The sequence below is a fragment of the Parabacteroides sp. merdae-related_45_40 genome (assembly GCF_001915675.1).
On record NZ_MNQY01000041.1, the window covers coordinates 1 to 57,671 of the forward strand.

Here is a 57,671-nt window from a genome sequence, read left to right on the forward strand (position 1 = left end):
AATAACAGTAAAATCTGTGAAGTAAATTTAGGCATAGTCAAAGTTATACTTACTTGGCACTTGTAGTATATCTTTTTGGGTAAAGTAAGTATATCTTCTATGGCCAAGTAAGTATATATTAAAAAAGATTTAGATATCTAAAACACTATTCTGGTTAAGAAGGGGATTTTTTCCTCTCCTTCTCTCCTTATATAGCATAAGATTTTTATCTTTGCATACAAATAGATGACATGTATGCCTGCAACAGACAGCGACCTAATTTGAAAGACTGTTTGAGACAGCTGAGATTCTTCTAGTGAATCCGATAGAATTAATAGATAGCAATAAGTAAACTATGTTTTATAGACTAATAAAGAAGAAGTGTGATGAATGGATTCATTCTTCGGAGTACCCCATCCATGAACTAATACAATATATATATACGCAGAATAAAATGCGTGACGCACAAATTGAGGCTATCAAAATATATTTGTTTCTCAAAATAGCTTGTAGGAACAAACCACTTTGGCAATTGTTCAGTGAAGGCTTCTTCAATAGTTTGGATTTAAACGCCCTGCCTTTAACGATTGACGAGCGTAGCTATCTTAATTCCAACAAGGCTGCCGCTGCATTATTGGAATACTCGCTATTGAAAGACAAGAACGGGAATCAGATTACACCCGAATTGGAGAAAATTGTTAAGAAGCATGATGCCGGCATTGATTGCGAAGCTGTTTTCAAAAAGATATTTTATGGCGTAAACTATACAGATTATCTTTTCAGCCTGCCAATGGGTGCTGGGAAAACCTATCTGATGGCTGCTTTCATTTATTTGGATTTGTATTTTGCCCAAAACGAACCGGGCAACCCTGCGTTTGCACATAACTTTATGGTATTAGCTCCCTCCGGTTTGAAGTCATCCATCATTCCAAGTTTGAAACATATTCAGGAGTTCGACCCTACCTGGATTATCCCCGAACCGACTGCTTCCAACCTGAAAAGGATGATTAAATTTGAGATTCTCGATGAACAAAAGTCGGCAAAGAAAAGTAATCTGGTCAGGAATCCAAATGCCCAAAAGATAAACAATCACCAACCTTTAGAAGATTTGATGGGGCTGGTAGCCATCACCAATGCGGAAAAAGTGATTTTAGACCGTATGGGAGAGAATGCAACAGGGAATCTGTTCGATAAAGAGGAACTGGCCAAAATAAGAATCGCTAACGAACTGCGGGATATGATCGGGAAGATTCCTCACCTATCTGTATTTATAGATGAAGTACACCATGCTGCCGATGGAGAAATAAAATTGAGGCAAGTGGTAGAAGAATGGACCAAGCGGCATTCATTTTGTGGAGTATTGGGGTTCTCTGGTACCCCTTATCTGGACAAAGCGGAAAAGATAACATTGACAGATTCTTTCATGATAAAGAATACCGACTTATCAAACGTGGTTTATTATTATCCATTAATTCAAGGTGTAGGCAATTTTCTGAAAGTACCCGAAGTGAAATATGCCGACAACGATACGGAGACGATTATAAATAACGGCGTAAAGGAATTTTTAGACAAATACAAAGACACGGTTTATACCAATGGCACATGCGCAAAATTGGCTATCTATTGCGGACAAATAGAAACATTGGAAGAGATGGTCTATCCACTTGTCACCCGCTTGTTGTCCGAGTACGGTTTAAATCCTACCAGAACAATTCTAAAGTATCATGGTGGAAACAAAACTTATCCCCAACCGGAAGGAGCTGAAACAGAATTCGCATCGCTCGATATGCCTTTCTCAAACATTCGCATTGTCCTCTTGGTACAAATCGGCAAAGAGGGTTGGGATTGCAAAAGCCTGACCGGGGTTATTTTGCCACAAAAGGGAGTGTGTCCCACAAATATGGTCCTGCAAACCAGTTGCCGATGCCTACGCCAAGTTGTAAAGAATGCCAATGAATCTGCGTTGATATGGTTGAACAAGTTCAATGCCGACACACTGAACAAGCAATTGAAACAGCAACAGAATATTTCTTTGCAAGAATTAAATCAGGGTAAATACAAAGGCTCCATACTGATAGAACGTTTCTCCAGAATGGAAAAACAGAAGGTTCCGCCTATTGATTTCTATCAGTTAAAGGTATCCTACCAAACTTTAATCACAGAGAAACATCCCCACACGGCTGAAAAGCTAAACGATAAAAACATCTTCACCAAGTCTGAGGCCACGTTAATCCATAGGCAAAACCTGTCGGGAGAGACATTGGGGCATTATTTAGCCGAAAAAGAAGAGGGTGAATATATCACTTTCCACCAATGGCTATATACTATCTCTAAAGAGAGTTTCCGGACGTTGGAATTTGAAAATTTAAAAGCCTACGAGGCTATGCTGGAAAACATCTTCCAGCATATAACATTGAAGGACAAAACAGGTAACATCCGGTATGACAACCGTTACGACCAAGGAAATATCCGTTCGCTCATCCGTAAAGCCTTTATATCCAAACGTGATTTCTCGGTCAAAGAAGAAATAGTGCCTTACGAAGCAAGCCTGCTCCAAATAGAAAGGCTTGTTTCACCACTCCTTGTGGCAAACGACAAACCTTTCTTCCCTTCTCAAGAAGATGTTAAAACGATTGTCGATTGGGATACGAACGCACAAAAGAAGATCCTGTCACCGGAAGAACTGGCTCTCATAGAAAAGATGAAAAAGATGGGATACACCGTTCCCGAACCCACCGACCCACATCCCGAACGCAAGCAAACTTACCATTATCTGCCTTACCGTTTCGACAGTGGTTTAGAGAAAGAGTATTTCAAAGATTCCATTATCCCCATTCTAATGGAACAAAAATCGCCGTTGGAAATCTATTTCAATGGTGACGATACGCTGACCGAGTTCAAAATAGACTGTTATAAACAAATCGGCAAAGAATGGAGATACATCGGCAAGTATGTACCCGACTTTTTATTACTAAGCCGAAAAGACGATGGTAGCATCCACCGCATCATCATTATCGAGACTAAAGGCGAAGGCTTTGCCGCCAAATTTATAGACCGCAAGCTGTTTATGGAGACCGAGTTCATTCGCAAAAACAACGAGCGGTTTGGCTACGAACGTTTCCGCTTCTTGTATCTTGAAGATACAAGAAGCAAAACCGAAAGAGAAAAACAAACGATGGAAGCAATCAAAGAATTTTTCAATATTTAAATAAGAATATATATGGCTATCAAATACATCCCCTATTTCCCAAATACTTTGGAAGGTCAAGCAATACTTGACAATTTCATACGCACCAAACGAGTTCTACGTTATCGTGATAATGACCGTACAACAGAACGCATCGAACGAGGTATGCCATTGTATGAAACCGAATTGCAAGAACGTGTAGGAAACAATGAAAGCGGTAACCTTATCCTCCGCGGCGAATGCTTGTCGGCATGCGCATACCTAAAAGACAAAGGTCTCACGGTGGACTTAGTATATATCGATCCACCATTTGCCAGCGGCGCGGATTATGCAAAGAAGGTATACCTCCGGCGTAACCCCAAGGTTGCAGAAGCGATTAGTCAAGCTGAAAGCGAATTGGATATAGAAGAGTTACGTTCTTTTGAGGAAAAGATGTATGGTGACATTTGGAACAAGGAAAGTTATCTGAACTGGATGTATGAGAACTTGATGGCTATCAAATCGGTAATGAGCGATACGGCGAGCATTTATGTGCATTTAGATTGGCATATCGTACACTATGTAAAAATATTAATGGATGAGATATTTGGTGAAGATAATTTCATTAACGATATTACGTGGAAGCGCCAGACATCGAGTGGGTTTAAGGGTAAAAACGCAATGGGAAAGAACCACGACAACATTTTAGTATATGGATATAGTTCTGATTTTCTATATAACACCATCTATCTTCCATATACTGAAGAATATATTACTCAACGCTTTTCACACGTAGAAATTGTTGATGGGAAAGAACGTCGTTTTAAGGATGCCTTCTTAGGAACAGCAACAACAATTGATACAATCAACAGGTTAAAGGCAGAAAACAAAATCTATTATACAGAAAGCGGCGGTATGCGCTTAAAGATTTACTTGGATGAAGCACCAGGCATAGCTCTTGATGATATTTGGACAGACCTAAGTGCAGTAAACTCCCAAGCTGACGAACGTGTTAATTACGCCACCCAAAAGCCCGAAGCCCTTCTTGAACGCATCATCAAAGCCAGCAGCAATGAAGGAATGGTTGTTGCCGATTTCTTTGGCGGTAGCGGTGTAACCGCAGCCGTTGCTAACAGATTGGGGCGTAAATTTATCCATACCGACATCAACATCAATAGCATTCAAACCACCCGCGACCGATTGTTGGCAGCCAAAGCTGAATTTGATGTAATAGAAATAAAAGACGGCGTTTCACTTTATCGTAATCCGGTACAGACCATGGAACGACTGAAAACCCTTATACCCGGTTTGAGAAACGAAGATGCGTTGGACAAGTTTTGGGAAGGCAGCATCATCGACACCAAATACGGAATGACTCCTGTCTATCTTCCCAACCTGATGGACAGCAGTACCCGTATACTAGATAAGCCTCTTATGAATCGTATTATCCGTGAAGCCATGCCGGACTTGCCCGACAACACAAAGCGCATCATCGTTTATTATATTGACATTGACAACTGCGAAGAGATAGAACAATTTATCAAAGAACAAGGAAATCCTTTAATAGAAATAGAACTTCGCGACTTGAAGCAAGTGCTTGACAACGTAATAGCCGAAGACCATGCCGAGTGGGAGTTGTCTGAAGAAAGCAGTGATTTGTTTGGTGGCTGGAAAGTAGAAATCAAACAATTCCAAAGCGACCGTGTACATCGAAAGATTGATGAAATAAACCAGAAGAACCAATTGCAAGTATTGCAACAAAAGACAAAAGGGAAAGATAAAGCATACGTACCTATCCTTATCAGCGACGAAGGATTAGAAACCGTAGAATGGGTCAGCTTGGATTGCACAACCGTAGAAAAAGCCGCTCCTTGGCATAGCGAAAGTGAAATCAAAATAGACAAACAAGGATATGTCATTAAAAACGGAGTGAAAACCACTGAATACTGGGATGCTTGTATTCAGTGCAAAAGCAAACCCTTACGCATGAAAATACGCAATATTTGTGGTGATGAAACAGTTTTTATACTATGATGACTCCCCCCCTTAACGCAAAAAGGCCATCCCGTTTCCAAGATGGCCTTCTTTTATATAGAAAGAAACTTTATGTTCCGATTATAACTTGTCGTTAGAACCAAGAACGTTGATGATCTTGTGTTTGTAAAGTTTCTCCATGTTATCACGAGCCGGGCCCAGATATTTACGAGGATCGAATTCAGCCGGTTTCTCAGCGAAAGTCTTGCGGATAGCGGCAGTCATCGCCAAACGAGAGTCTGAGTCGATATTGATCTTACATACAGAAGATTTAGCAGCCTTACGCAACCACTCTTCAGGAATACCGATAGCAGCCTTCAAAGCGCCACCGAATTTGTTGATAGTCTCAACCTCTTCCTGAGGAACAGAAGAAGAACCGTGAAGAACGATAGGGAATCCCGGAAGTTTCTCCATAACAGCGTCCAAAACATCGAATGCCAATGGAGGAGGAACCATCTTACCTGTAACAGGGTCGATCGTACATTGCTCCGGAGTGAACTTATAAGCACCGTGAGAAGTACCGATTGAGATAGCCAAAGAATCGCAGCCCGTACGAGTAGCGAAGTCGATAACTTCCTCAGGATTGGTATAAGTGTGGTGGTCTGAAGAAACCTCATCCTCAACACCTGCCAATACACCAAGCTCGCCTTCTACAGTTACATCGAATTGATGAGCGTACTCAACAACTTTCTTAGTCAAAGCGATGTTCTCTTCATAAGGAAGGTGAGAACCGTCGATCATTACAGATGAGAAGCCAGAGTCGATACAGCTCTTGCAAGTCTCAAACGTATCACCATGGTCTAAGTGAAGAACGATCTGAGGATTCGGGCAACCTAATTCCTTAGCATATTCAACAGCACCCTGTGCCATGTAACGAAGCAAAGTAGCGTTTGCGTACTGGCGAGCGCCCTTTGAAACTTGCAAAATAACCGGAGATTTTGTCTCTACAGCAGCCTTGATGATAGCCTGCATCTGTTCCATGTTATTGAAGTTGAAAGCAGGAATAGCATATCCGCCCTTGATAGCCTTAGCGAACATTTCTTTTGTGTTCACCAAGCCCAAATCTTTGTAATTTACCATAGTTGTTATTATGTTATTACGTTAATGATTAAAAACTTGCACAAAGATAATCAAGATTCACGACAAATGATGCTTCAAAGCATATAAAATAACACAAAATCAACGCTCTTGAAAAAAATAATACGATTTTCTTTGTTTGTTTGTGGCAAACCCTTACCTTTGCAAGCCAAAATACCGGTTACCAAATATATACAGAGTATAAATTAAAATAGATAATAAAGCAATGAAAAAAGGTATTCATCCTGAAAATTATCGTCCTGTAGTATTTAAGGACATGTCAAACGATGATGTATTCATCACTCGTTCTACTATTAACGCTAAAGAGACGATCGAGATCGACGGCGTAACTTATCCGTTGGTAAAGGTCGAGATCTCTAACACTTCTCACCCGTTCTACACTGGTAAGTCTAAGTTGGTCGATACAGCCGGACGTGTTGATAAGTTCATGAGCCGTTATGGTAACCGTAACAAGAAATAAGATTTCTTTCTTTAAGAAATAAAAAAAGGTCACGATTTGTATCGTGGCCTTTTTTTGTATCTTCGCGGGAGTTAACATAATGAAATATCATGGCAAAAACGAAAGAACAATTACTAAACATCTTGGATCAGTTCCAGTTGGACGAGAAAGTAGTTTCCGCTGAACCATTCGGAAACGGACACATTAATGATACATTGAAAGTGACCAACGAGAAAGGGGAGATCAAATACGTGCTACAGCGTATCAACCATTTAATCTTCACCAATGTGGATATGCTGCAAAATAACATCCATGTGGTTACCACTCATATCCGCAAGAAGCTGGAGGAAAAAGGTGAAACGGATATCGACCGTAAGGTATTAACCTTCTTGCCGACTAAAGACGGGAAAAAATATTATTTCGATGGAGATAGTTATTGGCGGGTATGCCTATTCATCCCTCGCAGCAAAAGCTATGAGGAAGTAACTCCTGAGCTTTCTTATGAGGCTGGCAAAGCGTTCGGTGATTTCCAGACCATGTTGTCCGATATACCCGAGGGTACGCTGGGCGAGACCATCCCGGATTTCCATAATATGGAGTTCCGCTTGCGACAATTCCATGAGGCTGTAGCCGCTAATCCGGCAGGCCGGTTGGAAGAGGTGAAAGATTTGGTAGAGGAGATCGAGAAACGTGCCGAAGCGATGTGCATCCAAGAACGCCTGTACCGTGAGGGCCAATTGAAGAAACGCACGAACCATTGCGATACAAAAGTTAACAATATGATGTTTGACGCTGATAACGACAAGGTGCTTTGCGTGATCGACTTGGACACCGTGATGCCGGGTTTCGTCCTTTCCGATATCGGCGACTTTATCCGTACCGGAGCCAATACGGGTGCCGAGGACGATGAGAATCTGGATAACGTAAACGTTAACATGGAGATATTCAAAGCCTATACCCGTGGATACATGGAAAAGGCCAAGGCGTTCTTAACTCCTACCGAGATCAAATTGCTACCTTACGGTGGACGCTTATTGACTTATATGCAGACCGTTCGTTTCTTAACCGATTATATCAACGGCGATACCTATTACAAGATCCATAGCCCGAAACATAACTTAATCCGCACAAAAGCTCAATTCAAGCTACTTCAAAGTCTGGAAGCCCATGCGGAAGAGATGGATCAGTTCATGAATCAATGGTTATAATATAAAGTAACTAAGGAATATAAAAACGGGCGGGGTGACTCATTGATTCATCCCGCCCATTCTTTTTATTTCGTCCAATAATCCAACACCGTAACCGCCGATGCCTTCCCTCCTAACACCTTGCCAAATGCTTTATGCGCCGGATGTACCAAATAGGCGTCCCGATCCGCATCCGAATGAAAAGTCAAGAAAAAGCAATGAGTCAAGCCCTGTTGCAATCCCTCCGGACTACAATCCGTTCCCCACTCATATCCTTTGATCAAGTCGATTTGAGAAGGCAACTTACAAAAGGCATCCTCAACCTCTTTCACCTGCGCCTCAGACACATCCGGCTTAAAACCGAACATAACAACATGGCGAAGAACTTTCTCCGGCTTTTGATCACTCGAATAGCTTACCATTAATACAGAAAATACGATAATCGCAAGGATAAATAATACAGATACTACTTTCTTCATGATATTCAAGATTAGATTTCTATTGCTTTGTTATACGGCCCAAAGATAGTATAAAATCCAGTACAGCTTGCCCAAAACCTCCGTATCCTTTAGTCCTTTCCATCCCTATCTTTAGACTTTTCCTCTAGAGACATCCATCATCTATCAACTGTTGGACGATCATGCAACGGCTGGTAGAAGATCGTGCAACAGTTGGTAGATGATCATGCAACGGCTGTTGCATGATGAATACAAGCAGACAAAAAGGCTAACACCTGTAAGGATACAGCCTTAGCCTACAAGGGAAAAACCTCAAACCATAAAGGGATTATTTCAACTAAACCAAATCTTAAACCTTGTCAATCCATCCGCGTAAGAGCGGAGAGAGAATCGGCAATCATGTTTTAACAGTACCTCACGGATAAAGATCAAGCCGATACCTTGTCCGTTCGGTTTCGTAGAGAAGAACGGACTGAATAGTTTAGTTTCCGTTTCCTTGTCGATGCCCTTGCCCGTATCGGCTATCTCCAAGCAGGTGGGACGCACAGTCGTCCGGATATAAATCTTTCCATCCCGCTCGATGGATTCGGCGGCATTCTTGATAATATTGACCAAGACTTGCTCGAATAATGAATTATCCAAATTCACGACTGGAGATTCCTCGCTCAGATCCATAACAATCTCGATATTCCGGTTCTGGCAAACCGTCTCCATAAAGCGTTTACAAGCGGACACCACTTGGTTCAATTCTTGCGGACGACTTTGGGGTTCGGGTATACGCACCACATCTGCGAAATTGGTGATGAAATGGCTCATGCTATAGCAGCGTTCTATGGAGACCCGCAAAACCTCGCAGACATCCTCCATATCTTCCATCCCGCTGAAAGTAGACTCCAACGTATCCAAGGTAGAGGTGATACCCGCGGTCGTATTATTCACCTCATGAGAGATCATACGTATCACTTTCTCATACGCTTTCTTCTCGGCCTTGAACACCTCTTGGGTCAACGTCTCTATCAAATAAAACTGGTGGTGAAAGCCCCGGTCCACGAATGAAGAATGCGTACATTTATAAATATTAGCGTCGTTCAACCGGACGGTTTGCGCTTGATACATCGGAACCCGTACCAATTCTTCCGCCAAGGGAGAATCTAGTTGAAGAAAACGTTTTCCCACCATATCCTCCGAGCTTTGCGCGCCAAACAATTTACATGCGGCCGGGTTCATGGATAGAATCTCCTCATCCAAGTTCAAGATGATCACTCCCATCGGAGAGGCGTTGACCAGCAAGTCCAAGAAATGGTTTTGCTCCCGGAGGTGCAAACGCTCATTCTTCAACTGCTCCATCATCTTATTAAACACATCGACCACCCGGTCTGCCTCCGTTTGCCCGACCTTTCCCAAGCGGGAACTAAAGTCTTGCTCTTTCAACAACTCCATACCGTTACCGATGATATGCAAGGGCTTTATGATACGGCGATAAAAGACAAATAAATAGATGATCGTAAGCAAGACCAAGGCTTCTACCGCAAAAAACATCCGGATAGAAGACGTATAAAAGACATAATAAGTCACCACCGCCAATATAGTCAACAGCAGCGTCGTCAATATCCAGAATAGTCCTTTCAGCCTCATCCTTGCCTCTTCTTATTTATCGACCGGGATTCCGTATTTCTCTAATCTCCGGTACAAGGCGGCACGACTGATTCCCAGCGCCGTAGCGACATGCGATAAATTACCTCCATGCGCTTCCAAGGAGCGTAAGATGGTTTGCTTCTCCAACTCATCCAAGGTCAAGCCCTCCAAAGAAGACGGAATCGTTGATTTAGAGCCGGATGTATTCATGCAATGAACCTCGAAATCAGCGGCATCCAAAAGCGTCTTACCCGACACAAGGATCGTCCGCTCCACCAAGTTCTTCAACTCACGGATATTACCGAGAAAAGGAAGACGGCTTAAATAGGTCTGGGCATCCGATGAGAACTCCACCCTCGGTAACCCATTGACCTCCGATTGCTTATCTGCGAAATATCGGGCCAGCAATGGGATATCCTCCCTTCGCTCACGCAAGGCGGGTAAATGCACCGTGATCAAATTGATCCGGTAAAAAAGATCCTCACGGAACGTACGGTCCGCCACCATCGATCGTAAATCCCGGTTCGTAGCGCTTACGACCCGTATATCCACCTTCCGGGGGCGGCTATCCCCCAAGACCTCAAAGGTCTGGTCTTGCAATACCCGAAGTAGCTTTACTTGGCAAGACAGTTCCAAATCGCCGATCTCATCCAAGAAGATCGTACCTTTGTTCGCCATCTCGAAACGTCCTACCCGATCCATGTACGCATCCGTAAAAGCCCCCTTCTTATGTCCGAACATCTCGCTTTCAAAAAGACTTTGGGATAGTCCGCCTAAGTTTACCTTCACGAAAGCCTCTTTCGACCGGGGACTATTCGCATGGATCGCTTCCGCTATCAGCTCTTTACCCGTACCGCTCTCGCCGGTAATCAAAACAGAGGCATTTGTCGGGGCGATACGCGAGACCGTCCCCAATATATCCATCAAAGCGGCACTTTGCCCCACGATCTTATCAAAATGAAATTTATGGTCGGCATCCGAACGGTTCAAGGGAGCGTTTGTCTCTTTCTTCTGCTCGCTCAATTCCAAGGCAGTCCGGATCGATTTTAATAATACCAAGTTATTCCAAGGCTTCGTGATAAAATCGAAGGCTCCGGCTTGCATTCCCTGCACGGCCAAAGAGATCGATCCCCAAGCGGTCATCAAGATCACAGGTACATCGGGACGAAAGATCTTCACCTGTCTCAATAATTGAATCCCCTCCTCGCCCGTGGTAGTCAGCGTGAAGTTCATATCCATCAAGATCAGCTCCGGCGCCGTGGCACGGACCACCTCCAAGGCCTCCTTCGGCCCCGGAACCGCCTCCGGCCGGAAACCCGCACGTTTTAGCAGGAATGTAAGCGAGGAACGAACAGCCGCGTCATCATCTATTATCAGTATCATATAATCAATTTATCGTTTCACGATTTCCTCGAAATCGGCATCTAATGTACGATTATTCAAGAAATCATACAATGTTATACTACGGATGTTATAAAAATAGCGCCAATAATAATACAGTTCTTGGATATGCTTTTGCTTCGCGTCATCCTTCGAGCTCTGGGCGTCATTCAGGTCTAGGATATCGATCTTTCCGATCATGAAAGTCTCGATCGAGGTCTTGTAGCGCTTTTCCGCCAACGTGTCCACCTCGGCGGCTATCTCCAATTGAGCGGCCTGATTGTTGAAATTCTCCACCAAGAGGAAGATATCTTGATTAAAATCCATTTGCTCCTGACGAATCTTGGAAAGTACGACATCCCGATTCGATTCGGCTACTTTTACCTTTCCCTTCCGTTTTCCCCAGTCCAAGATAGGAATCGAAAGCCCGACCTCTACGATCTGGTTATCTTTCAATGGATTGTAAGCTCCTCGCATGGACATATCCTTACCGGTATAACCCACGGAGGCAAACAGGTTAATACTTCGACGGTTTCCCTTGGCGGTCGCCACATCATAATCCGCTTCCAACTGGCGGCGCATGATATTCTTTGAGAACGAGTTATTTTCTTGAGCCTTCTCCAATACCGCCTGATAATCCATACGGACCCCTTCTATCGCCTCGGGAAGAACAGGCTCGATCACGTCTTGCTCGCTCATCCCTAAAAAGGAACGGAGCTTGAACATCATCGCGTTATAATTGGATTGAGCCTCGGTTAGCTTACCTTTCGCTTGCAAGGCCGACTGTTTCAAACGCATCAACTCGCTCTCCGAGATATGCCCGATCTTACGCTTCGCTACCGCTATGTCATAGAGTTTATTGGCGTTCAGCAAGTTCTGATTACAGATATCCAGATTATCTTCCGCCAACAGTAAGTTGAAGTAATTCGTGATGGTAGCGATCGTTACATTCTCCACGTTCTCCATATAAGCGGCCTTAGCCTCTTGGTAACGAACAGGCTCGATACGACGTTTCCATTTTTGGTCATTCACGCCGAAGATCGGTTGCGTCAATGTCAAACTAACAGGTACGCTCATAAACTCGTTGTAAGCGCCACTACCTAGCTGACGGGTAAAATCCAAAGAGGTATTCAAGGCGATCTTACCTCCGGTCAAGGCTATGTTCTGGGCGATAGAGATCTCTCCATTTAAGCCTAAGGCATTGTTTTGCACATAGGTATAAGAACCATCCGATTGCTGGTACTTCGAGTATTGCTTGCTATATGAAGGCAGAGTCCCCGTAAATATCACTTCCGGCAACTGATCCGCCCGATGCGTACGGAATTCCCAATAGGCCGTTCGCAACTCATTGAGCGCCACGGCAGCGTCTACGGATTGAAGCTGTGCGATCTGGATCGCTTGCCGCAGGGTTATTCGAACTTTATTCGTATTGTCTTGGGCACATACTCCCGAAATCCCCGCCCACAGACAACACATCGCTATATAGATCCTTCTCATCTTAGTATAAGTTTTTTTATCCTGCCTAAGGCAAAAGGCATGCCAAAAACATATACTATTGATAATCCGACAAATAGGAATATTTAAAGTGTTCGATAATGAACAGTGTGTTCGTTTTTGGATACTTATCTTTGAATGAGTTGATTATTGACGATCGATTTATATACCTCTTCCCGTAAAGGACGCGACACCGGAATTTTATGCTCCCCAATGATTAATAGATTTCCTTCTATCGCTTGTACATAAGAAAGATTCACGATGAAAGAGCGGTGCACTTGCATAAAAATTTGTGCCGGCAACGTTTCCAATATACTCTTCAACCGGAGATGAACGATCTCTTTGGAAGTGAGGGTATGGATAACAATATAGTTCTCCATGCCCTCTATAAATTGAATCTCCTTTAAATAAAGCCTTTTAAGTTGCTTCTCCGTCTTGACAAAGATATAAACAGGCTCCTCGCTTTTCGATGTAGATTCCATCAACGCATGTGCTTTATTGACCGATTTCAGGAAACGGGAAAAAGAGATTGGTTTCAATAAATAGTCCACCACGTCAAACTCATATCCTCTCAACGCATACCGCTCGTATGCCGAGGTGATAATTACCTTAGGAGCGTTCTGAGCACTCTCCAAAAAGTCCAGTCCAGACATATCCGGCATCTCTATATCCAGAAAAAGCAAATCCGCTTGAACCGAATTCAGCATATTATTGAGTTGTATAGCGTCCTCACATTCTCCGACGATGGTCAGAAAATCAATTTTACCGATGTGTCGCCGAAGTCCTTTTCTGGCGATTGGCTCATCATCCGTTATGATACACTTTATTTCCATATTATTCTGATAAATCAATACATAACTCAACCCTAAAACGGGTATTGTCTTTTTTTATACGTAGCTCATGTTTATCCGGGTACAATAGCTCCAATCGTTTTCTCAGATTGTCGATCCCAATGCCTTTCCCCTTTCTTTGTTCCAAGGAGTCCGGATTGAAAGTATTGCTTACTCCAAAGCAGACCTTTGACCTCTCTTTCCGCATAGATACTTGTATCCAATACGCTTCGCCCACATATTTAAACGCATTCTCCAATAATGGAAGGAAAAGCAACGGATGTATTTTTTGTCCGGTCAATTCCGGGTCAAAGGACTCCTCGAACTGTAAGCGTTTCGTCATACGAAGTCGCTGGAATTGAATATATGTTCGCAAATAATCAATCTCCTCTTCGATCGTCACTTTCGTATTTATATCATATAATTGATAACGGAGTAAGTCCGAAAGTAACTCTACAGCCTCAATCGCTTCCTCATTTTCCTCATCAATCAAGAAATAGATCGTATTCAAGGCATTAAACAGGAAATGGGGATGGTATTGCATCTTCAGCAGCTTCAATTGCGTTTCCAATTGATCTACTTTCATTTTCTCCAATTGGACGATTTTCTCCGAATAGCGTTTGGCTAATATATTATTACGGATCAAGAAATAGTATAGGAGAAAGATCGGCACAGCTACCGCATTGATCATTAACGCCTCTCCCCACCGATAGGTCGTTCCATTTATAGAATAGATCACGATATATAAGCCGATATTGAGCACGACTAAATTAAACAAGACCACCCATAGATATTCCCGGAACACCGGGCGGGACCTCCGCTCTTTATTCCTATCTAAAAAAGTATTAGCCAAGTAATTAAAAAACAAATAAGATAAGCTAACGCCGATCAATATAATAGTAAGGGCCTTGATACGCCCGATCCACGCATCCACTCCCAGTTCCCACATGCGAACACCATAAGCGACATCCGTAACAATCCACAGGCAACAGATCGCCAATATCGCCATTAGCAACGGACTTAGAAAGTTATATTTTATCTTCATATCTGATTTCAAGCCATAAATTTATTCTTTTACTTTGATCTATGCTCGTATCACGGGCACTTTTTTAATCAACGAAGTTATCGTTCCAGATAAAAACCAACAAGTAATCTTGACGAATTGCGGAATATGAAAGGTGAATATCCTGTTTGTTCGTCAGGATATGCGATAAAGGCAAAAAATACCTATATTTGCCCTCCTCAATAAGAGATGCTATAAAAATGAAGAATGACGGTTTCACATTTCGAAAGAGAGCCAGAAGCTTTAAATTCGCTTTCAACGGAATCAAGCTATTGATCACGAAGGAGCATAACGCTTGGATCCATTGTTTCGCGGCAGTTTGTGTACTTATAGCCGGGGTGGTATTCGGACTTTCCCGCATGGAATGGATCGCAGTAACGATCGTGATCGGAGCGGTATTAGCTGCCGAGGCGGTCAATTCATCCATCGAGGCCCTAGCAGATTTGGTCTCCCCTGAGTATAATGAGGCTATCAAGCGAACGAAAGACTTGGCGGCGGGAGCTGTATTATTGATGGCGATAGCGGCAGCGATCGTCGGGTTTATCATTTTTATACCTAAAATAGCAACTATATTTTAAATCTATGAGACATATCCTTTTCGCAATTACAATGCTCATGCTGTGCCTGTCCGTTAACGGACAAGAATTGAAGGTGACCGGTAGCCGGAAAGCCATACGGACCTCGGGAGACGTATTGGTGTTTATCACTCCGGTGGCGAGTTTGGCGACAGTATTGGCAACCCAAGATTGGCAAGGGCTGAAACAAGGCGTATTCACCGGGGTTACGACATTGGGCGTAACCTATGCGCTGAAATACCTAGTGAAGAAAGAGCGGCCCGACTTCAGCGATAATCATTCGTTCCCATCCATGCATACCTCCGTATCCTTCGCGGGAGCCGCTTTTATCCAAAGGCGTTATGGATGGAAATGGGGTATTCCGGCTTATGCGGTATCTACCTACGTGGGTTGGAGCCGGGTCTATGGGAAGAAGCATGATTGGTGGGACGTGGCGGCGGGAGCCGTTATCGGCGCCGGTAGCGCCTATATCTTTACCCGCCCGTTCGCAAAGAAACATAACCTGTCTATCAGCCCGGTAGCGGGAGACGGGCATTATGGGGTATATGCGTCAATGACGTTTTAACTCGCGAATTTTTGCCAAGCACGAAAACAGCCCGGCCATGTATCACTACAAGACCGGGCTTTCAATTGTGTGTATGTGTGAAATATGTAAGTTAACTCTTATTCATAATGCAACGCCTCCGCTGGCTCCAAGCGAGCTGTCGAGCGGGCGGGATACCATACGCCACAGATGATCATGAGGACGATCAAGACAAACGTAATCCCTCCACAAATCGCGAAGCGCAGCCACGTGAACGGAAGCTGATAGGTATCTATCAAATCCATATGGGCGATGTTGAAGCTGATGACTAAGGACGGGATAAACGCCAAGACCAGCAATAGGACACCCTCTCCCACCATGATCGAGTTCAACTGACGGCGGGTAGAGCCTAAGGCCATCCTAAGCCCCATCTCGCCTTTGCGATATTCCGTACGGAACCAGAAGGTACCGATGATGCCGAGGAATATATTCGCCAATAGGAAGCAGGCTACCGCCACACGGGTTTTCACCTCGTTCTCTACGCCGATCGAACGGATATAACCGTCGCGAATATATGACAAGGGCTGTACGTCTAGCAGATAGAGGTTGCCTAGCCGAAGCTGTTCGGCCATATCCTTGCGGAAGCGTGCGGGGAAATCAGCATTATCGACATCCGGACGGACACGTACGCAGAGTCGCACGGCATCTATCATCCCCTCATAGTATCCTTCCTCCATCCGGCTTAGCCGCAGGGCCCTATAGACGTTGGGTTCCGCCTTGGTGTACTCATGACGGCGGATGGGGACGCTGATACCACGGATCGTCTCCTCGATCTCGTCGGTCACATTCCCCCGGTACGCCTTTTGCCCGAGTAGGGAAAGGCCGGGATTCATCGTCTCCACGTCGGCGGAGATTACGATGGAGTTGTTATCCTCGATGGCCCGTTTCAAGGAAGCCGTCTTGCCGTCCTTATCATAGATACGGAACACGTCGAAGAACTCCGGGGTGACGAAAGCATAGCGGCAGGGCACCTGCAACGTATCAATCCGCCAAACGAGGTTACGGCTTCCCATATAATAAGGCATCCCCCCATCCGTAAGGCAGGCCGATTCCACGCCGGGATAGGTGCGGATGCGATCCAACGCCGTCAGCAGATGAACACCATCCGGCCGCTCCCGCTTCTCCTTCGGGATATAATCCGGGCTTCTTTCCGAGAGGCTGCTGATCACGATGCTGTACGTATGCCGGATATCGAAGCCCAGAGGAGCCGTATACGTGCGCCCCATCACATACAGGTAGTCCACAAGGAACCAAAGGAAGACCGAGACCAGCAATAACTCAGCCCACAACCAAGCGTTTTGCTTGCGCTGGTTCCAGATCAATTGTAATAAATGTCGTATCATATCTTTCTATTATTTTAGTATAGCTATCATCCAACGCGGGAGATTAATGAACATTCTCGTTGAGAGCCGAGATGATACGCATCCTTGAGGCTCGCCAAGCCGGGATGCCGGCGCTCAGCAGGTTCAACGCAAGACAAGCAAGGAACGCATAAAGGAAGATCAATGGATTGAACATCATCTCCGCATTGACGAAGGTGCGACCGATACCCATCGATGCCGTGCCCGTATCCAGCAACCAATCGGACAAGAGCAGTACGGAGGCGTATGAGAAAAACAGACCTAACACACCTCCCAGCAAGGTCTGCAACAGATTCTCGTAGAGTACCTGCGTCAGTAATTCCGAGCGTGTCGCCCCGAACGCCTTCCTCACCCCGATCTCCGCCATACGTTTACGCATCTGGCTTTGCGTGATACCGCTCATGTTGATGGCAGGGATCAGCAAAAGGACAAGAACGATGATAACATATTTCATGACCAGTTCCCGTACATTCGGCTCAGAGAAAGCGTCCTCGCGAGCCAAATCGCCCAAATGGGTATCGGGTCCTCCTCCAATTTTCAGCAGGTGCGTGCTTTGTGATTCGTTAAGGCGAGCGATATTCGCCTCGGCCTCGGAGTGGATCGCATCAAAGTCGGCGGACGAACTTGCGAGGATATAACAACAGAAGCCCCCGACGAGACGGTCGGAACCATTATCATACAGGGAATTGTCGGTGGTATAAGGCAACCAGACATCGCCATAGGCAGACTCGGCTAGCAGGGAGACATCCCGCACGACGGCACGGATGGTATAGGGCACGTAGCTGATCTCGACGGTACGGCCTACAACCTCGGTCGTGCCATACAACCGGCGTGCCACGGACTCGCTTACCACAGCATCCATGATGCCACTTTGTACTTCTTCCTCGCCATAAGGCTTACCGGAGAGGAAGCGAAAGTTGAAGATATTCCAAAACGCCGCGTCCGTAAAGGTCACGTCGCACTTGAACTCCACCGTATGATCCGCCACTGCCGCCAAGCGTTGCACGCCATGATAGGCCATGCCGACCTTCTCGGCAGAGCGCAAGGGATAGAAACAATCTTTCACTACCCGGGAAGCGAGAAGGTAGCAATCGTTATAAGATTCGTTCTCTTTGTAGGAGGCACGGGTATCACTGACGTACATCATCTGGTCCCGATAGTCTTCCGGAGCGTAATTGGCGGTACGCATCTGCCATACGATCACGATCACCATGATCATGCAAATCGCCAAGGCCGTACCGAAGATAGAGACTCCGGAAAGGAGCTTGTTCTCTTTCAATAAGGCCCAGGCTTGTTTTAGATAGATCTTGTACATATTCATTTGATTTAATTATACGATTCAGTCGGTGGGAGACGGGGCATTATATGTTATCCGTCATACCGCAGCGCCTCGGCCGGCTCCATCTCGGCGGCCTTGCTGGCGGGGAGCCAGACGGCGAGCAGGATGACGACAGCCAGCAGTATCCATGTCAGGATATTCACCAGCAAGAAACGGAGCGGCAGGATCGCCGGCCAGTAATGCTCCGGCAAGGTCCCTTTGGGGATGTCCAAGAAGCCGACCATCACGAATTGAGCCTCTATCAACAAGGCGAGCGGGGTAGCCATGAGTAACAGGCATATGCCCTCACGAGCCATCTGGCTACGTATCTCTTCGCGGGGCGAACCGATCGCCATGCGCAACCCGATCTCTCCTCGGCGCATCCGCACCCGGTACCAGAACGTACCCATCACGCAAAGCAGGATATTCAGTCCCAAGAAGGCCATCAACGCCATACGGACCCGGTAATCGTAGGTAACGCCAAAGGAATAATCGGTATCGGCCTTGATCCGGTCATAGGAAGTCAGGCGTTTCAGGTAGAAGTTCCCCACCCGAAGCTCACGGTTCATCTTCTCCCGGAACGTATCGGCGAAACGAGGACCAGCCACGGCAGGATCGATCCGTATGAAATAATTCATCTCGGGGATCTCCTCCACCGAGGGACGGATCGCGAAGAATGCGGCACCTTGGGGTAGGCTATTGTCAAAACGCTTGATATCCTCTAATACGCCCTTTACGATATAAGTCGGGCCCTCCTCGTCGAAAGGGTCTTTCACCTCACGCCCAACGGCGGATGCCTCTCCAAATACCTTTCGCTCCACCATCCGGGTGGTTACTATAGCGCGGGGGTCTCCCCAATCAAAATCGGATGTAGATACCGGACGGCCGTCTTTGGCGTACGAATGGTTGAAGACCGACAGGAAATCCGTGGTAGGATCCATCTCATACCTCATGACCGCTTCCCGCTTGCTCGTATCGGCCGCGTTCGCCAAACCGATACCGTAATAACAGCCCGTATAAGGCATGGAGTAACAGCCCGAGGCCGCGCCCATCGCCTTCACCCCCGGATAATCGCGCAGGCGGTCTTTTATCCGCTCATAATTTTCCAGCATGGCGATCGAGTCACTCTCGGCGGCTCGATAGTCGGGGGAGGTTTCCGGCAAGAGGCCCATTTCTACCTGCCAGACATTCGCATAGTCACGTCCGGAGGGGAGACTACGGTTATAGATCTCCACGAAGAAGTAATCCACCATGTACCACGCCAGACAAAAGGCGAGCAGCAACTCCACGCACACCCACACGTTGCTACGCCAGCGGTTCATCAATTGTATCCAAGTCATTTTCCACATATCTTTCTTCCCTCCATTTAAGCGTTCAACGAATCAACGATAGGTCGCCTTGACGCACGCCAAGCGGGCCACAACGCCGACATCAGGTTTAACAGGAAACATACGCACAAAGCGATCAAGAAGACCCACGGGTTTAACAGCATCCCCATGGAAAGCGATACGTCCACGCCATCCGGGGCGGCCTCCGAAAACCCCTTGCCGATCTTGAAGACCCACGAACTGGCGAACGTCACCAGCAGGAAGGAGAACAGCAGTCCCACCAAGCCGCCCAGCAGCGTATACAGGAAGTTCTCTATCAAGACCTGTCCGATCAACGATCCCTTGGGCGCCCCGAAAGCACGCCGCACGCCCAGCTCGCCCAGACGCCGTTCCATGCGGGAATCGGCCATGCCCGAGAGGCTGACGGCGGGGACGAGCAGCAGGAGCAGGAAAATCACCCCATAACGGCTCAAGTCTCCCACGATATCCGGCTCCACGTTCGACCAATACCGGAAGATACTCTCCCAATGGCGATCCGGCTGCCCAAGAAGGGAGAACTCACGTTTGCCATCCACGTTCAACGATTGGTTGAAGCGGCGCACGTTATCCGCCACCGCCTCCCGCACCCGGCCGATGTCCGCCTTGTCCTTCACGAGCATATAGACCCTCAAGAGCCCCAGCCCGGGCATATGCGCCTCCGAGTATCGGACCCGCTCCTCGAAGTCGGGCGCTTGGGTGTACGGGTACCAGACCTGCGAGAAAACCCGATCCATCAGGAAAGATACGTCGTCCACCACGCCCACCACACGAAATGAGGTAAAGTCGAGGCTCAAGGTCTGCCCCACGGCGCTACCGTCTCCATAAAGCCGCTTGGCCAGCGAGCGGGCGATTACCGCCACGGGCATCCCCGACCGGAAATCGGCCTCGGTGAAAGGCTTGCCCTCCAAGAAACGGAAGGAGAAGACCTTCCAGAACCCATCGTTCACCCCCATCTTCACGACCGGCACCTGCACGGGACTGCCCACCGGCTGCACGAAAGCGGAAGTGGCATCATCATAACGTAACGCCAACGCCTCCAAACCGGGTACACCCACGAGGCACTCTTCCACGAATCGAGGTGAAACCGGACCACTGCTCATTCCCCCTTTCTCATCCTTCAGCGCGGCACTCTTCACGGTCAGCAACCGGTCCCGGTCCATCTCCGGATAAATAGAAGCCATTTTCACGTAAAACACGATGGACAGCACCATCACCAGCGAGATCGCCAACCCCGTCCCCACGATATAGACCGAGCTGAACAGCCGTTCTTGCCGGATCAAGGCCCATGCTTGTTTTAAGTAGATCTTGTACATATTCATTCGATTTAAATATTCTATCAGTCGGTGGGAGACGGGGCATGCCTCGTCTCTACAACCGGGTATTACCTGTTTTCTATTATCCGTCATACCGTAACGCGTCAGCCGGTTCCTGCCGGGCCGCCTTACGGGCCGGGTACCAGATAGCCAAGAAGACGACGAGCGCCAAGACACCCCCTGTCAGCAGGCTAATGGCCGTGAAGCGGATCACGCCGCAGGGCACGATATCGGCCACCGCCAGATTCAGGCAGATCAGCAAGCCCGGCACGGAAGCGATCGCCAGCAGCAACAAGCCCTCGCCGATCATCAGCCCCTCTATACCCTTGCGGGTGGAGCCCATCGCCATACGTAGCCCCAACTCCGAACGGCGACGGCTCACGTGAAACCAGAACGTACCGATCACCGCCAGAAACACGTTCACCAAGAAGAACAATCCCATGGCCGATACCAGCCGATGGGCGCTCGTCCGCTCCGAGTTCTCGAGGTAAAAGGCCCGTATCCCTTTGTAGTCCCTCACTTCCGATACCCAGTAATTACCCACCATCAAGGATCTACTCATTTCCTTCCGGAACTTGGCGGCGTAGTTGGAGGTAGAAACCTCCGGACGGATGCGGAACGTGATCTGTACCCGCGTGAGTCCCTTCTCGTCCAACTGGCCCTTGCCAGACATCCCCCGCAAGTCCAGTGGAGAGAAGACACTATGCTGATTCCGGGAATCGTACTCGGAGTTTCGCACCGGCTCCGTAACCGCTATCACGTGACAGGGCACGGTATCGTTGTAATTATAGATCTCGGCCCCGATCACGTCGGTATGGCCGTATAGCTTGCTCGCCAGATCGGCGGAGAGGATCATCTCCCTCCCCTCCCGAAGCCCCGACAGGGTCTGCCCCAGTCTCTCCGGGCTTTCTCCCGTAGCGGAGCGAATGCCGAACACCCGGAAATACCCCGGCGAGACGATCATTGCCCGCACCCGCTGGTTGATCGAGTCTTTCAAGACTCTGCTGCCGATGTTCGAGTCGGTATAAGGCAGCGAATAATACGAGAGCCCTACCACCTCCACGTCAGGATGCCGCTCGATACGCTCCACGATACGCTCGATGTTCCGCGCCGGCTCCTCGCTTCCCTCCTCGTAGGCGATGAACGAGGGACTGTCGGACGGCCGTATGGCGAGCGTCACGTTGTACACGCGATCCAGCTTGAAGCCCACCGGCATCCGCGTCAGCATCCCTTGCGCCACGAAGTAGTACATCATGAACCACAGGATCACGAATACGACCAGCAGTTCCACCAGTATCCAGCAGCTTCCTCCCAAACGGGACCTTATCAACTTTAATAGATGTATTACCATAGCCGTATCCTATTTATCGTTCAACGCATCCGTTATACTCACCCGCACGGTACGCCAAGCGGGTATCATCGAAGAGAGCAGGTTCAGCGCCACGCAGACAGCGAACGCGTAGGCGAACACCTCCATATTCAGCAGCATCCCCGGCGAGAGGAAGATATCATTACCCGCCCCGGAGCCCATGCGATACAAACCGGGGGAAAGAAGGATGCCCCGGAATACGAACACCAGCACGTACGAGAACAGCAGTCCCGCCATGCCCCCGGGCAACATCAGCAGCATATTCTCCCAGAAGACCTGCCCCATCAACGTCTTCCGCGACGCCCCGAAGGCCTTGCGTACGCCTAGCTCAGACACCCGGTCTTGCATCCTCGAGGCGTTCAGGCCCGAGAGGTTCAGCGCCGGGACTAGCAGGAAGAGGAAGAGGGCGACGCCCAAGACGATATACGTCTCCGGCCCGAACAACCGCGACAATAACTGGTCGCCGAACGAGCAGGGCGGCTCCACTCTCACCTGTCCCTCCCGCAAGCCGCTGTTGTAGCGTCTTACTCCCTTCTCCAACTCGGCGGAGAGGGCCGGAAGGTCCGAGGCGTCACGCAGCAGGCAGTTGGCGAGCAGCAGTCCCACCGAGCCTTCCCGCTCCTCCAAGGCGGTATCCATGATACTCGCCATCGAGGTGTAGGGTACCCACGCCTCGGCGTAAACGTCGGAAGCGACGGCGGATATATCCTCCACCACGCCGCTTACCGTATATTCTATATCGTTGATCAAGACGGTCTGACCGGCTACCTCGGTACGCCCGAGCAGGCGGCGTGCCAAGGAACGGTCGAGCACCACGCGGGGCATCCCGGAAAGGAACTCGGCACTGGCGAACGGCTTCCCGTCCAAGAAGCTGAAACGGTAGACTTGCCAGAACGCGTCGTCGCATCCCATCAATTGTACTTTCGGCGACTCGTCGCTACCCGGCGCTTGGATGAAGATGTCCCCCACCTCATAAGGCATGATGGCGGCGTTGGTGGTGACCGCCACTTTCTCGGGTGTCTCGAGGCCGTAGAGGACCTCCTTCACGAACCGGGGCCCGCAACCGCTGTTCAACGAGCCTTTGCCCCCGTTGAACTCATACGATACGTTCGATACGTAGCCCATCCGGTCCCTGCTCACCTCCGGGGCGATATTCGCCGTCCGGATATGGTAGACCACCGCTATGGCCATCACCATCGAGATCGCCAAGCCCGTACCGATGATATAAACGGCGGTGAAGAAGCGATTCTGCCCCATCAAGGCCCAAGCTTGTTTAAGGTATACCTTGTACATCGTTCATTATTTGTTAGTTCGTCTTATGGGTATCTGCCGCCTGCTTTCCGTAATTATTATACGCTTGGCATGTATTTCCAAATACTATTCATGTTATCTTTCTTATCTTTGCCACTCAATCATTCATTAAACCACGAGATCATGGATAAAGAAATACCTAAGTCGGAGCTGCCCAAGCCGTTTCGCAAGCTGAGCATCCGCATCAGCAAGAGCCACCTGCCCGGTAACGCGAGCTATAAGGGGAACGTCGTATGGCAACGTACGCTCAGCATCGATGACATCGCCGCCCGTGTCGTAGACAAACGGAGCGAGTATCGCAAGGAGACGCTCATCACCACCTTCAACCTCCTCAAGCGGGAGATCTACGACGCCATCGAGGAGGGCTACAACGTGGACTTCGGCTTCGGGCGGACGGAACTGACCGTGAACGGGCCTTTCGAGACCCTGTACGAGAAGTTCGACCCCGACCGCCATACGCTCGCCCCACGCCTGCGCCCCGCGCCGCAACTGAAGCAGCGGGTGGGCAACCTCCGGGCCGTGAACGAGACCTACCAGCTAGCCTACAACTCAATGCCCCGCCCCACCTACGTCAGCCTCCGCATCCAGCCCCGTACGTCCGACAGCGACGAGCCTTACAACCAACTCCCCGCGGGCGAGCATCCCTTTATCTCCATCTATGGCGATAGGCTGAAGCTGGCGGGCGACTCTCCCGAGGTAGGCCTTACGCTACGCTCCGTCGAGACCGGCGATGAGCATTTCTACCCCGCCGCCGATATGCTCGTCAACAGCGGGCAGCGGCTCTGCTTCGTCCCCGGCTTCGCTTTCGGGGCAGGCGAGTGGGAAGCCATCGTCTGCACCCAGTTCACCCCGACTTATCACCTTTATAAAGAGCCTCGGTATGGTACGCTTACCTTCACCGTGATGTGAGGTATCGAGACACCACGGGTGATACCTTGCCTCATACGTTTGAGGTATCGTACCTCATAGCTTTGAGGTGTCATACCTCATAGGTTTGACGTATCGTACCTCAAACGTATGAGGCAAGGTGTCACCCGTGGTGCCTCACACATGGAGATCCCCCCTATGCGACACCCTCACTGCACCTGCCTTCCGTCGAAGAAGCGCACGGTGCGGCTGGTTTGCTTGGCTTGCGCCTCGTTGTGGGTTACCATTACGATGGTGCGGCCGTCCTCCTTGTTGAGTTGGTGGAGCAGGTCCATGACCTCGATACCCATCTTGGAGTCCAAGTTACCGGTCGGCTCATCGGCGAGGATGATGTCGGGGTTACCTACGATCGCACGGGCGATGGCCACACGCTGGCATTGACCGCCGGAAAGCTGCGTCGGAAAATGGCGCATACGGTGGCTCAGGCCGACCTTCTCTAGCACGGCCTCGGCCAGCTTGCAGCGCTCCGAGGAAGAGACCTTGCGATAGAGCAAGGGAAGCTCCACGTTGTCCAGCACGTTCAGGGAATTGATCAAGTGGAAGCTCTGGAAGACGAAACCCAACTGCTTGTTACGGAAAGCGGCCAACTCCTTGTCGCTCATGCCTACCGTGTTCACGCCGTTGATCTCGACCGTGCCGGAGGTAGGCAAGTCCAGCAGGCCCATGATATTCAACAAGGTGGATTTCCCGCATCCGGAGGGTCCCATGATGCTGAGAAACTCGCCTTGCTGTACCTCTAGGTTCACGTTTTCCAACGCGACTGTCTCTATCTCTTTCGTACGGTAAATCTTCTGTAAATTCGTTAGTTTGATCATGACTGTAATATTTTAATTGTTATTGTTTGACTCTTGTTATCATTCAACTCTTACTATCGTTAAGCACTTGCTATCGCTAGACGTTAACACCTAAAAGCAAATTACGTGCCAGAAACGTATCTCATTGATTCCATGACATCTCCATAAAAAAGTACTGTCCGTTATCGAACAGTCGATTCATTTCCGAACAGTCGGTTCGTTTCCGGACACGGATGCCCGTGCCATCCGTGCCGTCCGTGTCCGATCATTCCTGCCGCAAGGCGTCCGCCGGATGCATCCGCATGGCCCGGTAAGACGGGAAACTGATTCCTACGACAATCATCGCGGCCATCACCGCATACGAGAACACGAAGCCGAACAACAGGCGTGAGGCCATGTCGGGCGGTATCTCCGAGCCTTGCGTCACCTCCATATACAGCAGGTTGGCGAAGATGGCGGCAGAGGGGATGAAAGCGATGGTGAGTAGCGCCAAGCCCTCCTTCACCAATTGCCAGAATATGCCCTTGCGGGTGGCTCCCATCGCCATGCGGAGGCCGATCTCGGCGCTCCTTTGTTGCGTGCGGTACCAGAAGGTTCCCACCACGCCGAGCAGGACATTCAGCAGGAAGAAGGCGATGCCCGCCACGTAAAGGCGGACTTGATCCAACCAACGCTCAAGGAACTGGTCCCGGTAATGGGACATCGGGAAAACATCCTTCAAATAGATATTACCCACGCGCAATTGCTGCTCCATCTCCTTCCGGAAATCGGCGGCGAAAGCGGCGCCGTCCGCGCCGGGCTTCACCCGGATGAAGGTGTTCAAGCCCTCTCCGACCCAATCGCCCTCCTCGGCCACCTTGTTCTCGTCCACCAGCTTATAGTAAGCGTAATCATAGCCGGTGAACTCGCAGTAACGTTGTTTCTCGCAGACACCACCGATACGGTAGGCCACGCTATCACGAGAGCCTTGGTCGGTGATATAGATCTCTTGGCGCACGGCCGCCGCAGGATCGCCGAAGAAGCTGTCGGCGACCGTACCCGTCACCACCACTTGGTTGTCACGCAGGGCGTCCACCAACTCCGAGGGGGAACCGCCTTCTGCCGTCTTCACGCCGAACACCTCGAAATAGGTGGGCGAGACGAAGCGCACGAAGCCATTACGGATCAACGAGTCCTTCCGGAACGTGGCGTATTGATTCGATCCCCGGTAATGGAAATGCACGCCGGTGGTGAAACAGATTGATTCCACGGAGGGGTTCCGGCGGATGCGGTCCATCAAGGTCAGGTAATCCCCGCCTCCCCGCTCGCTATGCACGGAGGTCGTGTCATAATCGGGGCTTTCCTCCGGGATCACGCCGAAACTCACATGATACGTATGCTCGATGTTAAAGCCCAAAGGCTGCGAGTAGAGTCTGTACATCACGAACAAGGCGTCCGCCGCGTACCAAAGGAAGATAGAGACCACGAGCATTTCCAACCAGATAAACAAGTTCCCCTTGCGCTCGTTCCAGAGTTGTTTTAGAATCATCTTATACATAGCGTCAACCATTTATAGAGTCCGTAATATTCAATCTTGACATTCGCCAAGCCGGGAGGCCGGCGGAAAACAGGTTCAGCACGAGGCAGAACAGGAAGGCGGCGATAAAGACCGCCCCGTTAAACATCCCGGTGGAAAGCCCCGTCTTCCCCAGCGAGGTGACCAGCAACCAGTCCCTCAGCAACAACATGGCGCCGTACGACATCGCCAATCCCAGCAGTCCGCCGAGCAGGGTCAAGACCATGTTCTCGGACAGCACTTGCCAGAGGATGGTGCCTTGCGTAGCCCCGAAAGCCCGACGTACGCCAAGCTCGGCCATCCGGCGGCGCATCCTCGACAGGGTGATGCCCGATAGGTTCAAGGCCGGAACCAGCAGGAGGATGAAAAGGATGATGCCGTAACGGACGTAGAGGTAGAAGAGGTTCGCCCCGAACTCGCTACCGCCGCCGATCCATTCCTCGATCTGGGTGGAGGGCTGGTGAAGGATATCGGCCTTGACATCCCGGGTCTTGGCGTTGAACTCCTCGACCTTCCGCAACGCCTCGGTCCTCAACTCCTCCCTCGTGACACCCGGTTTCAGCAGGACGCAACAGCTATACGAGCCGTTGATACCCTCTTGGTATCCCCCGTCGTCCCGCACCGTGTAAGGGATCCAGACCTCCGCCCACGCTTTCGAGGCGAACCGGGATACATCCTTCACGACCCCGCAGATATTGTAGACGATGAAATCGAGCTTCATCTCCCGCCCCACGACTTGGTCCGTGCCGAAAAGGGCCAAGGCCACGCTCTCGCTGATCACGGCGTCGCGGATACCGCTCGTGAAAGCCGCCGGGCTGAAGGGGCCTCCTTGCAGGAAATCGAACTGGAAGATCTTCCAGAAGGCGGTATCCGTATAAGAGATGTAACTCGTCCGGTTCTTAAGCCCGTCCATGGACGAGGCGGTCAACGGCCTGTAGCGATCCATATTGATGGCGGTAACAGCCTCCGCCCCTTTCAGCGGATAGCAGCATTCCTTCACCAAGGGCAGTCCCAGCGACGAGTAGGAGATGCGCCGGTTATCATCCTTGCCATTGCTCATGACGGTCGTTATGTAGCAGGTGCGGCCACGGTTTACCTCCGGCTTGAAACTCGCCGTATTCACGACATACAGGATGACGATCACCATGATCATGCAAATGGCCAAGGCGGTACCGAGTATCGAGATCACGCTCAACAGCTTGTTCTCCCCGATCATCCTCAACGCTTGTTTAATGTATTGCTTTATCATAAACCTTTGTATTATAAATTATCTATTATCCGACCTAAACAGCGATTGTTCGTTATCATCCGACTTTGTGCCCCTACGGAGGCAAATAACGTGCCAAAAACGTAACCACCTGATTCCTAACATCACCCCGTAAAAAAAGCTGTCCGATAACGAACACTTGATTCGTTATCGGACAGCGATTATGGACAGTTTCAGATTTTATAATTCCCAACGTAAGGATCTCAGCAGTTCATCGATCTCGGCTGCCGAAATGGAGTCACGGTCGGCCTTATCGTAGATCGTGAGGAGAATAACCGTACCCTCATTATCTGCGCAGACAATGGCCTCCGTGCAAGTAATCACTCTCGCCCCATGGCTCTTTCCTTTTCCTTTGGAGGCGATGGCCATGCGTACCTTGCGAACGCCTTTGCCTAAGCTCGTCCCTTGATCGGGGTTCTCGCTCAAAGACTTACCCAAAGCCGATAAATCAGCCTTCAATGAGCTATACTTCTTACAGAGACGTTTGAACTCTTTATCGAAGTCTTGATGGGTTTTTATCCTATACCTCATTGAGCAACTCACTTAAGTCTCTAAACTTATGCCCCACATCCTTGCCCTCACGCAAATCCTTCACGTCTTGCAGGGCATTCCTTAGCCCCGCCAAGATCTCCTCCTTGGTAGGCTCTGCGTAATCGTCTGCCGGCTTCTCTACCGGGGTTGCCTTACCAAAGGCAGCCATCTTCATATGGCGGACGCTGTCGAGGGCCTTTTTGATCAACTGTTCATCCTCCAAAGACATCACCTCTTGCAGTAACGACATTTTTAATTCTATAGCTGTCATAAGCTTGCTCCTTTCTCATTAATAAATTGACAGACGCAAAGATAGACAATTTATTCGTAATGCAACGCCTCCGCCGGAGCCATCTTTACCGCCTTGCGGACAGGGAACCAGATTCCCATGCAGATCATGCCGGCCATCAGGAGGTAGGAGACGCTGAGGGTTACTAGAAAGCGGAGGATGGAGAGGGGCTCGCGGTAGGAATCCAGCTTATCCAAAAAGGCCATATTGAAGACGAAGACCAGTAGGATCGGCACAGTGATCGCCAAGAGGCCCAGACCTTCCAGATACATGTACTCGCCCAGCCTGCCCCGGCTGGAACCGATCGCCATGCGGAGACCGATCTCGCTACGCCGCCGCTCGGTACGCAACCAGAACGTACCTACGATACCGAAGAATACGTTCACGAGCAGGAAGGCCATCATGGAGAGTTTCTTGCTGTTCTCGTTCTTGGTAAACCGGAGTTGGTCATCACGCTGGTCGGCAAGGAGGGTGACACCGTGGACGAAGGTGTTATTTACCGTCATCCGATCCGCTGTTTTCTCCAAGAAAACGTACATCTCATCCTCGGTCATCGGGCGTTTCGTACGTACCGATAGTTCAGCGCTCCTTACGCCGAAATTCTTCACGAACTCCTGCAATGACTCACCTTTCAATATCGTGAAAGCGCAGTTCTCCGGACGGTCGAAGTCATTGCTACGGAAGGTAGGAAGGACAGCGGCGATCGTGAAAGGCTCGGAAAGGTCGTCATTCTCCGAGATCTGCCGGCCTATGGCGGACTGCCCCCCGAAGAAGAAATCCTCCGCCTCCGCCGTCACGACGAGCGGGCGGTAAGCGTTCTCCACCAGCGGGGTGATGGCACGGCCCTCCTTATCCTTCATACGGAATACATCGAAATAAGAAGGAGATACTTTCAGCTTGTGGTAGTTCTGTCCTACCGCCTTCGAGGTATCAGCGCCCAAGGGAAGGAGCGTACCCCACGAACTTCCGTTTGAATAAGGCATGGACCAATACGTAACACATACTTCCTCGACCTCCTGCTCTTGGCGGATACGTTCCATAAGCTTCAACAAATCCTGTGTCGCATTCGAGTCGTAAAGTGAGTCGGGCACATAACCCGGGGCGTTCGACGAGAGCGTGGAAAGCTTGAAACGCCACGTATTCGAGATATCATATCCCATCGGGGCGTTATAGCAGCGCACATCCACCCATAACTTATCCATCATAAACCAAAGGGCGCACATCACGATAACCAACTCGCCCAGTATCCAGCCGTTGCTCTTGCGCTGGGCCCATATTATTTTAAATATATGCTTAATCATAATTTGATAGTTGATAGTTGACAATTGACAACTCATTGTTCATTATTCATTGGATTCACTCATTCCCCTTTAACGCTTCTACGATCGGTTGCCGTGTCGTACGCCATGCCGGTATCCCGGCGCTTAATATATTCAGCAAGAACGTAAAGATAAGGGCGGAGATAAATAAGCCCGGTTTAATAAGCATAGGCGCCGTAAGGCTCACGTTCTCGCTCAACATGAAAGGCTTCCCTACCACCAGCAACACCATCGAGAGACCGATACCGATCACGCCACCGATCAAGGTCAGCACAAAGTTCTCCGATAATATCTGCATCAAAAGATTCTGCCCCGTAGCCCCGAAAGCCTTACGTAAACCGATCTCTTCTTTCCGCTTCTGCACGGACGATTGGATCACGCCCGTTAAGTTCAGCGCCGGGACCAAGAGCAAAAAGAATAGGAAAGCGCCCGATCCGGCCAAGAAGGTAGGCCAGTCCACCTTTTGAAAAGCGCCGCTTCCCATGGCCGTATCCAACTGGGAAAGTAGCCCGGAAGGGAAACCTACGTTATAATCGGTCTTGCTGTCATTGTAGCGACGGACCTGTTGGTCTAGCTCCGAGCGTATGGCATCGAAGTCGGAAGAGGAACGAGCCAATAAGGCCACGCTGAAATAACCGGCCATATTCTCCCCATACTCCCCATTTACACGGGTCAGGGCCTCATTGCTGCTATAGGGTATCCATACCTGAGCGTAGGAGCTCATCAATGAAGAAGGTATGTCACGCACCACACCGCAGACGGTGAAAGTGATAAAATCCATCACGACCTGCCGCCCGACGGCCTGTCCCGTTCCGAACAAATCGGTCGCCACTTGTTCCGACAGCACCATCTTCGGTATACCGGATTGAAAATCAGCCTCGCTAAAGGGGCCCCCTTCCACGAAAGGATGGTCGAATATTTTCCAATGGCCCGCGTCCGTATAACAAATCTCATACTCCTTGAAGAGCCGTCTATTGGGCAATGACAAGGAATGGCTATCACTACAATAGCCGGATACGGCCTCTGGTTTCCGCAAGGTATAGAAACATTCCTTCACGACCTCGCTGGACATGCCTCCACGGTTATACTCCGGGCCATTGGGATTTTTCGTACCGACTTCCGTACCCCAGACATACATAAATCTAGACCGATTGGACTCAGGGGCATATCCCGTGGATTTAATCTGGAACACCAATACCATCACCAACACCATGGCGATCGCAAGGGCCGTTCCCGAAATAGAGATTACGCTTACGAGCGTATTTTCACGCAGCATTTGAACCGCTTGTTTGATGTACTGCTTATACATAAATCTAATCGTTTGTTATTATTCTACATATTATTCGTAATGCAACGCCTCCGCCGGGACCATTCGGGTAACCTTGCGCACAGGCAACCAGATACCGAGGCAGATCATGCCGCTCATCATTAAATAAGTTATACCGAAAGAGATAGCGAAACGCCCCGTCGTAAACGGCAGGCGATAGGTATCTATAGCATCCGTCGCCACCATATTGATAGCGAAGAGGGCGATAAACGGAAGGGTTAACGCCAATAGGCAAAGACCTTCCAGATACAGATACCGCCGTAACGTGCCATCGTAAGCACCCAGCGCCATCCTCAAGCCGATCTCTCCCCGGCGGTTCTGCGCACGGAGCCAGAACGTACCGATAATGCCGAAAAAGACGTTTACCAGCATGAAGGCCATCAAGGAGAACTTATTGCTCATCTCACGCCCCTTGCCATCCAGATGAATATCCCGGAACTCCCTGATATTGCTGATGCCATAGACAAATAGATTGTCCGCCGCCAACCGGTCTCCCATCTCATTCAGAAAACGATTCATGTCGTCCCGTGTATAGTTTCTTTTCATCCGGACGCAAAGCTCCGCATTCCGGGCTCCAAACTGATTGACAGTCTCGTTAAACAATTCCCCCTCAAGGCTCTGAAAAAAACATGGCTCCGGAGATTTATACTCGTCGGTCCGGATAGAGGTTGATACGGAGGCGACCGTAAAGGTATTATCCAATTTACTATGCCTCACCTTCCTTCCACGAGCCAGCCGGCCATGATAAAACACGTCTGCCATCTCCTTGGACAAGACCAAGGCGTTATGTATCCCGGCGATCTCGTCCGCTACAGGTTTCCCCTCCGGAGTCTTGATCCGGAAAAGCTTGAAATATTCCGGGGTGACATTCCGGATCTGGAAATTCTCCCCGGATGTTAAGCTCGTGTCACCATCCAGAGGCTCTATCTCCCTCCAAGAATTTCCCATCGAGTAGGGACAGGAGTAATAAGTAGCGCAAACTTCCTCCACCTCGGACCATTGGCGTATTTGCGACATCAAGCGGGTCAGCTTCTCCGGCTCGGATAGCCCGGGAAGCGAATCCGAAGGGTTCCGTTCCTGCTCGCTTAACTTGAAACGCCATACGTTCGTGATATCGAATCCGAGGGGAGAGTAATAGGTTCGCGTGTCCACATAAAACATATCGACCATCAGCCAGAACACACCGGCCACCACCAACAACTCCGCGAATATCCAACTGTTACTTCGGCGCTGGTTCCATATTATACTTAGTATATGCTTGATCATATCATTCCTTTTCAGTAGTTATTTTTCACACGTTCGCATCCTTCAACGATTCCACGATCCGCTCCCTCGCTATCCGGAATGCGGGTAATCCCGAGCTTAGTACATTCAATACCAACGTAAAGAACAGGGCCGCCACAAACAACAAGGGCTGGAAAAGCATGCCAAAAGTTATCACCGTATCTTTTGTCAGCAAGAACGACCGGCCTACATAGAGCAATACGACCGACAAACCTACCCCCAAAACACCTCCTATCAACGTAATGATCAGGTTCTCGCAAACAACCTGCGTAAACAGACGTTCACCGGTAGCCCCGAAAGCCTTGCGAAGCCCCATCTCCGGCCGCCTTTTCTGTACGGCGGATTGCACGATCCCCGTCAGGTTCAAGGTCGGTACCAGCAGCAGGAACAGAAGCACCCAGCCAGTTGTCTTCAGGTATTCGCCCCAACCTACCCGGTTATAGCCATACCGACTACCAGAACCTAAGGCCAGTTCCAGATGGGTGAAAGGCTTGGGAATCGTCAAGATGAAATCCGCTTTGCCGGCGTTATAGCGGGCTACCCCTTGCTGGATCTCCGCATATATGGCGTCGATGTCCGAGAGCTTATGCGCCAAGATCTCCGCCCCGAAAGGGCCACACATCCCGTCGCAACCTCCGCTATTGGTGTACAGGGTATTCGCCGTATAAGGCATCCATACATCGGCGAATGCCTCGCTGGCCGCTTTCGACGGGCGCTTTACCACTCCCGCGATCGTGCAAGGCATCACGTTATTTACCAAGATATCACGACCGACCACGTCTTGGGTACCGAACAGGATACCCGCCAACTTATCGGAAATAACCACATGAGGCAGACCGGAATTAAAATCAGCCTCCGTAAAAGGCTTGCCGGAAAGGAACTTGAAGTCAAATACTTTCCAAAAGGCGGGATCGGTATAATAGACAGTATATTCCTCGAACAATCGTTTACCCGGAATGGAGATAACGTGGCTATTCTGTGCCGTCACGGTTACGGCCTCGGGCTTTTTCAGCGTATAGAGGCATTCACGTATCGTCTCGGCGGAAAGGCCCGTATTGTTATTCTCGCTCCCATCCTTCGATTTAGTGTTCACGGAGTAGATATAAAGCATCCGGTCTCGCTTCGATACGGGGCTATAACCTACCAGCTTGATTTGGAATTGCAACACGACAACCAAGATCATGGCCACCGACAGCATCGTACCCAAGATAGAAACCACGCTTGTAAGACGATTCTCTCTCAGCGCATGGATGGCTTGTTTAAAGTATTGCTTGAACATCCTTTATTTCAATTTCAGTTTATTCTTTTCCTTGAAGCTTGTCATATCGGAAACGACTACCTCGTCGCCCGGTTCCAAGCCACCTACTACTTCTACATACTCAAAGTTGCTGTCTCCCAGCTGTACCTTCCGCTTGATCAATTGGTCTCCGTTGACAACAAACAACTCATACTCTCCTTTCCCGACGTAGAACGAGGCGTTGGAAATACGCAGCACATCGTCCTTGATGGCATTCATCACGTATACATCGGTCTTCAAACCGGAGCGCAAGCGGCGATGATTATCCTCCTCCAACTGTACCGTGAAAGAGATTACACCGTTCTTCGATAAGGGGGTAACATCGCTAACCACCCCATCCAGTTTATCGTTGCCGATCTTTACGACGGCTTTGCTACCGGCGGCGATCCGGTCACCATAGGTATCGGCGATCTCCCCCTCTATCTTGAAATGGGACAAGTCGGAGACGATAGCGACACGACTGCCTTGAGAGACTTGGGCACCTACCTCGTTGTTCACGTAGGTCAGGATCGCCTTGCGGGGAGAGCGTATCTGGGCGTCTTCCAAGGTACGCTTCGTCTCGGCTAGGCTCTTTCGGAAGATGTTCAGGTCGAGTTCTTTCACTTTATAATCGGCATCCGTCAAGGATTTCTCGTTCTCATATTTTTGCTCATCCTCTTTCAGTTTCAAGACGCTAACGTTATAGTCCAGTTCCACTTGACGGACCTTATCGGTCGTTCCGGCGCCTAGGCTATCCAGATAACGCTCGTTGCGCAACTCCACTTCCTTTCGGTTCAGTTCCATGCGAGAGACTTTCAATTGCATCTCCATCTCGGAAAGCTTATTGCGGTTTTGGATACGGAGTTGATCCAATTGGAGGCGTTTCATTTGCTCCTCGTCCAATTGTTTCTTATAATCCGTCTCGGCGCTTAGCAAGTCCAGTTTCAAGATCGGAGTACCTACATCCACGGAATCGCCTCCCTTTTTATAAATCTCGACGATACGGGAGTTGATCGGTGAGTTGATGATTTCCTCGAAAGCAGGTACCACCTTGCCGGATGCGCTAACGGAAACCTCGATCACTCCTTTATCTACCGTTGAAAAAACCAAGTCCTTCCGTTGCAGGCTGGTTTGCATAAAACCGATCACCCCGCCAATCAAGACAACGGCAATACCGATCCCCGCCCCCAGCTTTATAAACTGTTTACGCTGCTCCTTCTGCCGAACCTCTTTTGATATCTCTCTGTCCATATTTCGTTTGTTTTTATTTTCCACCCTCCAAAGAGCAAACCCCGTGCCAAAAACGTAAGTGATTGATTTATTGAAGAAATAAAACAAAAGAGATGTCCGATATCGAACACTGTGTCCGCTTTTGTACGAAAACAAAGACATCAGCAATGGGAATCTACAGATATTCAATCATAATTAACATATAAATACTTGATTATCTTTACAAAAAGGACTATTTTTGGAAAAATCCATAATCAAGGAATACCAATCTTATATTATTTACCCTAAATTCTAAAGAGAGATGAAAAAAACAGTAACTTTCGTCTGGAGCATTTTCCTCCTCGTGTTTATATCGATAGATATGAACGCACAATCAATAAAAAGTTGGGATTACCCCATAAAACCAGGAACGGAGGCTTGGCAAGCATTATCCACACATGAGGATATGCTGAAAGCCTGCCAAATTCCGGCAGAGATATTAAAAACGGTATCAACAGAAGAGCTTATAGAACTTTGCCTTGCTTACCCATTATTAGGCGACATATTCGCTTACAATGGAATACAGGAAGGCATTAGCAAGGTTTCCGCACGTTTTAACGGGTTACAAGAGTTATTCAAAAGGAAAGACAATGCTTCTTTGCTATTTGAGAAGATGAAAAAACAAGAATTACTGAAAGCAGGAGTGTTGACTTCCATAGAAATAGGTAATGAAATTAGTCGGCAAATGGTAATCGAGGCTCTTCTGTCTAATGAGACGATATTATCTAATACAAATAATCTTTTACAGCAAGAGATCTCCTCCGAAGCCGTAAAGAGACTCCTTTACAAACAAAACAACCCGGATATTTATGGACAATATGGTCTAAAAACCGTAGTCTATCTCCTAGGTCGAAGTCTAGAACGGATAGACAACAAGACCATTACGCCCAAATTTAAACAATTCACCATCGATGAAAAGCTAACGGGCAGTAATGTAATCGAAGAGTTATTAAAACAATACATTGTAACCTTTAATAAATTGAGATCATGAAAAAAGTATTATACTATTTAATAATCATGCTGGCATTCACGCTGAACGCATGTGACAATGAAATGGATAATATGCAAGGAGGTGATAAAGAAATCTTGACATCCAGTTCAGAAATTGTCATTAAAGACGGAAAGATAACATATCCTAAATGGTTGGTGAATGTAGTAGATTCTGTCGCTCACTCCCATGTCAAGGGAACAGACTATCCATACCCTTGGGTCTTTACTATTCAAGGAGATGGAAAAGAACACATTCTCGTTTTGGATGGGGTGAATTCTTGTGCTTCTTGCGGGCAATTACTATTCTTGCTTTCCGGAGAACGAATCGAAAAATTCCCCAATGAATGGATCACTATGGAGAATTTAAACATGATTTGGGAGCCGAATCTCAATGTTGAGACAAAAGCTCAAGGAGCAGCCGCTACTGTTTACACTCCTAACGGGACACTCGTTAATGACACTTACTACAGAAGTGAGGAATTATCAGCCTCACAAAAAGCGAGCCATGACCAATATTGTACAACAACCTATTCACAAGCAACTCTAATAAGTAGTTCAACAACCACTTACAATTGTCATGCCTATGCTTGGTATATGACAGAAGGCGGATCAGCAGTTTGGATGGGATGGACTATTAATCCCACAAACGTATATTGGTTAGATGGTAGTTATATATCAACAACAGGTGCCGCAACCAAAGTATCCTATCTTAGTGATAATCACTCTGCCGTAACGACATCTACGCCCAATATATTCATCTCCAAATGGGGGGAATACGCTCTTATGAGGCATCCCAAAGCTCATTGTCCCTTTGATGCATCAAGCTTAAAATATATGAAAAAAAATGATATGCCGACTGTTTATATAGGGAAGAGTCAAGAGGATTATAGTAGCGGCAGTTCCTCTATCAATGCGCCAGGGGGTAATGCCACGACGACTTTATATGCTTACACAAAGACAGGAACTCCGACCTCGTATAGCTGGAACGCTGAATTCTATGGAGAATGCGATAGATGGTACACTTATCCTTCCGGTAATCGATTAGATGTTAGTGTCTATCTAAACTCCCAACATTACGGTGGATCTCTTCGCATCACCTGCGCAATGTATAATGGAAGTTCTTTAATAGGCACAGCAACCTATTATTTGAACGTAAATCCGTAGCAATTATACAAGAACAAGGATCTCGTCGAAACAAGATCCTTGTTCTTGATTCAATATACTTAAATCGATTTCGCTCAAAACTTTTCCGATAGACCTGTTGTTCTATGCCCAAAACTTATAAACGCAAAATGTATGAACACAAGACTTATCCTATTCACATGTATAGCCGGTCTGACTCTCTTTTTCTCTGGCTGTAGCAAAAATGATGATGATCATCAAGGTATTATCCCTCTCCCCCCGGTAGAGAACGCTTTTCAAGAGAAATATCCCGATGCCAAGAACCCTGTTTTTGAGATCGAAGGTAACTATTATGTGGTAGATTTCAATAATGAAGGTTCCGAGACAACCGCTTGGTTCACGGATCAAGGCGTATGGATGATGGAAAAGATAGACATCTCTTTCGCCCAATTACCGGCAGCGGTATCCACCGCCTTCAAACAAGGCTTTTACTCAAATTGGACCGTGGATGACACGTACGCCATCAATCGCCTAAATATGGGAATCGTTTACAAGATCGAGGCGGAGCAGTCCAATAGCGAAGTAGACCTGTATTATTCACAGTATGGAAACCTGATCAAAGCCGTGGACGATGAGATCAATAATGACGCACCGATCGTTATCCCGAAAGAGGTCAGCAACCTGATGGAGATCACTTTCGCCAACGCCGAGTTGCTGGATATCCAACAGAACAGCCTAGGTTACGAGCTGGATATGATCGATAACCAGATTTATAAAGTGGCGCAATTGAATAAGGATTACAGGTGGCAAAGTACCACATGGGCCATGTCCGAGCAAGAGGTTCCGCAGATCGTGATGCAAGGCTTCGAATCCTCCGCTTACGCTAGCGACAAGGTACAGTCAATATATACGTTATTGAATGCCAATGGCACCTTCTACCTATTCAAGGTTTCACATAACGGGCAGGACGAGACGATTACCTTTGATGTATTCGGGAATATCGTATAAAAAAGCCGCGCGATTCACAGCCGTCTCCGGACTTGAATCGCACGGTTTGCGTTATATGATAATCAAGCTTATTTACTGATCAATTCCAAGGTCGCCCCTTTTACTCCCGGCGCGGAAGCCTCGAAATAGATCGTTCCCGGTTCTTCGGCCGTCTGCACGATAGCGGTAAGTTGCCCGCTAAACAGTTTCATTTCCGGAAGATGGAAGAGTTCCAGACTGGCGCTATTTCCATTTGCCGCCGCACGGTAGGCTCCGGCACCACGAACCTTAAACTGGATCTGTCGGGTATCATCCGGACAAAGGTTCCCGTTTTTGTCTACGACTCTAACATTGATGAAAGAAAGGTCTTTTCCGTCAGCCGTCAATTGGTTACGATCGGCGGATAACTCAATATGATGCGGCTTCCCTGCGGTATGAACCTCCTCCTCGGCCACAGCGTTACCCTCCTTGTCATAAGCGACCACCTTCAAAGTTCCCGGCTCGTATTTGGTATCCATCCACATCAAACGATATCGTTTCTGGCGCTCGAAACTCTTTTGAGCCGCTTCGGTATAACTACTATCGATACCGATGCTTAGATCTTTCGTACGTTTCCCTTGGCTCTTTCCGTTGATAAACAATTCGGCGGAAGGATAATTGGTATAAACGAATACGGGTGTCACCTCGCCCTCACGTCCCGGCCATGTCCAATGCGGCAGGATATGCAAGGTCTTGGCGCTTTTGTTCCAATGACTACGGTATAGATAGTAACGATCCTTGGGGATACCCGCCAAATCGATAATACCGAACAAGGAGCTATGGCTTGGCCAATTCGTATAATAAGGAGTAGGCTCGCCCAGATAATCAAATCCTGTCCATACGAATTCCCCGATACAATACGGAAGGTCCTCATGCTGGATAAAATCGTCTTCCGGCAGATTAGACCAGCTGCAATGCTCCACGTCGTACGAGGAACTTTGGTGATCCTCATAGACAGCCATCGCCTTACGCTCTACCGGGAATTTATACACCCCTCGTGAGCTAACCGTGGAGGCAGTCTCGCTTCCCAAGATTATCCCTTGGGGTAATTTCTGGTAATTCACCTGATACCGGAACGGACGATAATTAAATCCCGCCACATCCATTACCGCCGCCATATTATTATTCACGACGGCATCCGGGGCATCCATACCTTGCGTCACCGGACGAGTCGGGTCTTCCCGATGGCAGATATCCTGTAAGAACTTGGAGATCTTACAACCGCTCTCATCCCATTGGTTAGGCACCTCGTTACCGACGCACCACATCACGACGCTCGGGTTATTCCGGTAATGATGTACCAAATTCACGAGGTCTTTCTCCACCCATTCGTCGAAAATCAAATTATAGCCGTTCGCGCATTTCGCCTTGTTCCATTCGTCGAAGCTCTCTGCCATCAACATCATACCCATCTCATCGCAAGCCTTTACCAACTCGGGAGCCGGCATATTATGGGAAGTACGGATAGCGTTGCATCCCATGTCCTTCAAGATCCGGATCTGACGACGGATAGCGGCATCATTGACGGCAGCCCCTAACGGGCCTAAGTCATGGTGATTACAAACGCCTTTGAATACCGTCTTCTCACCATTCAAGAAAAAGCCTTTATTCGGAATGATCTCGATCGAACGGATACCGAACGGGGTCGTATAGAGATCTTTCAGTTGATCGCCCTCATAGAGACGAGTCTCCGCAGAATACAAGGCAGGCATATCCGGCGACCATAAAGTCGGGGTCTGGATGATAAACTCTTGGGAGAGGCTATTATCATTGTACTTAATCTGTGAGAGAGGCGTAGTCTGCTCCGTCAACTTTTGCCCGTTCGGATTCCATACACTGGTTTTCACGCTATACTTGCTGGCATCGGCCCCTTCCGGCAGTACGATTTTCGTCTGTACATTGACTTTCGCAAATTCCTTCGTGGCGGTCGGGGTCGTAATATAAGTTCCCCAGACCGGGATATAGGCGTTTTCCGTCACGATTACATGTACATTCCTATATAATCCCGCTCCCGGATACCAACGGGAGGATTCCGGCAAGTTCTCAAGGCGAACCGCCAAGGTGTTCTTTTTCCCCGGGATGAGCTGTTTCGTGATATCGAAATAGAAAGAATTATAGCCATACGGCCAATATCCAACCTCTTGCCCGTTCACGTAGACCTTGGCATGGCTCATCGCACCGTCGAACAGGATCGTGGCACGCTTCCCATCCGTAAATTGAGGAACCTCAAACTCGGTCCGGTACCAGCCGACTCCCACGAAAGGCAAACCTCCGGTTCGGCCGGCATGTTCCATGGCCTCCGTTTGTCCGTCTTGGGCGATAGCGACCTCTTGCTTATCATTCTGAGAGCTGAAAGGGCCGTAAATCGCCCAATCATGCGGAACGGTCACGGATTGCCACTTACTATCATTGAAAGTAGGATTGATAAACTCCGGGCGGTCTTCCCGGGCGAACTTCCAATTCTTTTCCAACAGGAACTCACTGCGTACTTGCGAGAAAAGCGCAGGGAAAAGGCAAAACAAACCGATCAAAATAGCGAAACTTGTTCTTTTCATTCGTTTTTTGTGTTTTTGTTATTCATAGCGGAACAAAAATAAGTATTTTTGTCTCCAATACAAACTAAATCAAAAGAATTGCACAGCATGTTGTTACAATTAGCTTTCGTTTTAATAGCCATCATCATAGGTGCCCGTATCGGTGGTATCGGATTAGGCGTGTTAGGAGGTCTCGGACTCGGTATACTCACCTTTGGATTCGGGCTCCAGCCCACTTCCCCTCCTATCGATGTCATGCTTATGATCGTTGCCGTAATAGCGGCAGCTAGTTGTATGCAAGCCGCTGGTGGACTTGATCTGATGGTTAAGTGGGCGGAGAAATTGCTTCGCAAGAATCCTCAACGAATCACGATATTAAGCCCGTTCGTCACCTATTTGTTTACCTTCATAGCCGGAACGGGGCATGTGGCTTATTCGGTCCTTCCGGTAATCGCCGAGGTCGCTACGGAAACGAAGATCCGTCCCGAACGTCCGATGGCGATCGCCGTGATCGCTTCCCAGCAGGCTATTACGGCCAGTCCGATATCGGCGGCTACGGTAGCGATGCTTAGTATGTTATCCGGATATCATATCTCCTTGATGGATATCCTTATGATATCTGTTCCCTGTACTTTATTGGGGGTATTGGCGGGAGCGATCTATTCTTTAAGGGTTGGTAAAGAATTGGATCAAGATCCGGAATACTTAAAGCGGGTAGCGAACCATGAGTTCAGTACGAAGCATTACGAGACGAAAGGCGTGGAAAACCAAAAGAAAGCGGCTTTATCGGTCGCTATATTTGTTCTCGCAACGATAGCGATCGTTATTTTTGGTTCTATGGAGTCCCTACGTCCGGTCTTTACCGTCGGCACGGAAAAGGTCTCGATGCAGATGTCACATATTATTGAGGTATTAATGTTGACAGCCTCCGCTTTCATCTTATTATTCACAAAAACGGATGGAATCAAGGCCGCACAGGGTTCCGTTTTTTCCGCAGGCATGCAAGCGGTGGTAGCGATCTTCGGTATCGCTTGGATGGGAGATACATTTATCGCCGGCAATATGACTGAATTAAAGGGATCTATCGAGCATATAGTTACACAGATGCCTTGGTTATTCGGATTGGCCCTTTTCGTAATGTCCATTTTATTATTTAGCCAAGCGGCTACCATTCGTGCGTTATTGCCGCTAGGGATCGCATTGGGAATCTCACCCTATATGTTGATCGCTTTATTCCCCGCCGTAAACGGTTATTTCTTCATCCCAAACTACCCGACAGTCGTAGCCGCCATCAACTTCGATCGTACAGGCACGACCCGCATCGGTAAATACATCTTGAACCATTCTTTCATGATGCCGGGATTGATAGCGACTGGGGTTTCTGTAGGATTGGGGTTACTATTCATTCAATTCATATAATAAGAAAGCAAAAAATAGAGACGCAGCATACACGCTACGTCTCTACACCCCACACCATATATCATATTATATTACTTCAACAATTTTTCCTGAATCAACTGCTTTAACTCCAGTTTTCCCATCGTGCCAATCATCATCTCACGGGGGCCGTCTAGCGGGCAAAACATCAAAGTGGGAATCGTTCGGATATTAAAGGCTGTCTCGAGTGCCTCCTCTTGATCTACATCCACCTTATAAATATAAATCTTCCCATCAAATTCTTTGGCAAACTCATCCAATATAGGGCTTAAGCGTTTGCAATAACCGCACCAAGGAGCGTGAAAATCTATGAGGCAAGGACGACTTCCTATATATTTCCAATCTTTGGGATTCGCCTCAAAATCACCTACATTGGCGATAAAACCATCTTTCGTTAAATCGATCACTACCATACTTCTCTATATTTTGATTTATAATATAACAAAGATAAGTATGAATAGGTTGCGGTATTTTTTATACTTTCGCGGCATCGTTTTAACAACAGACAGAATGCTCACACTTGATAAAATTTATCAGGCATCATATGCCTTGAAGACAGTCATCAGACGCACTGATTTAATCAGCGCTCCCAATATCAATCCGGAATCCCATATTTTTCTAAAACCAGAGAACTTACAAGTAACCGGATCGTTTAAAGTGCGCGGCGCTTGTTTCAAGATCGCCCAGCTTACGGAAGAAGAGAAATCGCATGGCGTAGTGGCTTGCTCGGCGGGAAACCATGCCCAAGGTGTGGCATTAGCGGCTACCGCTCATGGTATCAAGTCCTTAATCTGCTTGCCCGATAACGCTCCTATCTCTAAAGTCGAGGCTACTAAATCTTATGGGGCAGATGTATGCCTTGTCGAAGGTGTTTACGATGACGCCTATAACAAGGCTTTACAATTGAAGGATGAGAAAGGATACACATTTATCCATCCGTTTGATGATGAGGATGTGATCGCCGGACAAGGGACCATCGGTTTGGAGTTATTGGAACAACTCCCGGAAGTAGAGGCCGTAATCATTCCGATCGGAGGGGGTGGGCTGATCTCCGGAGTCGCCTATGCCATCAAGAACTTGAACCCGAATATCAGAGTTTACGGAGTGCAAGCCAAAGGAGCGCCCAGCATGTTAAACTCTATCGAGCATGGGAAAATCGAACGCCTCAAAGGTGTCCGTACCATAGCCGACGGTATCGCCGTAAAAGAACCGGGAATACATACTTTCGATCTTTGCCAGCAATATGTGGACGAGATCGTATCCGTGACAGACGATGAGATTTCCACCGCTATCCTCGCATTGATCGAGCAACATAAATTAATCGCCGAAGGGGCGGGTGCCGTAGCCGTGGCCGCCGCCATGTTTAATAAAGTACCCATCAAAGGGAAAAAAGTAATCTGTTTGATTTCCGGCGGAAATATCGACGTGAATATCCTTTCCCGGGTAATCGGACGTGGTTTGCAGAAATCCGGCCGCTCTTGTTCCATGACGATCGAATTGGTAGACAAACCCGGACAACTACAGCACGTATCTGAAATCATTGCCTCTACCGGCGCTAACGTAGTATCCGTATATCACGAGCGTGTCAGCCATACGGCTGATATCAATGGCTGTTATCTGCGGTTGGAGATGGAAACAAGGAATCAACAGCAGATTAATGAGATCCGGCAATTACTCACCGTTTCGGGATATAAGATAGTGGAAGGATAAACAATTCGCCCCTAAGCATACAATTGATTGGCAAACCATTACTGTGCCACTACTTTCCATAGGCGTGGCACAGCCGTGCCATCTTAGTGGCACACTTGTGCCATCCTTATGGCATAGCTGTGCCATCACGGTGGCACAAGCGTGCCCTAAGAATGGCACAAGCTAAATATTAATATATTGTCTTAATGTATTCACATACTCCTCCATCGCCAAGCGTCCTTTATCTGTGATCCGGCAAACCGTTCGGGGCTTCTTCCCGGCAAACCCCTTCTCGATCTCGATATAACCAGCTTCATTAAGTTTGTCCAATTGGACGCTGAGATTTCCTGCGGTAGCGCTCGTCTTCTCCTTGATATAGACAAACTCCGCCTCCTCCACCGATAGTAAAATGGACATCACCGCTAGCCGGAGTTGGGAATGCAATAAAGGATCTAATTCTTTAAACATTGTTTTTTAGCTTTATTATTAAGAATATGCCCGGGAATAATCATCATTACCACAAATGAAAGGCCAAAATACAAATACCATAAAACTGTGACAGGATCATGATTTATCAAACTCATCAGCATGTGGATAACTAAAACGAAAGCAACCACCGGAGAGTAAATCATCCATTTCTCCCGCAAGATAATACCATTTATAGATACCCCTAATCCACAATATAATAACGATAAAGGAAGCATCAATATAAAATTGACGGATTGCCCATAAAGCGCACAAAATACCGCGATCAAGACGAACGTCAGTCCAAACATACAGCCAAACACTTGCCATACCTTGGAGATCGTCTTGTCCGTATAAGTCACCACGGCCGGCTCACAACCTCTTTGCTTATATGAAATAACTGGTCCGACAGCAAACATGAGCATCCATCCCCAAGACCAAATATAATTTTGAGTACACAATATCAAGGAGGATATCACGACCGATAAGAGGACGGTAAAATATCCCCAATAAAGTAACACATTGCCACTCCCTACTTTCATGTTTCGCTTACTGGAGTTAATCATCTGAGTGATAATATCCAGACTTTCTTTTTCTGATAATTTTCTATCTTCCATAATTGTATTTATTTTATGTTATTTTTCATTCAGGCGACTCCGTTCGGAACCGGAACCTATCTCAATCTTACTCTTCCTTACTTTCTTTCCGCTATTGAAATTCCATGTCAACGCAACCTTAAAGACCCTTCCAGTAAGTCCGTTTTCATAACGGGATGATGTTCGATAAACATCCAACGTACTGGCGTACTCATTGGCTTGGTTAAAGATATTATCGACTGAAACTGCCAACAATAGCTTATCATTCAAAAGTTTCTTCCTCGCCATTACTCCAACCGTATGCCGGGGGGCGACCTCGCTATTACCGGAATATAGCCGGCTCGTTCCACTATACCGGGCCTCCACCGTAAAACCTGCCGGCAACGTAAAGGTAGCGATCACATTGGCAAACCCTAAATAATGAGACAAGAAAGAAGACAATTCCGTCATCCGGATATCCTGCCGTACGCCTATGAAATTCCCTGTCAAGTTACACCAAGTAAAGGGTTGATACGGCAAGCTGACCGCTACAAACCAATGGTTTTCCCGATCGTGATTTTCATATGTGATATAGGATACATCGGGATTCGCCACATCTTGTTTACAAAACTCCCGGATCAAGTCGTGGTGCAAGTTTCCTCCTACAGTCACCGTATAACGATAATTATAAACCAACGTTACACTGAAACGATTGATATAAGTAGGACGCAGATAGGGATTCCCGATCTGGTAGCTATAGTCCGAACTCTGTATACGATTCGGATTCAAGGTATAGAACGGAGGACGTTCGATATTACGAGCATATTGCCCGACCAGCATCCACCTCTTGATGGGATCGAACGCATATGTCACGCTCAAGTTCGGAAAAAGATCCAGATAATCCCGGCTAAAATCCTCACTTCTATCCGACGTCTTGGAATATTCCGCACGTACCCCCGCAGCAAACGACCAGTTCTTGATCTCCGCAGAGAAAGAGGCGTAAGCTCCTACTATATTTTCATTATATCTCAAGGTATATCCATATTCCTCATTTGGAATCCAGCTACCACTAGAGGTTAACCCCTCGTACAAGGAATGATCATCCATCAACATATAGGTATATTTAGCCCCGATTTTCAAAGACATCTTTTTACGCAAGTTCTTTTGAAAAGAAATATCGGTTGTCGCCATATCATAATCCGCCGCCACATGACTCCGGTAAACCGTGTCATAGCTCCAACTAGACTGTTCATAACAGATCGTATGGAAATTATCCCCGGTCGATCGCTTACTTACGTAATCGGCTATGACCTTAAATACCGAGCCTCGATCATCCATTTCGCGTAAGTAATTGACCGTAGCGGAAAACGTGTTATAATCATCCTTCTGTCGATAATTCCCCGTACTCTTCATAGGATAAGAGTTCTTTACTAAATCCGTTTGACTCCAAGATGTTCCATCCGAAGCTTGATTGATATATTCGATCTCAGCTCCGACACTATTCAGCGAATCGATCTCGAAAATAGCCCCGACACGTCCATTCCCATATTTGGAATCCGTATCATACAAAGATTGAGACACAAACTTATTCCCCACCGTTCCGTATTCCCTGTTGGAGTTGATCTCTCCTTTATCCCGGGGAGTAAAAGTACCCGATACCGCTCCATTCAAGCTCCATTTCCCGACACGTGCATTTACGGACGCCGATGGAATATACCCTTGTAAAAATGGAGACAATGACGTACCTAAAGATACATATCCTTGCATACCGTTATCCGGACGTCGCCGCAATGAGATCTTGATCACTCCACCCTTAGTTGAGGCCTCATACTCAACTCCCGCGATCGGTATTACCTCAATCCTTTTTATATCCTCCGATTTCAAAGACCGCAAATAAGCCAGTAGCTCCTCTCCCGTTAAACGAATCTCACGATCATCCACAAACACCTTCGTTCCTTGCGCCCCGTTTATCGAGATAGTTTCATCCGAGAGCCAGACACCCGGTGCCTGTGATAATAATTCCGTACCATCCTTTCCGGCAGATGGCATGACCGACATGATAAAGCGGTCCGCCTTCCGCTCGATATTCTTCGCTTGAACAACGACTTCCCTCAGAACATGGTTCAATAGATCTAGAATCAAGGAATCCCGCCGTTTTATCGGCAAGATCAGCTCTTTCCGTAAAGGCTCGTATCCGAGGCATTGAACAACAAGCCTATACTTCCCAGCCTCCGCCTCCATGCTAAAATCGCCATCACTATTGGCCACGGCACCCCCTACCTGTTTTTCTCCCGATAAAAGCACAGCGGTCGCATATTCCACGGCATTTCCCTCCGCATCGGAAACATGGGCTTTATAAACCGTTTGTCCCGAGATCTTTTGGGCACTACCCCCGCCTATCGCCAAAATCCAGAGCCATAGTAGTAAAAACCGTACCATGGCTCTATTGATTTACCGGATAATACAGTTTTAATTTGAAAGTCGCTTCCTCATCCTTCACCTCGCAACTTTTCAACACATATCCTTCCGCAGGCCCTTTTCCTTCCAGCATATCCATTTGCCAATTCTCGTTCTCGTCATGGAATACGGACAGATCAAACTTTTCCCAATCCACGTTTTCCAGCCGGATCGTAACCTTTCCTTTCTCAGACTTCGCCATGCCATAAACAGGCTTGGTATCTTTTCCTGACTGAGCCATAACTAGGATATTCCCATGGTTACCACGTATATTTCCAATCTCTACAATAATAGTACGTGCCTCTATGCAACCACATACCAACATGAATAAAGATAATATGAATAAAACTCGTCTCATTTTAGTATCCTCCTCTTAATTATTATCACTGTTACTGCAAACAAGTTTATTTTATAAACCATCCATGGATAAAAAAATGCAAAAGAGCTGCGCATCACTCTTTGCACATCGCAAATATAGACAAGTTTATTTTATAAACCAAATAATATTATAAAATATTCCAATAAAAATTTGACTCTGCAAAATACAGCCAAAATCCCCCACTAACCCTCCTAGAAAACACGTACATGCTTTCAAAACAACCATTTTAAGTTTGAAACAAAGCAACTTTTTCGCTATATTGCGCACATTTAGAATATATATGAACAGGACCAACATACAAATAACTAAAGATATGAACGAACGAATAATTGCTATACAAGCAGATATTACGACATTGGATGTAGACGCCATCGTAAATGCCGCGAACAATAGCTTATTGGGAGGTGGCGGCGTAGACGGTGCCATCCATTGGGCCGCCGGTCCGGAACTCCTTGACGAATGCCGGACTTTACAAGGATGCCCGACCGGAGAGGCGAAGATAACGAAAGGTTATCGATTGAAAGCCCGTCATGTCATACACACCGTCGGTCCCATCTACCGAAACGGACAACACGGAGAGCCGGAGCTACTGGAAAATTGTTATCGAAACTCCTTGCGATTGGCGAAAGAGAACAGACTGAGAACAATCGCTTTCCCATCAATAAGCACCGGCGTATATGGCTATCCTATCGAGGAGGCGGCACAGATAGCGATCCGCACGATCGATACCTTCCTAAAAGAGAATCCGGAAATCCAGCAAGTCACGATGTGCTGTTTCTCCGGATACGACAAATCGGTTTATACGAAAGCGCTGGAACAAATTACAACTCACGAGCCGTAATGTGGAAACACCCTTGCTTGCGTTCGTGCTTGATATAGCAACGATCCGCCCTGCGCAAATCACGAAGCACGGAGGCAAGCACCATTTTCAAGCGGTCCTTATCAATATTTAAGGTATCTTTCTCATCTATCTTAGTATAGCGTACCCATGATACATCGAACGTAGTTCCGTATTGGTGGGCAGAGTTGAGAGAAGAGTTCGTATTCCTTTTTCTCAATTTCTTGACATCGGCAACCGTACGGGTTACACTGGTTACCTTTATTTTATAGATGGAAGCATTCAAGTTTTTCAATGAGTCTTGGAAGTTTTTCCCGATATCCTCCAGCAGATTAGCGGCTTCCGGCACCAAATACGGAATAGAGTGCGTCAACTCCTCTACCTCGTAATAGTCATTCGTCTTGATCTCCACCATATCCCGGGAGGCGTGCTCCGCTCCTTCCCTCGAAGAGACAGGCTCTATGCCGATCTTCTTCGCGACGGACAAATGAACGTCATTCAAATCATTAAAATCACGATTATAGCTTCCATTGTACCAAATCTTCTTCAATTCACCTCTTTTCTCCTTACAAGAAGAAAAAGCCGTCGCCGACACGATCACGACCAGCAACAACATCACATTAAACACAGTCTTCATCTTCATTTCCTTCGTTTTGCCTGACAAACATACGGAAAAATCCGAAATTCCCCCTTAACTCCAATTAGTTTTTCTCTAAATGGTAGACGGACGGCTGAAAGATGTGTTCCCGTGAAATAAAACTTCTCCCTTTGCATCAATGGATAAAGAATATTACTAATTTTGTAACTTGATTCGAATAATAAAAAATAGCACATCTTTTTGAAGCGTAATTTAATAAAAGGAATAGCGGATGATTGAAAGAATTTATATTCTTGAAAGCGTAGACCCGGTAATTTTCTACGGTGTGAATAACTCTAATATGCAATTGATCAAGACATTGTTTCCGAAATTGCGTATCGTTGCCCGTGGAAATGTGATGAAAGTGATTGGAGATGAGGATGAGTCCGAGCTTTTTCTCAAGAAAATCCGTGAGGTGGAAAAATACTGTGAGGAGTTTAACTCGCTCTCCGAAGACGTGATTCTGGATATTATAAAAGGGAAAGGTCCCACGGTCGTGAAGCAGGAGAACCTGATCATCCACGGCATGAATGGCAAGCCGATTACCGCACGTACCGAGAATCAACAGTTATTGGTAAAGGCTTTCGAGAACAACGATCTGGTTTTCGCCACAGGACCCGCCGGTTCGGGCAAAACATTCGTCGCTATCGCCCTAGCCGTAAAAGCATTAAAGAATAAGGAAGTACGGAAGATCATCTTAAGCCGTCCCGCCGTGGAAGCCGGAGAAAAACTGGGTTTCTTGCCGGGTGAGATGAAGGATAAGCTAGATCCCTATCTGCAACCGCTTTACGATGCCTTGCAGGATATGATACCGGCAGCCAAGCTGAAGGAATATATGGAGAATAACGTGATACAGATCGCCCCGCTAGCGTTTATGCGCGGTCGTACCTTGAACGACGCCGTCATTATATTGGACGAGGCGCAAAACACGACGACGCATCAAATCAAGATGTTCTTGACCCGCTTGGGTATGAACGCCAAGATGATCGTCACCGGAGATGTCACGCAGATAGACCTTCCGCCTTCTACCACGTCCGGATTGATACAGGCCATGCAAATATTGAAGGGCGTAAACGGGATCGGTAAGATCGAGTTCACCAAGAAAGATATTGTCCGGCATAAACTTGTCCAACGAATCGTAGAGGCTTATGATAAGTTCGATGATAAACGGAAGAAAGAGATCAAAGAGGCAAAAGAGAAGAAAACGAATATAGACAACAACTAAAAGTAAGAGTCATGAAGAAGGCATTAGTTAAAACAGACTTCAATTTCCCGCGACAAAAGAGCGTATACCATGGGAAAGTACGCGACGTGTACAACATCAATGACGAGGTATTGGTAATGGTCGCTACAGACCGTATTTCCGCTTTCGATGTTATCTTGCCGGAAGGTATTCCTTACAAGGGACAAATGTTAAACCAGATCGCCGCCAAGTTCCTTGACGCTACGACTGATATTTGTCCGAACTGGAAAATGGCGACTCCGGACCCGATGGTAACGGTTGGCGTTCAATGCCAAGGTTTCCCGGTTGAGATGATCGTACGCGGTTATCTGTGCGGAAGCGCATGGCGTGCTTATAAGAGCGGCGTGCGTGAGATCTGCGGCGTGAAACTACCGGAGGGTATGCGTGAAAACCAACGTTTCCCCGAACCCATCATCACCCCGACCACAAAGGCTGAGATCGGAGAGCATGATCAAGATATCTCTAAAGAGGAGATTCTCGCTAAAGGTTTGGTCTCTAAAGAGGACTACGAGGTTCTTGAGAAATATACGATGGCCTTGTTTAAACGCGGTACCGAGATCGCTAAGGAACGTGGCTTGATCTTGGTTGACACGAAATATGAGTTCGGTCATCGTGACGGCAAGATCTATTTGATCGACGAGATCCATACTCCGGATTCCTCCCGTTATTTCTACTCAGAAGGATACGAGGATCGTTTCGCCAAAGGGGAACCGCAGAAGCAACTTTCCAAGGAGTTCGTCCGCGAATGGTTGATGGAAAATGGCTTCCAAGGTAAATCCGGACAGAAAGTTCCTGAAATGACACCGGAGATCGTAGAAGGAATCAGCAACCGATATATCGAATTGTTCGAGCATATCACAGGGGAGACTTTCGTAAAAGGCGAGACTGATAACTTGCTGAACCGCATCGAGAAAAACGTTACCGAATATTTACAGAATAAATAAGATACCGCACATGACACAGTATGGTTCAGAGACAATACTTCCTTATAACAAAGAGGAACAAAAGGGCGCGCAAGTCAAACGTATGTTCGACTCGATAGCCGAAACGTATGATCAACTCAACCATACTCTCTCATTTGGTATCGACAAGATATGGCGCAGGAAAGGGATCACTTTCCTGCGTCCTTTCTCTCCTAAAACGATACTGGATATCGCTACCGGTACCGGAGACTTGGCTATCTCCATGTACAAAAAGCTGCGACCCGACCATATCGTCGGTGCCGACATCTCGTTAGGCATGATGGAAGTGGGACGGAAAAAAGTAGCTGCCGCCGGTTATTCGGAGCATATATCCTTCGAGCAACAGGACTGTACGGCCTTGACCTACGAGGAAAACTCGTTCGATGCCGTAACCGCCGCTTTCGGGGTTCGTAATTTTGAGAACATAGAGCAAGGTATCTCAGAGATGTACCGGGTGCTGAAACCCGGTGGACATATCATGATCTTGGAACTTTCCACACCGGAACATTTTCCCATGAGACAACTCTACCAGATCTATTCAAAGACCGTCATCCCCTTTATCGGACATCTACTCTCTAAAGAAAAAGTCGCGTATAATTATTTGCCGGCTTCCATCAAGGTAGTTCCTCAGGGAAAGGTCATGACGGATTTACTCACCCGCCAAGGCTTCAAGCAGGCCCGTGTACGGACCTTTACCTTCGGGATCTGTTCATTATATACAGGATCTAAAGAATAAACAATAAAAAGGTTATGCAGAAATATGGCTTACTGGGATATCCCCTCGGACATTCGTTTTCTAAAACGTATTTCAACCAGAAGTTTGAGGCAGAGAAGATCGACGCTGAGTACTTGAATTTCGAGATTCCCTCTATCAAGGAGATTAAGAACGTAATCAAAGAAAACCCTGAACTTAACGGTTTAAACGTGACCATTCCTTATAAGGAACAAGTAATCCCATATTTAGACGATTTGGATGACGATGCCCGTCAGATCGGAGCGGTAAATGTCATCAAGTTCACAAAAGGTCTTTTCGGCAAACTTAAACTGAAAGGATATAACTCGGATATTATCGGATTCAAGCAATCGATTGATCCTTTATTGAAAGAAACGCACCGGAAAGCGTTGATCCTTGGTACGGGAGGGGCGTCGAAGGCAGTCTTCCACGGACTGAAACAGCTAGGCGTTGGTGCCACGCTGGTTTCTCGCAAACCGAAAGAATTTTGTATCACGTACGATGAGATTACTCCGAAAACCATGGAGCAATATACGGTGATCGTAAACACGACTCCCTTAGGCATGTTCCCTAATATAGACTCATGTCCGGATATCCCGTACGATTTACTTACGCCGAATCATCTATTGTATGATTTACTTTACAATCCGGATGAGACCCTTTTCATGAAGAAAGGAAAAGAAAAAGGCGCCGTCGTGAAAAATGGTCTGGAAATGCTTCTATTACAGGCTTTCGCCGCTTGGGAGATCTGGCAGAAATAGATCGAACGATATCTTTCCAACCACATGATTTGATGAAGCTAGCTTCGTGAGCCAATGAAGTTAGCTTCGTTAGTCAATGAAGTTAACTTCACAAGCGTATGAAGTTAACTTACTTCAACCAAGTCAATACATAGTCCGGTGTAACTTGATATGCCAACTCATATTCCCGACATGCCTCGGTCCGGGTTTCTCGTCCCTTAAACGTCCCACTCGATAAATAAGGAAAAGGATTCACGTGAAGATGCTTTTGAAAGTCCACTCCTTCCTGCCCGATTATCTTGAACAAGGTTTCTTTGGCGCACCAATGGATTAATAGATGCTCGACCTCATGCTCCAGATCGATACCCGCCTCTTCCTCCGGATTCATAAAGCGACTTCGTATTTTCAAGATCCGGTCCGAACGATACTCGATATCGATCCCTGTCGGACGCTTATCCAAGATTACCGCCACATAATCTTTCGTATGAGATATACTTATATATAAAGGTACGCACGCGAGGAACGGGGCACCCGTAGAATGATAGTCAACCCTTACCTCCTCTCCTAAAAGCTCTTTTAAAAGCACCCGGCTGGCGAAACGTTCCTGCCTCCGCTTCTCTGCCGATACCCGCTCCAAAAAAGAAGAATAGTCCGCTTTATGCTCAAGCATCCCCAAAAGCTCATCAGAACTTTCTTCCATTTTCCAGACTCCATGCAGCGGCGAGAGTTGTTTATATAGCAAGGCCATATTATTCTTTCCAACTAAAAGTTTGTATAAGTTCTATGATATCTTCCCGGATATATTGGATAGCGGGAGCTAATGAATCCGCATTGGGTTTACAGTCAAAATACAAGGCTCCCCGGAAGAAATTCGATACACTATCTGTCAACAGGAATTGTATGGGAGAAGCCGATTCTCCATCCAGAAGAAACAGTGAGCCATAAACGTTTGCGGCAGGGTTGGAATACGCTTTCTCCGATATCCGATTCTCCGACTTTATTTGGCGGGCGACGAAAGAGCGGCTTTCCGTCTCCACCGTCACCAAGGACGCGGGAGTAATTGGCAAATAGCTGCAATAAAGCTTAGCCTCTAACTCCGGATACGAGATATTCAAGCCCGTAACACCCTTCTTTTGATCCGGCACCTCTATGACCGCAGTCTGAGAGACATCAAAATTAAAAGGCAGGTAACTGAGATCAAGCGGTTTATATTGTGCCTTCGAAGGTTCGATACGAACATAGCCCCGTGGCTTCGGCGTATATTCCACACACGAAATACAGCATATCCCTAAAAACAGAGAACCTCCTATGACAGCAGCTATCCATTTCATAAACATTTACTTCGTATCTTTCCCATTCTCATCATTCCCTGTACCTTCAGGGATACGGTTAAATTTAACCTTTAATATCCTCCTGTTATCCACTTCCAGCACTTGGAAACGATATTCCTTAAAATCTATAATCTCCCTACGGCGTGGAAAATCCCCTTTTATCTCCAACAAAAGACCGGCCAAAGTTTCCACTTCTTCCGTCAATTTACCAAAATCTGAGGGATCGGCATCGATAACCCGGAAGAAATCCGTCAATAATATCTTTGCCTCAAAGATCAAGCTACCGTCTGCTAAACGGATGAATTGTTGCTCATCCTCATCATACTCATCGGAGATCTCTCCGACAATTTCCTCTAGGATATCTTCCATCGTCACGATACCGGAGGTACCGCCAAACTCATCGACCACGATCGCCATATGAATTTTATTGGTACGGAACTCTTCCAGCAAATCATCGATCTTCTTGGTTTCCGGCACGAAATAGGCCGGTCTGATCAAACTCTGCCAACGGAATGTATCGGGCTTGTCAATATAGGGCAATAAGTCCTTGATATATAAGATACCTTTTATATTATCCTCAGTCTCGGAATATACCGGAATACGCGAATAGCCGGATTTGATAATAAAATCAACCACCTCACGGAAACTGATCTTGATCTCGATATCTTCCATATCCAGACGAGGAGTCATGATCTCATCAGCGGTCTTATTATAAAACTTGATAATCTCCGCCAGCATCTCCTTCTCCTCCGGGATCTCGGTAGAGGTTAGCTCTAACGCTTTAGAAAGCTCATCTACAGAGATATCATATTTCTTTTTCGCTAACGCTTTATTGATGACCGATGTGGAATTAACCAAGATTTTCGAGAATGGGCGGCAGAAGCGTTCCAAACCACTTAATACGGAGGCTGAAAAACGAACAAAACGCAAAGAATTCTTCTGTGCGTAAATCTTAGGCATGATCTCCCCAAAAAGTAAAAGCAAGAAAGTCAGTAGAATCGTCTCAAGCACAAAACCTAGAAGAGGAGCGGCCGAGAAATTAATCCAAGCGTTAATCGCATAGGTACACAACATAACGACCGCCACATTTACGAAATTATTAGCGATCAATATAGATGCCAATAGATACTCCGAACGTTCAAGGAGACGTTTGATAACAGGATCTGCCGGGCGATTCTCTTCCCCGATCTCATTTAGGTCGCCCGGGGTTAGAGAAAAGAATGCCACTTCAGAGGCCGACACGAAGCCGGAAACAAACAGCAGTAAAAAAGCGAGGCTTAATGCGATCACAGGACCCGCTGTCAGCGCCTGCACCGTTACGTTTTCAAATAAGCCCGATAAATAATAGTCCGAGTCCAAGGGAAACAGTATTAGTTAAACAATATCAGAACGGGAGATCATCCGCGTCACTGGATTCTGAGAATGCGCTAGGCTGCGAGGCGGCTGGCTGTTGATAAGCGGTATTTGGCGCCGTAGTCGGTTGAGCCGATTGTCCTTGCCCCACATTGGGCTGCATACTACCGCCTTGTGCAGTCGTATTTCCACCATCGGCCGGACGGGAACCCGTACTGTAAAACTCGATACGATCCGCATGGATCTCCGTAACATATCGTTTCACGCCGCTTTGGTCATCATAATTACGAGTACGAATCTTGCCTTCCACATATACACCGGAACCTTTACGTACCCATTTTTCCACGAAAGGAACCAAATCCCGACGAACTACGATATTATGCCACTCCGTACGTTCCGGAACCACCGTTCCATTTGCCAACGTATACCCACGTTCCGAGGTTGCCAGCGGGAAATTAGCGACAGCGGCACCACTGTCAAAATAGCGAACGTCAGGATCTTTGCCTACGTTGCCGATCAATATAACCTTATTCAATGACATAATTCAAATTCTTAATAACCATACAAAGAAACACAAATTCAATCATTCTCACAAGTTTCCGTTTAATTTCTCTAAATAAATATGTATCAGCCGGGGAACGGCATACTTCTCAATATCCCGGCAAGGCAAAGAGAGATAATTCCCCAAGGATTCCGGAACCTGCTCTATCTCTATTTGATAGAAAGAAGCGTATAAAATTTGATGGGAGAGCGTATGCTTTACATTCGATAACCCTTGGGTGATACTCAATTTCCCAGCATCTCCCAATAGGTTACGGAAGGCTTGCGTCTCACACAAACCGGAAAAATCCATCGCATGATCCGTCTCGATCAAAGGAAATTCATACAAGCCGGTCCAGATATCCTTCCCCGCCCGTCTGTTCATCCAAGTTTGTCCTTTATATATAATGTATAGATAGTGGAAATAACGATCCCTTGTCTTCGTCTTATTTTGTTTCACCGGATAAGCTTGCACATTGCCGGAAGCGAACGCCATGCATTTATCTTTTAGCGGGCACACCCCGCAGTCCGGGTTTTGAGGAACACATTGCAAAGCACCCAATTCCATGATCGCCTGATTATGCGTCCCTGCGTTCTTAGGGTCCAAGATCATTCCGGCCAGTTCCGCGAATTGCTTTTTACCCTTCGTGGTGTCGATCGGCGTATCTACGGCAAACAAACGGGAAAGTACCCGGTACACATTTCCATCCACGACCGGACACGGTTGGTTCCAAGCAAAGGAGACGATCGCCGCCGCCGTATACTCCCCGATACCTTTCAAGGATAATACCTCTTTATAATTCTCCGGGAAAACCCCATTAA

General features: G+C 47.5%; 52 protein-coding genes (1 of these 52 running past the window's edge). 17 read left to right on the forward strand and 35 right to left on the reverse strand.

Annotated features, from left to right (window positions below; translation table 11 throughout):
• The first annotated feature begins 433 nt into the window (after positions 1-433).
• Together BHV83_RS04085 and BHV83_RS04090 are read left to right on the forward strand one after the other, a co-directional pair.
• On the forward strand, positions 434-3,187 hold the full coding sequence (locus BHV83_RS04085) for a DEAD/DEAH box helicase family protein (RefSeq protein ID WP_286756418.1): 2,754 nt from the start codon (positions 434-436) through the stop codon (positions 3,185-3,187).
• 12 nt (positions 3,188-3,199) lie between these two features.
• Positions 3,200-5,179 carry a DNA methyltransferase gene (locus tag BHV83_RS04090; RefSeq protein WP_259011330.1) on the forward strand — a complete coding sequence of 660 codons (1,980 nt, stop codon included), beginning with the start codon at positions 3,200-3,202 and terminating at the stop codon, positions 5,177-5,179.
• Between the two features lie 81 nt (positions 5,180-5,260).
• On the opposite strand, the gene BHV83_RS04095 is transcribed toward BHV83_RS04090, so the two are convergent.
• Positions 5,261-6,259: a class II fructose-bisphosphate aldolase gene (locus tag BHV83_RS04095; protein WP_005854709.1), complete on the reverse strand. Its 999-nt coding sequence runs from the start codon at positions 6,257-6,259 to the stop codon at positions 5,261-5,263.
• Between the two features lie 223 nt (positions 6,260-6,482).
• Here BHV83_RS04095 and BHV83_RS04100 point away from each other — a divergent pair, with 223 nt between their 5' ends.
• The gene (locus tag BHV83_RS04100) at positions 6,483-6,737 is read left to right on the forward strand and encodes a type B 50S ribosomal protein L31 (RefSeq protein WP_005854707.1); all 255 of its coding nucleotides are present in this window, start codon (positions 6,483-6,485) and stop codon (positions 6,735-6,737) included.
• A gap of 89 nt (positions 6,738-6,826) precedes the next feature.
• Positions 6,827-7,924 carry a phosphotransferase enzyme family protein gene (locus BHV83_RS04105; protein WP_217772623.1) on the forward strand — a complete coding sequence of 366 codons (1,098 nt, stop codon included), beginning with the start codon at positions 6,827-6,829 and terminating at the stop codon, positions 7,922-7,924.
• A 65-nt stretch (positions 7,925-7,989) separates the two neighbouring features.
• On the opposite strand, the gene BHV83_RS04110 is transcribed toward BHV83_RS04105, so the two are convergent.
• The 6 genes from BHV83_RS04110 to BHV83_RS04135 all read right to left on the reverse strand — a co-directional run bounded on the left by BHV83_RS04110 (position 7,990) and on the right by BHV83_RS04135 (position 14,745).
• Positions 7,990-8,382 carry a Dabb family protein gene (locus BHV83_RS04110; RefSeq protein ID WP_005854703.1) on the reverse strand — a complete coding sequence of 131 codons (393 nt, stop codon included), beginning with the start codon at positions 8,380-8,382 and terminating at the stop codon, positions 7,990-7,992.
• 312 nt (positions 8,383-8,694) lie between these two features.
• The gene (locus BHV83_RS04115; RefSeq protein ID WP_005864800.1) at positions 8,695-9,996 is read right to left on the reverse strand and encodes a sensor histidine kinase; all 1,302 of its coding nucleotides are present in this window, start codon (positions 9,994-9,996) and stop codon (positions 8,695-8,697) included.
• 12 nt (positions 9,997-10,008) lie between these two features.
• A complete protein-coding gene (locus tag BHV83_RS04120) occupies positions 10,009-11,379 on the reverse strand; it encodes a sigma-54-dependent transcriptional regulator (RefSeq protein WP_286756444.1) in 1,371 nt (456 codons plus the stop codon).
• 9 nt (positions 11,380-11,388) lie between these two features.
• The gene (locus tag BHV83_RS04125) at positions 11,389-12,873 is read right to left on the reverse strand and encodes a TolC family protein (RefSeq protein WP_005854697.1); all 1,485 of its coding nucleotides are present in this window, start codon (positions 12,871-12,873) and stop codon (positions 11,389-11,391) included.
• Between the two features lie 125 nt (positions 12,874-12,998).
• Complete coding sequence (locus BHV83_RS04130) at positions 12,999-13,703, reverse strand: LytR/AlgR family response regulator transcription factor (protein WP_057326949.1); 705 nt, start codon at positions 13,701-13,703, stop codon at positions 12,999-13,001.
• Between the two features lies 1 nt (position 13,704).
• Entirely contained in the window at positions 13,705-14,745 is a 1,041-nt protein-coding gene (locus tag BHV83_RS04135; protein ID WP_122144335.1) for a sensor histidine kinase, read from the reverse strand.
• 218 nt (positions 14,746-14,963) lie between these two features.
• On the opposite strand from BHV83_RS04135, the gene BHV83_RS04140 reads away from it, so the two are divergent.
• Complete coding sequence (locus BHV83_RS04140; protein ID WP_005854690.1) at positions 14,964-15,341, forward strand: diacylglycerol kinase family protein; 378 nt, start codon at positions 14,964-14,966, stop codon at positions 15,339-15,341.
• 4 nt (positions 15,342-15,345) lie between these two features.
• A complete protein-coding gene (locus BHV83_RS04145; protein WP_008773430.1) occupies positions 15,346-15,903 on the forward strand; it encodes a phosphatase PAP2 family protein in 558 nt (185 codons plus the stop codon).
• A gap of 98 nt (positions 15,904-16,001) precedes the next feature.
• Here BHV83_RS04145 and BHV83_RS04150 read toward each other — a convergent pair whose 3' ends face one another.
• The 6 genes from BHV83_RS04150 to BHV83_RS04175 all read right to left on the reverse strand — a co-directional run bounded on the left by BHV83_RS04150 (position 16,002) and on the right by BHV83_RS04175 (position 23,942).
• Positions 16,002-17,264 carry an ABC transporter permease gene (locus tag BHV83_RS04150; RefSeq protein WP_022192049.1) on the reverse strand — a complete coding sequence of 421 codons (1,263 nt, stop codon included), beginning with the start codon at positions 17,262-17,264 and terminating at the stop codon, positions 16,002-16,004.
• 43 nt (positions 17,265-17,307) lie between these two features.
• Positions 17,308-18,597 (reverse strand): ABC transporter permease, encoded by a 1,290-nt coding sequence (locus tag BHV83_RS04155; RefSeq protein ID WP_286756454.1) that lies wholly within the window; start codon positions 18,595-18,597, stop codon positions 17,308-17,310.
• Positions 18,598-18,650: 53 nt separating this feature from the next.
• Complete coding sequence (locus tag BHV83_RS04160; RefSeq protein ID WP_122144336.1) at positions 18,651-19,949, reverse strand: ABC transporter permease; 1,299 nt, start codon at positions 19,947-19,949, stop codon at positions 18,651-18,653.
• Between the two features lie 17 nt (positions 19,950-19,966).
• Complete coding sequence (locus BHV83_RS04165) at positions 19,967-21,286, reverse strand: ABC transporter permease (RefSeq protein ID WP_195320283.1); 1,320 nt, start codon at positions 21,284-21,286, stop codon at positions 19,967-19,969.
• A 76-nt stretch (positions 21,287-21,362) separates the two neighbouring features.
• On the reverse strand, positions 21,363-22,631 hold the full coding sequence (locus BHV83_RS04170) for an ABC transporter permease (protein ID WP_146334091.1): 1,269 nt from the start codon (positions 22,629-22,631) through the stop codon (positions 21,363-21,365).
• 9 nt (positions 22,632-22,640) lie between these two features.
• The gene (locus BHV83_RS04175; RefSeq protein WP_146334090.1) at positions 22,641-23,942 is read right to left on the reverse strand and encodes an ABC transporter permease; all 1,302 of its coding nucleotides are present in this window, start codon (positions 23,940-23,942) and stop codon (positions 22,641-22,643) included.
• Positions 23,943-24,083: 141 nt separating this feature from the next.
• Here BHV83_RS04175 and BHV83_RS04180 point away from each other — a divergent pair, with 141 nt between their 5' ends.
• Complete coding sequence (locus BHV83_RS04180) at positions 24,084-24,869, forward strand: DNA-binding domain-containing protein (protein ID WP_146334089.1); 786 nt, start codon at positions 24,084-24,086, stop codon at positions 24,867-24,869.
• A gap of 167 nt (positions 24,870-25,036) precedes the next feature.
• Here BHV83_RS04180 and BHV83_RS04185 read toward each other — a convergent pair whose 3' ends face one another.
• From BHV83_RS04185 to BHV83_RS04230, 10 genes are all read right to left on the reverse strand, one after another.
• Positions 25,037-25,702 (reverse strand): ABC transporter ATP-binding protein, encoded by a 666-nt coding sequence (locus BHV83_RS04185; protein WP_286756456.1) that lies wholly within the window; start codon positions 25,700-25,702, stop codon positions 25,037-25,039.
• Between the two features lie 244 nt (positions 25,703-25,946).
• Positions 25,947-27,218 (reverse strand): ABC transporter permease, encoded by a 1,272-nt coding sequence (locus BHV83_RS04190; RefSeq protein WP_057326951.1) that lies wholly within the window; start codon positions 27,216-27,218, stop codon positions 25,947-25,949.
• A 4-nt stretch (positions 27,219-27,222) separates the two neighbouring features.
• Entirely contained in the window at positions 27,223-28,485 is a 1,263-nt protein-coding gene (locus BHV83_RS04195; protein ID WP_005864764.1) for an ABC transporter permease, read from the reverse strand.
• Positions 28,486-28,683: 198 nt separating this feature from the next.
• Positions 28,684-29,034, reverse strand: a complete 351-nt coding sequence (locus BHV83_RS04200; RefSeq protein ID WP_057326923.1) for a hypothetical protein — start codon at positions 29,032-29,034, stop codon at positions 28,684-28,686.
• Positions 29,024-29,305 (reverse strand): hypothetical protein, encoded by a 282-nt coding sequence (locus BHV83_RS04205; RefSeq protein ID WP_146334088.1) that lies wholly within the window; start codon positions 29,303-29,305, stop codon positions 29,024-29,026. The genes BHV83_RS04200 and BHV83_RS04205 overlap by 11 nt, the downstream gene beginning before the upstream one ends.
• 50 nt (positions 29,306-29,355) lie before the next feature.
• On the reverse strand, positions 29,356-30,624 hold the full coding sequence (locus tag BHV83_RS04210) for an ABC transporter permease (RefSeq protein WP_122379940.1): 1,269 nt from the start codon (positions 30,622-30,624) through the stop codon (positions 29,356-29,358).
• 55 nt (positions 30,625-30,679) lie between these two features.
• Positions 30,680-31,951 (reverse strand): ABC transporter permease, encoded by a 1,272-nt coding sequence (locus BHV83_RS04215; protein WP_158532292.1) that lies wholly within the window; start codon positions 31,949-31,951, stop codon positions 30,680-30,682.
• A gap of 30 nt (positions 31,952-31,981) precedes the next feature.
• Complete coding sequence (locus BHV83_RS04220) at positions 31,982-33,235, reverse strand: ABC transporter permease (RefSeq protein ID WP_158532291.1); 1,254 nt, start codon at positions 33,233-33,235, stop codon at positions 31,982-31,984.
• 25 nt (positions 33,236-33,260) lie between these two features.
• On the reverse strand, positions 33,261-34,532 hold the full coding sequence (locus BHV83_RS04225; RefSeq protein ID WP_258920256.1) for an ABC transporter permease: 1,272 nt from the start codon (positions 34,530-34,532) through the stop codon (positions 33,261-33,263).
• 3 nt (positions 34,533-34,535) lie between these two features.
• Entirely contained in the window at positions 34,536-35,780 is a 1,245-nt protein-coding gene (locus tag BHV83_RS04230; RefSeq protein WP_009275788.1) for an efflux RND transporter periplasmic adaptor subunit, read from the reverse strand.
• Positions 35,781-36,060: 280 nt separating this feature from the next.
• On the opposite strand from BHV83_RS04230, the gene BHV83_RS04235 reads away from it, so the two are divergent.
• The 3 genes from BHV83_RS04235 to BHV83_RS04245 all read left to right on the forward strand — a co-directional run bounded on the left by BHV83_RS04235 (position 36,061) and on the right by BHV83_RS04245 (position 38,918).
• Positions 36,061-36,789: a hypothetical protein gene (locus BHV83_RS04235; RefSeq protein ID WP_005854650.1), complete on the forward strand. Its 729-nt coding sequence runs from the start codon at positions 36,061-36,063 to the stop codon at positions 36,787-36,789.
• On the forward strand, positions 36,786-37,952 hold the full coding sequence (locus BHV83_RS04240) for a hypothetical protein (RefSeq protein ID WP_005854648.1): 1,167 nt from the start codon (positions 36,786-36,788) through the stop codon (positions 37,950-37,952). Before BHV83_RS04235 ends, BHV83_RS04240 begins: the two co-directional genes overlap by 4 nt.
• A gap of 132 nt (positions 37,953-38,084) precedes the next feature.
• Positions 38,085-38,918 carry a PepSY-like domain-containing protein gene (locus BHV83_RS04245; RefSeq protein ID WP_122368833.1) on the forward strand — a complete coding sequence of 278 codons (834 nt, stop codon included), beginning with the start codon at positions 38,085-38,087 and terminating at the stop codon, positions 38,916-38,918.
• Positions 38,919-38,986: 68 nt separating this feature from the next.
• Here the strand turns inward: BHV83_RS04245 and galB are convergent, their stop codons facing one another.
• Entirely contained in the window at positions 38,987-41,491 is a 2,505-nt protein-coding gene (gene galB, locus BHV83_RS04250; protein WP_087343326.1) for a beta-galactosidase GalB, read from the reverse strand.
• Between the two features lie 87 nt (positions 41,492-41,578).
• Between galB and BHV83_RS04255 the strand changes: the two genes are divergently transcribed.
• Complete coding sequence (locus BHV83_RS04255) at positions 41,579-42,889, forward strand: anaerobic C4-dicarboxylate transporter family protein (RefSeq protein WP_005864743.1); 1,311 nt, start codon at positions 41,579-41,581, stop codon at positions 42,887-42,889.
• A gap of 71 nt (positions 42,890-42,960) precedes the next feature.
• Here BHV83_RS04255 and BHV83_RS04260 read toward each other — a convergent pair whose 3' ends face one another.
• The gene (locus BHV83_RS04260) at positions 42,961-43,320 is read right to left on the reverse strand and encodes a thioredoxin domain-containing protein (RefSeq protein ID WP_005854641.1); all 360 of its coding nucleotides are present in this window, start codon (positions 43,318-43,320) and stop codon (positions 42,961-42,963) included.
• A gap of 97 nt (positions 43,321-43,417) precedes the next feature.
• On the opposite strand from BHV83_RS04260, the gene ilvA reads away from it, so the two are divergent.
• Entirely contained in the window at positions 43,418-44,617 is a 1,200-nt protein-coding gene (gene ilvA / locus BHV83_RS04265; RefSeq protein ID WP_008778176.1) for a threonine ammonia-lyase, read from the forward strand.
• 162 nt (positions 44,618-44,779) lie between these two features.
• On the opposite strand, the gene BHV83_RS04270 is transcribed toward ilvA, so the two are convergent.
• Genes BHV83_RS04270 through BHV83_RS04285 form a run of 4 tightly spaced genes read right to left on the reverse strand, consistent with a single transcriptional unit; the run spans position 44,780 to position 48,451 of the window.
• Positions 44,780-45,064 carry a winged helix-turn-helix domain-containing protein gene (locus BHV83_RS04270; protein ID WP_005864739.1) on the reverse strand — a complete coding sequence of 95 codons (285 nt, stop codon included), beginning with the start codon at positions 45,062-45,064 and terminating at the stop codon, positions 44,780-44,782.
• Positions 45,049-45,678 (reverse strand): hypothetical protein, encoded by a 630-nt coding sequence (locus BHV83_RS04275; protein WP_005864737.1) that lies wholly within the window; start codon positions 45,676-45,678, stop codon positions 45,049-45,051. Before BHV83_RS04275 ends, BHV83_RS04270 begins: the two co-directional genes overlap by 16 nt.
• Before the next feature lie 18 nt (positions 45,679-45,696).
• On the reverse strand, positions 45,697-48,075 hold the full coding sequence (locus tag BHV83_RS04280) for an outer membrane beta-barrel protein (RefSeq protein WP_286756467.1): 2,379 nt from the start codon (positions 48,073-48,075) through the stop codon (positions 45,697-45,699).
• 4 nt (positions 48,076-48,079) lie between these two features.
• Positions 48,080-48,451 carry a DUF2141 domain-containing protein gene (locus BHV83_RS04285; RefSeq protein ID WP_008773449.1) on the reverse strand — a complete coding sequence of 124 codons (372 nt, stop codon included), beginning with the start codon at positions 48,449-48,451 and terminating at the stop codon, positions 48,080-48,082.
• 334 nt (positions 48,452-48,785) lie between these two features.
• Here BHV83_RS04285 and BHV83_RS04290 point away from each other — a divergent pair, with 334 nt between their 5' ends.
• Complete coding sequence (locus BHV83_RS04290; RefSeq protein ID WP_005864731.1) at positions 48,786-49,313, forward strand: O-acetyl-ADP-ribose deacetylase; 528 nt, start codon at positions 48,786-48,788, stop codon at positions 49,311-49,313.
• On the opposite strand, the gene BHV83_RS04295 is transcribed toward BHV83_RS04290, so the two are convergent.
• Positions 49,294-49,953, reverse strand: coding sequence for a DUF5715 family protein (locus BHV83_RS04295; RefSeq protein ID WP_008773450.1), 660 nt, complete (start codon positions 49,951-49,953; stop codon positions 49,294-49,296). The two genes, BHV83_RS04290 and BHV83_RS04295, sit on opposite strands and share 20 nt — an antisense overlap.
• A gap of 226 nt (positions 49,954-50,179) precedes the next feature.
• Here BHV83_RS04295 and BHV83_RS04300 point away from each other — a divergent pair, with 226 nt between their 5' ends.
• The 4 genes from BHV83_RS04300 to BHV83_RS04315 are packed head-to-tail and all read left to right on the forward strand — an operon-like array spanning position 50,180 to position 53,646.
• A complete protein-coding gene (locus BHV83_RS04300; protein WP_005854625.1) occupies positions 50,180-51,172 on the forward strand; it encodes a PhoH family protein in 993 nt (330 codons plus the stop codon).
• 11 nt (positions 51,173-51,183) lie between these two features.
• Positions 51,184-52,134, forward strand: a complete 951-nt coding sequence (locus BHV83_RS04305) for a phosphoribosylaminoimidazolesuccinocarboxamide synthase (RefSeq protein ID WP_005864727.1) — start codon at positions 51,184-51,186, stop codon at positions 52,132-52,134.
• 10 nt (positions 52,135-52,144) lie between these two features.
• Positions 52,145-52,888, forward strand: coding sequence for a bifunctional demethylmenaquinone methyltransferase/2-methoxy-6-polyprenyl-1,4-benzoquinol methylase UbiE (gene ubiE / locus BHV83_RS04310; protein WP_286756472.1), 744 nt, complete (start codon positions 52,145-52,147; stop codon positions 52,886-52,888).
• A gap of 14 nt (positions 52,889-52,902) precedes the next feature.
• A complete protein-coding gene (locus BHV83_RS04315; protein WP_005854619.1) occupies positions 52,903-53,646 on the forward strand; it encodes a shikimate dehydrogenase family protein in 744 nt (247 codons plus the stop codon).
• Between the two features lie 109 nt (positions 53,647-53,755).
• Here the strand turns inward: BHV83_RS04315 and BHV83_RS04320 are convergent, their stop codons facing one another.
• The 5 genes in view from BHV83_RS04320 to mutY are tightly spaced (at most 48 nt apart) and all read right to left on the reverse strand, a layout consistent with a single transcriptional unit that may run on beyond the window.
• Complete coding sequence (locus BHV83_RS04320) at positions 53,756-54,373, reverse strand: 4'-phosphopantetheinyl transferase family protein (RefSeq protein WP_005864721.1); 618 nt, start codon at positions 54,371-54,373, stop codon at positions 53,756-53,758.
• A 1-nt stretch (position 54,374) separates the two neighbouring features.
• Positions 54,375-54,956 carry a gliding motility lipoprotein GldD gene (gene gldD, locus BHV83_RS04325; protein WP_005864719.1) on the reverse strand — a complete coding sequence of 194 codons (582 nt, stop codon included), beginning with the start codon at positions 54,954-54,956 and terminating at the stop codon, positions 54,375-54,377.
• A gap of 6 nt (positions 54,957-54,962) precedes the next feature.
• Positions 54,963-56,315: a gliding motility-associated protein GldE gene (gldE, locus tag BHV83_RS04330; RefSeq protein WP_008773452.1), complete on the reverse strand. Its 1,353-nt coding sequence runs from the start codon at positions 56,313-56,315 to the stop codon at positions 54,963-54,965.
• A gap of 25 nt (positions 56,316-56,340) precedes the next feature.
• Entirely contained in the window at positions 56,341-56,850 is a 510-nt protein-coding gene (locus BHV83_RS04335) for a single-stranded DNA-binding protein (RefSeq protein ID WP_005864715.1), read from the reverse strand.
• 48 nt (positions 56,851-56,898) lie between these two features.
• Positions 56,899-57,671: the 3' portion of an A/G-specific adenine glycosylase gene (gene mutY, locus BHV83_RS04340; RefSeq protein ID WP_122144350.1), read on the reverse strand. 307 nt of this gene lie beyond the right edge of the window; only the last 773 of its 1,080 coding nucleotides appear in the window; its start codon lies beyond the right edge, outside the window; it ends in the stop codon at positions 56,899-56,901.

What these genes read in the sequence shown, in the direction of transcription:
- BHV83_RS04085 (WP_286756418.1), top strand. Translation starts at nt 434, where the DNA reads ATGCGTGACGCACAAATTGAGGCTATCAAAATATATTTGTTTCTCAAA.
- BHV83_RS04090 (WP_259011330.1), top strand. Translation starts at nt 3,200, where the DNA reads ATGGCTATCAAATACATCCCCTATTTCCCAAATACTTTGGAAGGTCAA.
- BHV83_RS04095 (WP_005854709.1), bottom strand. Translation starts at nt 6,259, where the DNA reads ATGGTAAATTACAAAGATTTGGGCTTGGTGAACACAAAAGAAATGTTC.
- BHV83_RS04100 (WP_005854707.1), top strand. Translation starts at nt 6,483, where the DNA reads ATGAAAAAAGGTATTCATCCTGAAAATTATCGTCCTGTAGTATTTAAG.
- BHV83_RS04105 (WP_217772623.1), top strand. Translation starts at nt 6,827, where the DNA reads ATGGCAAAAACGAAAGAACAATTACTAAACATCTTGGATCAGTTCCAG.
- BHV83_RS04110 (WP_005854703.1), bottom strand. Translation starts at nt 8,382, where the DNA reads ATGAAGAAAGTAGTATCTGTATTATTTATCCTTGCGATTATCGTATTT.
- BHV83_RS04115 (WP_005864800.1), bottom strand. Translation starts at nt 9,996, where the DNA reads ATGAGGCTGAAAGGACTATTCTGGATATTGACGACGCTGCTGTTGACT.
- BHV83_RS04120 (WP_286756444.1), bottom strand. Translation starts at nt 11,379, where the DNA reads ATGATACTGATAATAGATGATGACGCGGCTGTTCGTTCCTCGCTTACA.
- BHV83_RS04125 (WP_005854697.1), bottom strand. Translation starts at nt 12,873, where the DNA reads ATGAGAAGGATCTATATAGCGATGTGTTGTCTGTGGGCGGGGATTTCG.
- BHV83_RS04130 (WP_057326949.1), bottom strand. Translation starts at nt 13,703, where the DNA reads ATGGAAATAAAGTGTATCATAACGGATGATGAGCCAATCGCCAGAAAA.
- BHV83_RS04135 (WP_122144335.1), bottom strand. Translation starts at nt 14,745, where the DNA reads ATGAAGATAAAATATAACTTTCTAAGTCCGTTGCTAATGGCGATATTG.
- BHV83_RS04140 (WP_005854690.1), top strand. Translation starts at nt 14,964, where the DNA reads ATGAAGAATGACGGTTTCACATTTCGAAAGAGAGCCAGAAGCTTTAAA.
- BHV83_RS04145 (WP_008773430.1), top strand. Translation starts at nt 15,346, where the DNA reads ATGAGACATATCCTTTTCGCAATTACAATGCTCATGCTGTGCCTGTCC.
- BHV83_RS04150 (WP_022192049.1), bottom strand. Translation starts at nt 17,264, where the DNA reads ATGATACGACATTTATTACAATTGATCTGGAACCAGCGCAAGCAAAAC.
- BHV83_RS04155 (WP_286756454.1), bottom strand. Translation starts at nt 18,597, where the DNA reads ATGTACAAGATCTATCTAAAACAAGCCTGGGCCTTATTGAAAGAGAAC.
- BHV83_RS04160 (WP_122144336.1), bottom strand. Translation starts at nt 19,949, where the DNA reads ATGTGGAAAATGACTTGGATACAATTGATGAACCGCTGGCGTAGCAAC.
- BHV83_RS04165 (WP_195320283.1), bottom strand. Translation starts at nt 21,286, where the DNA reads ATGAATATGTACAAGATCTACTTAAAACAAGCATGGGCCTTGATCCGG.
- BHV83_RS04170 (WP_146334091.1), bottom strand. Translation starts at nt 22,631, where the DNA reads ATGGTAATACATCTATTAAAGTTGATAAGGTCCCGTTTGGGAGGAAGC.
- BHV83_RS04175 (WP_146334090.1), bottom strand. Translation starts at nt 23,942, where the DNA reads ATGTACAAGGTATACCTTAAACAAGCTTGGGCCTTGATGGGGCAGAAT.
- BHV83_RS04180 (WP_146334089.1), top strand. Translation starts at nt 24,084, where the DNA reads ATGGATAAAGAAATACCTAAGTCGGAGCTGCCCAAGCCGTTTCGCAAG.
- BHV83_RS04185 (WP_286756456.1), bottom strand. Translation starts at nt 25,702, where the DNA reads ATGATCAAACTAACGAATTTACAGAAGATTTACCGTACGAAAGAGATA.
- BHV83_RS04190 (WP_057326951.1), bottom strand. Translation starts at nt 27,218, where the DNA reads ATGTATAAGATGATTCTAAAACAACTCTGGAACGAGCGCAAGGGGAAC.
- BHV83_RS04195 (WP_005864764.1), bottom strand. Translation starts at nt 28,485, where the DNA reads ATGATAAAGCAATACATTAAACAAGCGTTGAGGATGATCGGGGAGAAC.
- BHV83_RS04200 (WP_057326923.1), bottom strand. Translation starts at nt 29,034, where the DNA reads ATGAGGTATAGGATAAAAACCCATCAAGACTTCGATAAAGAGTTCAAA.
- BHV83_RS04205 (WP_146334088.1), bottom strand. Translation starts at nt 29,305, where the DNA reads ATGACAGCTATAGAATTAAAAATGTCGTTACTGCAAGAGGTGATGTCT.
- BHV83_RS04210 (WP_122379940.1), bottom strand. Translation starts at nt 30,624, where the DNA reads ATGATTAAGCATATATTTAAAATAATATGGGCCCAGCGCAAGAGCAAC.
- BHV83_RS04215 (WP_158532292.1), bottom strand. Translation starts at nt 31,951, where the DNA reads ATGTATAAGCAGTACATCAAACAAGCGGTTCAAATGCTGCGTGAAAAT.
- BHV83_RS04220 (WP_158532291.1), bottom strand. Translation starts at nt 33,235, where the DNA reads ATGATCAAGCATATACTAAGTATAATATGGAACCAGCGCCGAAGTAAC.
- BHV83_RS04225 (WP_258920256.1), bottom strand. Translation starts at nt 34,532, where the DNA reads ATGTTCAAGCAATACTTTAAACAAGCCATCCATGCGCTGAGAGAGAAT.
- BHV83_RS04230 (WP_009275788.1), bottom strand. Translation starts at nt 35,780, where the DNA reads ATGGACAGAGAGATATCAAAAGAGGTTCGGCAGAAGGAGCAGCGTAAA.
- BHV83_RS04235 (WP_005854650.1), top strand. Translation starts at nt 36,061, where the DNA reads ATGAAAAAAACAGTAACTTTCGTCTGGAGCATTTTCCTCCTCGTGTTT.
- BHV83_RS04240 (WP_005854648.1), top strand. Translation starts at nt 36,786, where the DNA reads ATGAAAAAAGTATTATACTATTTAATAATCATGCTGGCATTCACGCTG.
- BHV83_RS04245 (WP_122368833.1), top strand. Translation starts at nt 38,085, where the DNA reads ATGAACACAAGACTTATCCTATTCACATGTATAGCCGGTCTGACTCTC.
- galB (WP_087343326.1), bottom strand. Translation starts at nt 41,491, where the DNA reads ATGAAAAGAACAAGTTTCGCTATTTTGATCGGTTTGTTTTGCCTTTTC.
- BHV83_RS04255 (WP_005864743.1), top strand. Translation starts at nt 41,579, where the DNA reads ATGTTGTTACAATTAGCTTTCGTTTTAATAGCCATCATCATAGGTGCC.
- BHV83_RS04260 (WP_005854641.1), bottom strand. Translation starts at nt 43,320, where the DNA reads ATGGTAGTGATCGATTTAACGAAAGATGGTTTTATCGCCAATGTAGGT.
- ilvA (WP_008778176.1), top strand. Translation starts at nt 43,418, where the DNA reads ATGCTCACACTTGATAAAATTTATCAGGCATCATATGCCTTGAAGACA.
- BHV83_RS04270 (WP_005864739.1), bottom strand. Translation starts at nt 45,064, where the DNA reads ATGTTTAAAGAATTAGATCCTTTATTGCATTCCCAACTCCGGCTAGCG.
- BHV83_RS04275 (WP_005864737.1), bottom strand. Translation starts at nt 45,678, where the DNA reads ATGGAAGATAGAAAATTATCAGAAAAAGAAAGTCTGGATATTATCACT.
- BHV83_RS04280 (WP_286756467.1), bottom strand. Translation starts at nt 48,075, where the DNA reads ATGGTACGGTTTTTACTACTATGGCTCTGGATTTTGGCGATAGGCGGG.
- BHV83_RS04285 (WP_008773449.1), bottom strand. Translation starts at nt 48,451, where the DNA reads ATGAGACGAGTTTTATTCATATTATCTTTATTCATGTTGGTATGTGGT.
- BHV83_RS04290 (WP_005864731.1), top strand. Translation starts at nt 48,786, where the DNA reads ATGAACGAACGAATAATTGCTATACAAGCAGATATTACGACATTGGAT.
- BHV83_RS04295 (WP_008773450.1), bottom strand. Translation starts at nt 49,953, where the DNA reads ATGAAGATGAAGACTGTGTTTAATGTGATGTTGTTGCTGGTCGTGATC.
- BHV83_RS04300 (WP_005854625.1), top strand. Translation starts at nt 50,180, where the DNA reads ATGATTGAAAGAATTTATATTCTTGAAAGCGTAGACCCGGTAATTTTC.
- BHV83_RS04305 (WP_005864727.1), top strand. Translation starts at nt 51,184, where the DNA reads ATGAAGAAGGCATTAGTTAAAACAGACTTCAATTTCCCGCGACAAAAG.
- ubiE (WP_286756472.1), top strand. Translation starts at nt 52,145, where the DNA reads ATGACACAGTATGGTTCAGAGACAATACTTCCTTATAACAAAGAGGAA.
- BHV83_RS04315 (WP_005854619.1), top strand. Translation starts at nt 52,903, where the DNA reads ATGCAGAAATATGGCTTACTGGGATATCCCCTCGGACATTCGTTTTCT.
- BHV83_RS04320 (WP_005864721.1), bottom strand. Translation starts at nt 54,373, where the DNA reads ATGGCCTTGCTATATAAACAACTCTCGCCGCTGCATGGAGTCTGGAAA.
- gldD (WP_005864719.1), bottom strand. Translation starts at nt 54,956, where the DNA reads ATGAAATGGATAGCTGCTGTCATAGGAGGTTCTCTGTTTTTAGGGATA.
- BHV83_RS04335 (WP_005864715.1), bottom strand. Translation starts at nt 56,850, where the DNA reads ATGTCATTGAATAAGGTTATATTGATCGGCAACGTAGGCAAAGATCCT.